A 57,057-nucleotide genomic window follows, 5' to 3' on the forward strand; every position below is an offset into this window, starting at 1 on the left:
TGTTGCGCGTGACCAAAGGTTCCATGTCGCCTAACCCTACCAGCGCGTCGTCAGCGCACCGATTGCGCATAGTGCGGCAAAACCGGCGCTGGCGGTGCGCAACACTTCCGGCCCGAGGGTGACAGCGCGGGCGCCGATGAGCTCGAGTTCGTCCTCGCCGATGCCTCCCTCGGGGCCCACGATGAGCCAGATGTCCCGCCCGAACTCGACGGTGGTCAGCGGCACGGCCGCGTCTTCGTGCAGCACCAACGCCTGCTTCTCGACGCCCCCTTCGCCCACCTCGGCAAGCAGGTCCTTCAGCTGGTTCGTGGTCACAGGGTCTGCGACCTGCGGCACCCATGCCCGGCGCGCCTGCTTCGCGGACGCGATCGCCTGGTGCTGCCACTTCTCCACCTGCTTGGCCTGCTTGGCGGCGGGCCAGCGCGCGATGGTGCGGTGGGAGATCCAGGGGACGATGGCGTCGACTCCACCTTGCACGGCGAGGTCCACGGCGAGCTCTGCGCGTTCGGACTTCGGCACCGCCTGCACCAGGGTGACGCGCTGCTCAGGCGCGGACACGGCGCGGACTTCGAGCACGTCGCCGCGCAACTGCTGCTTGTCGCTGTGGCGGACGATGACGTCGGCGACGGTGCCGGCGCCGTCGGTCAGCGCGATGTGCTCGCCGGGCTCGATGCGTTTGACGAAGGCGTGCTTCGCCTCGTCGCCGTCGAGGGTGCCGCTGGCCGGGTCGGGGGTGAGGAAGTACGGGACGCTCATTTAGCGGCGGAACCTGTCGCGCATGCGGGAGAAGAAGCCTTCGTCGCGCTCGTCGTCGTGGTGGACGCCGGTGGCGTCGCCGCGGGCGTCGCGAAGCTGCTCGAGGCTGCGGCGCTCCTCGCCACTGAGGTGCGTCGGCACGACGACCTGGATGTGGGCGATCATGTCGCCGTGGCCCTCGGCGCGCAGGCGTGGCATGCCCTCGCCCTCGAGGCGGACCTCGTCGCCGGGCTGGGTGCCGGCCGGGATCTCGATGGTGGTCGTGTCACCGGCAAGGTTTTCGACGTCAATGCTGGTGCCCAGCGCGGCGTCGTACATCGGCACGTTCAGGCGCAGGTGCAAGTCGTTGCCGTCGCGCACGAAAATCTTGTGTGGCGCGGTCTGTACCTCCACGTAGAGGTCACCGGCGGGACCGCCACCGTGGCCGACCTCGCCCTGCCCCGCCATGCGGATGCGCATCCCGTTGGCGATACCCGCCGGGATCTTTACCTTCAGGTCGCGGGTGGCGCGCACCCGACCGTCGCCGGCGCACTGGCGGCACGGATCCTGGATCACTTCGCCGTAGCCGTGGCACTTCGGGCAGTCGTGCGTGGTCATCACGTTGCCCAGGAAGGACTGCTGCACTTCCTGCACCACGCCCTGGCCCGCGCAGTAGTCACACTGCACGGCCTTCGCCTCAGACTCGGAGCCGGTGCCGTGGCACTTCTGGCACAGCACCGCGGTATCCACGGTGACCTCCTTGGTCACGCCCGCATAGGCGTCCTCCAGGGTGATCTGGGTGCGCAGCAGGGCGTCGTTGCCCGGCTGGACGCGCGAGCGCGGCTCGTGGCTGCGCCCGCCGCCGCCGAAGAAGGCGTCGAAAATGTCGCCGAAGCCCCCGAAGCCACCGCCACCGGCGCCGCCCATGCCGCCCTGCTCCATCGGGTCGCCGCCGCGATCCACGATGCTGCGCTTCGCCGGGTCCAGCAGCACCTCCTGCGCCAGCGAGATCTCGGCGAACTTCTCAGCCGCCTCATCAGACGGGTTCACATCCGGGTGGTACTTGCGGGCGAGCTTCCGGTACGCCCTCTTGATTTCCTGCTCGGTCGCCTCTCGGTCAACGCCGAGGATGCCGTAATAATCACGAGCCACTAGTTAGTTCCCTTTCAACACTTCGAAGTTATTCGCCCCGCAAAATGCGACTGATGTACTGAGCCACGGTGGCAACCTTTTGCATGGTACCCGGATAGTCCATATGTGTCGGACCGACCACCCCAAGGCCGCCGAGCGCCTCGTCGCCAGCTCCATATGCAGTACTAACAATGGAGGCCTGAGAAAATTCCTTTTCCTCATTCTCGTTGCCAATACTGACCGAGACGTGCTCCAGCTGCTGCGCGTTCGCCAACAGCTTCAGCACGATCACCTGCTGCTCCAGCGCCTCAATCACGCTGTGCAGATCCACCATCCGGTTCACGCTCAAGTTCCCGGCGCCCGCGATGAGCAGCCGGTCGGTTGTGGTCTCCACCAGCGTCTCGATGAGCACCGCCGTCGCCCGCTCCACCGCATCCGCGATAACCGGCGGCGCCTGCGCGTGCAGCATCTTCAGCGCGGCGGAGGCATCGCGCATCGTCTTGCCCACCAGCACCGTATTGAGCAGGTCCCGCAGCAGGAACACCCCGTCGGTGCCCAGCGGCGCGGCGAGCTCCACGTTGCGCTGGTCCACGCGCCCGGTGTCCGTGATCAGCACCAGCAGCAGCCGCGTCGGTGACAGCGCCACCACCTCGCAGTGCTTCACACGAGACACGTTCAGCGTCGGCAGCTGCACCACCGCCGCCTGGTTCGTCAGCTGGGCCAGCAGCTGCACACTGCGGCGCAGCACGTCCTCCATGTCCACGCCGTGCTCAAGGAAGTCCAAAATGGCGTGGCGCTCCGCTGTGGACAGCGGTTTGACATCGTGGAGGGCGTCGACAAACGCGCGGTACCCGGCCTCCGTCGGGATGCGCCCCGAGGACGCGTGCGTCTGCGTGATGTAGCCCTCGCGCTCCAGCACGCTCATGTCGTTGCGGATGGTCGCCGAGCTGACCTTCAGCCCGTGGCGCTCCACCAGCATCTTCGATCCGACGGGTTCCTGCCGCGCAATATAGTCGGCGACGATTGCGCGCAGCACCCGCTGTCTGCGATCATTCGCTGCACTCATTAGCACTCTCCTTCGTCGACTGCTAACTCATACTACTCTGCCTCTTCGGCAGCCAAAATGTCCGTCACGATCCCGTCCGCCAGCAAGCGCCCGGCATCAGTCACGGCCACGCGCTCACCCGCAGTCAAAAGGCCCGCCGCCACATACTTCTCGACGACCCCCTCCGCCCCCTCACCAATCAGCCCCCGAGGCACGCCCTCCTTCAGCCGCAGCCCCAGCATCACCTGCTCCTCGTGCCGCTCCTGCGGCGTGAGCGTCTCCCCGCCGTCAATCGGCAGCGTGCCTTCGGCGAGCATCTGGTTGTAACGTTCCGGCCGCTTCACGTTCCAAAACCGGCGGTCCCCAATAAACGAATGCGCCCCCGGACCCGCGCCCCACCAGTGCGCGCCACGCCAGTACAGCAGGTTGTGCTGGCACTCCCCGCCTGGCCGCGCCCAGTTGGACACCTCGTACCAGCCGAACCCGGCCGCCTCCAAGGTGTCGGCGATCATCTCGTAACGGTCCGCGTACACATCCTCCTGCGGCGCGGGCAGCTCACCGCGGCGGATCTTGCGCGCCATGGCGGTGCCGTCCTCCACGATCAGCGAGTAGGCGCTCACATGGTCGACGCCCGTCGACAGGATGGCGTCGAGGGTGCGGCGTACGTCGTCGTCCGTTTCCGTCGGCGTGCCGTAAATCATGTCCAGATTCACGTGCTCGAAGCCGGCGTCGAGGGCCTCCTTGGCCGCCGCGACCGCCCGCCCCGGCGTGTGTTTCCGGTCCAACACCCTCAGCACCGACGCCGACGCCGACTGCATCCCCAACGACACCCTCGTAAAGCCGTGCTCCAGCAGCCCCGCGAAGTACGCCGGATCCGTCGACTCCGGGTTGGACTCCGTCGTCACCTCCGCCCCCGCCCGGATGCCGAAGGTGTCCCGCACCATCGACAACACCCTGCCCAGTCCATCCGCCCCCAACAGCGAGGGCGTCCCTCCCCCAATAAACACCGTGCTCGCCTCAGCCACGCCTGGCTGCTGCGCCGCCAGCTGCAGCTCCTTTTCCAGCGACGCCAGGTACTCCGCGTGGGAGCTTTCCACCTCCGTCGGCGTATAGGTATTGAAGTCACAGTACCCACACCGCGTTGCGCAAAACGGCACGTGGATATAGACGCCAAAGTCGGGCTGTGATTGCTGCGCTGTGTTCATACCTCGCAATTGCAGCAGACCGGGGCCGAGTTTGCGAATTGTGTTCGAGGCGCGCACCAAATTCCGACCCCCAATCTGTCTAGCACTTTTTCACCAGGGGTTATTTTGGTAGCACGATTCAAAATGAAGGAATTTGGTGCGCCCCGAAACTACTTAGACACCAAATTCCCTCACAAACCATCAGCGAACTGGGGAAACGCAAACCCCCGCCCTCAAAATGAAGGAATTTGGTGCGCACCCCCTCGTGCCACAGACCTACGCCCCGCGTCGGCGGCGCTTCGCCGCCACCTTCGCCACTATGGCGTCCACCCGGGCGCGCTCCTCGAGAAACTGTGGCGGGGCGACACCGCGCATCGTGCGCACGAACGCGGGGTGGTCGATGCAGACGGTTTCCATCCAGCCATCGACAGCAGCCTCGACCAGCTCGCCGACCCGCGCATACAGGTGCGGCAGGCTCACGGCGCCCAGTTCCCGGGCGACCATCTCGGTCTGCTCGAGCGTGTACTGCACGATCTCGCCGAGGTGCTGCACGGTCAGGTCGGTGCGGCCGGCAAGCGCATCCTGCATGGTCTGCACAGAGAACGGCGCTTGGAGTGGAAAGAGGTCTTCGAGGCCGGCGGCGTCGAGAAGCTCGGGCTCGGGGATCTTTTCCTCCGGCCGGTAGGAGGCGGAGAGCACCCCGGCGCGCATCCCGGTCGTCAGCGCCTGGCGAAGCCCGATGAGTTCGCCGACGATGCGGCGGGCGTCGTTGCGGGCATCGTCGACGATTTCGACGAATTCGGCGAGGCAGTCGTCGGTAAGTTCGCCGTCGTAGTCTGCGACTGCTTCGGCGAGGTGCTCCGTGTATTCAGCAACTTCGTCGCCGATGTTGTAGATCTCCTGTGTCAGCTCACGGTGGCGTAGCATCGCTGCAGTTTTATGCACGAATAGCCCCCTTCTGGCTCACAGGAAGTACGGATCAAAAGTCGATGGAAATGTTAAGCCATGGGCGCGCCCCACGGGTTGAGGCGCGCCGGGGGCTTAGCGCTCGTAGAGCTTGTCGATGTCCTCACGGAAGCGCTCGAACACCACATTGCGCTTCACCTTGAGGGTTGGCGTCATCTCGTTTGCCTGCTCGCTCAGGTCACGGTCGAGGATGCGGAACTTCTTGATCGCCTCGGCGTGCGAGACGGTCCCGTTGGCAACGTTGATGGCGTCTTGCACCTCGGCACGCAGGACGGGGTCGCCGGCGAGGTCGCTGAGTTTGCGGTTCTCCGGGATGTTGTGGGTGGACTTCCAGCGCTGCAGCTCCTCCTCGTCGAGCGTGACCAGCACGCCGACGAACGGCTTACCGTCGCCGACGACGAGCGCGTTGGAGATCAGCGGGTCCTGGCGGATGATGTCCTCCATCGGCCCCGGTGAGATGTTCTTGCCGCCGGCGGTGACGATGAGGTCTTTCTTGCGGCCGGTGATGCGCACGTAGCCTTCGTCGTCAACCTCGCCGAGGTCGCCGGTGTTGAACCAGCCTTCGGTGAATGCTTCTTCGGTGGCGGATTTGTTGTTCCAGTAGCGGTCGAAGACGCCGGGGCCCTTGAACTCGATTTCGCCGTCGTCGTTGGTGCGGACTTGATAGCCGTTGACCGGGCGCCCGACGGTGCCAATCTTGTTGGCATTCTTGTTATTGACACAGGATGCGGCGCAGGTTTCGGTGAGCCCGTAGCCCTCGTAGATTGGGATGCCGATGCCGCGGAAGAAGTGCAGCAAGTCGGCGCTCATGGCGGAGCCGCCGGTGATGCCGTACTTCACGGAGCCGCCGATGGCCTCCTTAATCTTGGAGTAGACGACGCGCTCGAAGACGCGGCGCTTCGCCTTGAGTATCCGGCTCGGCCCCTCGGGGGTGTCCATTGCCTTGGAGTACTCAATGGCGGTCTTCTCCGCCTCAAGGAACGCAGCCTTGCCGATGGCTGAGCCGTCCGCGGCCTTGTTATAGGCCGCGTTGCGGACCTTCTCGAAGACGCGCGGCACGCCAAGCACCATGTTCGGCTGGGCGCGCTGCAGCTCCACGGTCAGGGTGTGGGTATCGGCCCAGTGGGACTGGGTGGCGCCTGCCATCGTCAGAGCGAGGCAGACCGCGCGCTGCAGCACGTGTGCCAGCGGCAAGAACGTGACGACGCGCTTGCCGGGGCGGGCCACCTCACCGATGTCGTTCTTGATCAGCGCCCAGGTCTGGTGTGCCCAGTTGCCGTGGGTTAAGGCCACGCCCTTCGGGCGGCCGGTGGTGCCGGATGTGTACACGATGGAGCCGAGGTCGTCGTGGGTGAGGGAGGCGGAGCGGGCGTCGACAAGCGATTGCTCGACGTCCCTGCCCTCGAACTTGATGGTTTCGACCCCGGCGGCGTTGAATTCGTAGATCTTGCGCAGCTTCGAGCTCGAGTCCTTCAGGCGCGGCTTGCCATCTTCCTGGAGGAGGAAGGCGCTCATCAGCTGGGTGTGGTCGCGCGACTCGGTGAAGGCGATCTCGGCGCCGGAGTCCTCGAGGATCCACTGGATCTGGTGCATGGAGCTCGACGGGTAGATCGGGACGCTGACCGCTCCCGCTGCCCAGATGGCGAAGTCAACGAGGGACCACTCATAACGGGTGGAGGAAAGCACCGCGATGCGGTCGCCCGGCTCGACGCCGTTTGCGATGAGCCCCTTGGCCGTTTCGTAGACCTCTTCGAGGAACTCCCCCGCGGTCACGTTGATCCAGTCGTAATTACGTGGGCGGGAAAACAGCACGATGTGAGGCTTTTTCGTGCAGATATCCACGAGCGCCGACAGGCAGGTGTCAGTGGGACTCAGCTTGAATCCGAGCGGAGTTGTGTACGTTTCTGAAGCCATGGTTGGCAAGGTTACCTGACAGAAACTACCTTTTGCGTGAGCTCCACTCTGCAAAACATCAGTTCTTTGGCACAATGGGTTGATGTGACCAACGTAGAACTACTCCATTCGTTAGCTTCCGCGTACGGGTTCGGCACAAGCTACCGCGCTTCCAACGGTGCGATGACCACCCCGCCGCCGGAATCGTTCATCTCTCTGCTGCAGGCCCTGGGCGTCAACATTAGCGACGCCCCCTCCGACGAGGAGCTGCACCACCTCATTCACGCCAGGCACCAGTACTGGGCAACCCGCCCGCTGCCGCCCTGCGTTGTGGCCACGGCCGGGCAGGAGCGCCACTTCAACGTCCACGTGCACGACGGACACCCGGCCCACACCTGGATCCAGCTTGAGGACGGCACCCCGCGCGAGACTTACCAGGACGAAAACTGGGCACCACCAACTGCCGACGTCGCCGGCGTGGTCTGGGGCGAGGCCACCTTCCACGTGCCGGGCAACCTGCCCCCGGGCTACCACACGCTGCACCTGGAGTCCGATAACTTCAAGGACTCCTGCCCGCTGCTGGTGGTCCCGGCGCGTCTGGAGAGCAACCAGCGCTACATCGATAACCCGGTCTTCGGTGTGATGGCGCAGCTGTACTCGGTGCGCTCCGAGCAGTCCTGGGGCATCGGCGACTTCGAGGATCTCGGAACGCTTGCGGTGCTGCTGGCTGAGCAGGGCGCTGATTACCTGCTGATCAATCCGGTGCACGCGGCACAGCCAATCCCGCCGGTGGAGGACTCGCCGTACCTGCCGACGTCGCGCCGCTTCGTCAACCCGATCTACATCTCTGTCGAGGCGGTTGATGAGTACTACAAGCTGGACAAGGACGCGAAGGCCCAGATTGAGCGCATGGTCGCTCCGCTGAAGGCACTCAACCGCAGTGCGGAGCCGCTGCGTCGCAACGAAATCTTCGAGACGAAGCTCGCCGTACTTCGCGAGCTGTTCTTCATCGCCTGCGCCGATGAGCGCCGCACCCACGACTTCGAGCTCTTCTGCCTCGACGAGGGCGAAGGCCTCGAGGAGTTCGCCCGCTGGTGCGCCGTGGAGGCAATGGAGACCGCGCCGTCGCGCCACGAGCTCGACGAGGAACTCGAGGAACTCACACGCTTCTACATGTGGCTGCAGTTCATCGCCGACGAGCAGCGCCGCCGCGCCCAGGACAAGGCGCTGGCAGCGGGCATGAAGGTCGGCATCATGACCGACCTCGCGGTGGGGATCCACCCCGATGGTGCCGACGCCAACACGCTTGCCAACGTGCTCGTCCCCGAGGCGTCCGTCGGTGCCCCGCCGGACCAGTACTCCCAGCAGGGCCAGGACTGGTCACAGCCGCCATGGCACCCGCAGGCGCTCGCCGAAGCCGGCTACGAGCCGTGGCGCGAGCTGCTGCGCACCGTGCTGCGCCACTCCGGCGGTATCCGCGTCGATCACATCCTTGGTCTCTTCCGCCTGTTCTGGATGCCACGAAACGTCTCCCCGATGTTCGGCACCTACATGAATTACGACCACGAGGCCATGGTGGGCACCCTGGTGCTCGAGGCGCAGCGTGCGAACGCCGTGGTGGTGGGCGAAGACCTGGGCACGTTTGAGCCGTGGGTCCAGGACGTCCTGCAGGACAAGGGCATCCTTGGCACGACGGTGCTGTGGTTCGAGTCGTACGACGACGGCTCCCCGCTGCACACCTGGGATTACCGCCGCTTGGCGTTGTCGGCCGTCGGCACGCATGACCTGCCGCCGACCGCTGGCTACCTGCGGTTCGCGCACAACATCCTGCGCGACGAGCTCGGCCTGATCGAAGAGCCGCTCGAGGAGCTCAACGAGCAGGACCACCAGTGGCAGGCCCGCGTGCTTGACCGCGTGCGCGAGGACGGCCACTTCCACGGTACTTCCCTTGAGCACACCGAGTTCACGCAGCTGAGCGCCGAGGAGTTCGCCCGCGACGTCGACGTGGAGGACCTGCTTGTCGGTCTGACCCGCTTCATCGCCGCCACCCCATCGGCGATGACGGTGACGAACCTGGTGGATATGGTCGGCGATACCCGCATCCAGAACCAGCCGGGTACCAACGCGGAGCAGTACTCCAACTGGTGCATCCCGCTGACGGACAACAACGGCAAGGCGGTCCTCATCGAGGACCTGCCGAGTATCGAGCTGTTCGGTCGGGTCGCGGAGGCGTCGAAACGCTAGCGCGCTAAAGCAGCCCGGCCAGGGCTGCGACGACGACCAGCGCAATCATTACCCACAGTGCCTGTGTGACACGGGACTGTGGGTATTTGCGTTTCTGCTTCGGAAGCTGCTGATCACGCTTGCGGAGTTCTTCAGGGTTGGCCATAGTTGACCACCTTACTTCTTCGAAATTTTGTACGCGATCCAGTCACTCACACGCAGCATCGCCCACGACGCCACCCCTGCTAGTGGCAGCGCCACCAGCAGGATCAGTGGCGTCTGCAGCCAGGGTGACAGATCAAACATCGCTGCCCTCGAGCCCGCGGCGCACCAGCAGGGCGCGGGTGTCCTTGTCGCGGCCACGGAAGGCGCGGTAGGCCTCAGCGTAGTCGCGCGCGGCGCCAACCGAGAGGACCGTGTCGCGGAAGCGCTGGCCGCTGTCCCGGTTGATGCCGGACTCCTCGATGAGCTGGTAGCCGTCGGCGTCCAACGCCTCCGCCCACAGGTAGGAGTAGTAGCCCGCCGAGTAGCCGCCCGCAAAGATGTGGTTAAACCACGTGGATCGGTAGCGCGGTTCGAGCCCCTCGACGTCCAGACCGACCTTCTCGAGCGCCCGCTGCTCGAACGCATCAATATCCTCCGGTACCTCGCCGTCCAACGAGTGCCACGCCAGGTCAATAGCACAGGCCGACAGGTACTCGGCGGTAGCGAAGCCCTGTCCGAAGGTCCGTGACTGGCGCACCGCCTCCAGCAGCGCGTCCGGGATGACCTCGCCGGTGTCCACGTGTCGGGCATAGTTGCGGATGATCTCGGGCGCGAACGCGTAGTTCTCATTGATCTGGGAGGGGAACTCCACCCAGTCGCGCGGCACGTTCGTGCCGGAGAGCGTTGGGTAACGCACGTTAGACAGCAGCCCGTGCAGCGCGTGGCCGAACTCATGGAACACAGTCGTGACTTCATCGATCGTGAGCAGGTCGGAGGTCAGCGACATCACGTTCACCACCACCGGCTTCGTGCCGGTCAGCGTCGACTGGTCCACAAACGAGCTCATCCAGGCTCCCCCGCGTTTCGACGCCCGCGCCCCATAATCCGTCAGCAGCAGGCCGATGCCGGTGCCGTCTTCCTCTTTGACCTCCCACACATGCACGTCATCGCGGTAGCCGTGCAGGTCTTCGCGCTGTGTCACCGTAATGCCATAGAGCAGGTTCGCGGCGTAGAAGACGCCGTCGCGCAGCACCTGCTGCAGCGGGAAGTACTTGCGAAGCTCCGCGTCGTTGACGGAGAAGGCCTCTTCCCTGCGGCGCGCTTCCCAGTATGGCCAGTCGGCGCCGTCGAGCTCCATGCCCGCCAGCTCGCCTGCGAGCTTGCGTTCCGCGGCGGCGTTCGACGCGGCAGCCGGAGCGAGATCGCTGATAAGTTTGCGGGCTGCGGCGGCACTACCGGCGGTTTCCTCGGCGATGACGTAATCGGCATGCGTGTCGAAGCCGAGCAGCTTCGCGCGCTCCTGCCGGAGCCGCACCGATTCGACCACGAGTGCACCGTTGGTGTCACGGCCGCGCTGGCGGGAGGCGTCGAACAGCTTGTGGCGCGCGCTGCTGGACTCGAGCTCGGCCTGCAGCGACTGGGTCGTCGGCAGCTCGATCGGCACGACGTAGGCGTCTGGGTTGTCTGGGTCCTCTGCGTCGCGGTAGGCGGCGAGCTGCTCCTCGCTCAAGCCCGCCAGCTCGTCGCGGGTCATGCGCACCGCGAGCTTCGTCGTGTCCGCGAGTAGGTTGCGGCCGAACTGCTCGGAAAGCTCCGAGAGGCGCTGATTCAGCTCGCGCAGGCGCTGTTTGCCTGCCTCGTCGAGCTCCGCGCCACGGCGGGTGAACCGGCGCAGCAGCAGGTCGTAGAGGCGGCGCGACTCCTCGTCCGCCGGGGCCTCCACCGCACGCAGGCGGCCATAAAGCTCTTGGTTCTGGTAGATCGCGTCCGTGTGCGCAGACAGGCGCGGCACGATCGCGTCCGCCACCTCGTCGAACTCAGGCGAACCGTCGGTGCCCTGCAGGTTGAAAAACCATGCCAAGACTCGCTCTAAGTCGCTGCCCGCGCGCTCCAGCGCCTCGACGGTGTTCTCCCACGTCGGGGTCTCCTCAGTACAGATGCGGGCGATTTCTTCTTCATGCAGCACAAGCGCCCGCTCAAAGGCGGGCAGCACATGCTCGAGACGGATCGCCTGAAAATCAGGCAGCCCGTAAGGCAGTTCGGACGGGTGCAACAACGGATTGTCAGTCATAGCGCCCCATCCTACTTGGAGCGCAAGTTAGGCCGACTTACGACCAATCACCAGGAAGGTCGGGCGCGATTCGTGTCCCTGTGGCGTGCCGAACTCCTCGTCGATCTTGGTAATCTCCGGCAGCTCAACGACCTCGACGTCCTCCAGGCCAGCGGCGCGGAAGACCTCTGCGTATGCCTCCGGGGAGTCGGCCGTCGCCAACGGCAGCTCCTCGAGTACGTCGTCGGTGTAGGTCAGCACGAAAGAGTCCGGGCCGTTATCGGAGATGACCTGCGTTTCCTTCGAGATCCCGTTCGGGAACCAGGTCGCGTCCGCTGCGATGATCAGACCGCCAGGCTTCAGCGCCTCGGCCCACCCACGGATCGCCTCCGTCGGCTCGCGCAGCGTCCACAGCAGGTAGCGGCTGACAACGACGTCGAAGTCGTAGAAGGACGGGGGCAGGTCCGTCACGTCGACCTCGGCAAACAGTGGGGTGTTGATGCCTTCCTCCTGGCGGAGCTCCGCTTCGTCGCGGGCCTCATCGAGCATTGGTTCGCACGCATCCACGCCGACGACCGCGTAGCCGAGCTCCGCAATGATGTGCGCAATGTAGCCGTCACCTGTGCCCATGTCCAACACGCGAACCGCGTCCTGCGGCATGTAGCGCTTGAAGATGTCAGTCCACGCTGCGCGGTCTGCCTTGGCGCGCTCTGCTGTCCTGTGTTCGCGGTGGTATGCCTCAGCCCGGCCTGCCCAGTACTCGGTGATGCGTGCTTGGGTATCTGTCATTTGGGACAACTCATTCCTACAGAAGAAAGACAATAATCACTCACTAGCATAAGTCACCTTCGGCAGCTCGTCGAGAAATTTCGCGCTGGCTTTTCGGAATGTCAGCACGAACCCGTCCTCCGTCGCAATGCGGCGCACCGGCAGCCGATAGACGGGTTCAAGCAGCTCGGGGCGAAGCACGTCCTCTGTCGGCCCGGTGGCGACCATACGCCCATCGTGGATCAGCATGACATCGTCGCAGTAGCGCGCAGCCAGGTTCAAGTCGTGCAGCACCACCACGGAGGCGCACGGCAGCAACGCGATCAAATCCATCACGTCGTACTGGAACCGGATGTCGAGGTGGTTTGTTGGCTCGTCGAGAAGCAGGTGGGTGGAGCGCTGCGCAAGCCCGCGGGCGATGAGCGCACGCTGCTTCTCGCCGCCGGACAGCGCCGAGAAGTCGCGGGTGGCAAGGTCGATCGCGCCCACGTCACGCAGGGACTTTTCGACGATGGCCTCATCCTCACTCGTCGGCTTGCCCGTGAGCCCGAGGTACGGCAGGCGTCCGAGCATCACCAGCTCAGCGATACTGACCGGCATGTCGGACTCGTGCTCCTGCGTGACCACCGACAGCTTGTGCGCCAGCACCTTCTTGTTCATCTCGCCGAGCGGTTCGCCGTCCACGGTGACGGTCCCCGTGTCTGGCTTCAGGGAACCAAGCAGGCACCGGAGCAGCGTGGTTTTGCCGGAGCCGTTCGGGCCGACCAGCCCCAACACCCGCCCGTCCTGCACGGTGATATCAATGTCGTGCAGGATGGTGCGCTTTCCGCGTCGGAAGCGGATCCCGGTGCCCTCAATCATTTAGCGCTGCTCCAAAAACTCGTTGAGCTGCTCCAGGCCATCAATCGACATGCCTGATGGTGGCTCCGCCAAGTAGAGCAGCATCGGCATGATCGCACCGTTCTTGCCGGCATTGGTGTCGTTGATGCCTTTGATCTGCTTCACGCCCTCGATGGACGCGGCCGCGGCCTCGTCGCCGCCCTTGGAGTGCAGCGAGATGATCACGTCGGGGTTGCGGGCGATCAGTTCCTCGTCGCTGACCTCAAAGACGCGGTCAGCGGAGTCGCCGAAGACGTTGATCATGCCGGCGGACTCGACGATCGGGTTGGACATGGAACCGGCGCCGTAGGCGTAGTTCACGGAGCCGTCCGTCGCCGGGTAAAGCACCGCTACGCGCAGACCCTCGCCGGCCTTCTTGGCCTCGGCGGCCTCGAGGCGCGCCTTGGTCTCGGTGGTGAACTTCTCGGCGGTCTCGGTGACGTCGAAAAGATCCCCGTAGAACTTGATGTGGTCCCAGACGTGGTCCCAGCTCGCCGCGCCGTTGAGCGCACCACAGAAGCCGGGCTCCTCGATGATCGGCACGCCGGTGCCCTGCATCGCGTTATAGTCGACGTTGCCTGCGTAGCCGATGATCAGATCGGAGTCCGTCGCCACGATCTCTTCCTTCGAGATCTGCAGGTGACCACCGGCATCTACCTTGTCGGTCAACAGTGGGATGGCCGCCATCTTCTTCGCCAGCTCAGGCGAGAAGTACTCCTCCGAGAACGGTCCGGCAACCATGTGCACGTGGTCCAGTACGCCGAGCGCCTCAAGCGTCGGCACGACGCCCACGCGGTTGACCAGCATCACCTTCTGCGGCACACCGTCGATCTCCAGCGAGTGGCCACAGTTTTCGAACTTGTGCACCTCTGCTGCCGCGGTCGCGGAGGTCGATGCGCCGTTCGCTTCGGTGCCTGCCTCGTTGCCGGAGCAGGCCACAAGCCCGAGGCTCAGGGCGGCCGTCGCAACGAGGATGCCTACCCGGTTCACTGTGCGTTTCATGATCTACCTTTCGTGGGTATTAACTTGCGGCGCGCATGTTGCGCACCAGGATAAGAAGGAAGGGGGCGCCGACAAGCGCCGTAATAATGCCGATGGACAGCTCCCGCGGGGCAAGCAGCATCCGGGCGCCGATATCCGCCCACATCAGCAACACCGCGCCGAGTAGCCCGGCGATCGGCAGCATCGTGCGGTGCGCGCCACCAACGGCCCGGCGCGCCAGGTGCGGGATAACCAGGCCGACGAAGCTGATGGAGCCCGCCATCGCGACGATTGCACCGACGAGTAGACAGGCCACCACGAGCATTGCCAGGCGGAAGCGCTCCGGGTTGATGCCAGCGGTGAGCGCCGTTTCGTCGCCGATGCCCAACGCGTCCAGGTTCCTGCCCCAGATGACCGCGACGATGAGGCTGAAGAGCACCACGATGACGGTGATGAGCAGCGAGAGGTCCCAGGACGCGAGGCCCAGCGAGCCGAGCAGCCAGAACATCACGGAGCGGGAGCCTTCGGCATCGCCGGAGGCGAAGATAAGGAAGCTGGTGATGGCGGAGAGCGCGTAGCCAAGCGCGACACCCGCCATGAGCAGGCGGATTGAGGTGAGGCGGCCCTGCGAGCGCGCCACCGCGTACAGAACAAACGACGCCGCGATCGCGCCGAGGAACGCGCTGCCCTGCAGTGCGTAGTCGCCGAACGCAGCACCCGCGCCGAAGAGGATGGCCAGGGCCGCGCCCGTTGACGCGCCGCCGTTGATGCCGATGATGTACGGGTCCGCGAGCATGTTGCGCACGAGCGTCTGTAGGATCGCACCTGCGATCGAGAGCCCAGCACCGACGATGGATGAGGCTTCGGCGGCTGCGGAGGCTGTCGGCTTGATGGCTCGCGCAGTGCGCAAGGGTCGGACGGTGCTGCTGGATGCGCGCCTGCACCCGCAGGTGTTGCGGGTCGCATCGGAGCGTGCTCGCACGCTTGACCTCGAGGTGGAGGTCGTTGACCTGCGTGAGGGGGTCGTGGGAGAGGGCCTCGTGGGTGCCATCGTGGCCTACCCCGGCACCGAGGGCGACGTGGTTGATCCTCGCGCGGTGGTCGAGGCGGTGCACGAGCGCGGGGGCTTGGTCGCGGTGGATGCGGATATTCTCGCACTGACGCTGCTGGAGTCCCCTGGTGAGCTTGGCGCGGATATCGCGATTGGTTCCACGCAGCGCTTTGGTGTTCCACTGTTCTACGGTGGCCCGCACGCCGCGTACATGGCGGTCAAGGAGAAGATGAAGCGCCAGCTGCCGGGTCGCCTGGTGGGTGTGTCGAAGGACGCGGAGGGCACTCCTGCCTACCGCCTGGCGCTGCAGACCCGTGAGCAGCACATTCGTCGTGAGCGCGCGACCTCCAACATCTGTACCGCGCAGGCGTTGCTCGCGGTGACAGCGTCGATGTACGCCGTGTACCACGGCCCGCGCGGGCTCGAGGCTATCGCTGCTCAGGTGCACGACTGGGCGGCGCGTTTCGCCAAGTCCCTGCGTGACGCTGGTGTCGAGCTAAAGCACGACGCGTTCTTCGACACGGTGGCCGTCGTCGTGGACCGCTCCGAGGAAGTGTGCGAGCGTTTGGCGGATGCGGGCTACCTGGTGCGTCCGATTGACGCGACCACGGTGGGTGTCTCCTTCGGTGAGGACACGTCGGAGGACGACCTCGCGGCGCTGCTCGCTGGCTTCGGTGTCGACACGGTTGCTCACGAGGCGCCGTCCGCGCTGCCCGAGGCGCTGCGCCGCACAACGGAGTTCATGACGCACCCCAACTTCAACTCGGTGCATTCTGAGACGCAGATGATGCGCTACATCCGCAAGCTCGGCGACAAGGACCTCGCGCTGGATCGCACGATGATCCCGCTGGGTTCCTGCACGATGAAGCTGAACCCGACCGCGGGCCTAGAGACCATCACGTGGCCAGCATTCGCGAACGTGCACCCGTACACACCGGATCGCTTCACGGCTGGTTGGAGGGAGCTTATCGACGAGCTCCGCGCCTGGCTTGTCGAAATCACCGGATACGCCGAGGTATCTATGCAGCCAAACTCGGGAGCGACGGGCGAGCTGGCTGGCCTGTTGGCGATTCGCCGCTACCACGTTTCCCGTGGTGACCATGGCCGTGACATCTGCTTGATCCCGGCGTCGGCGCACGGTACGAACGCTGCGTCGGCGACGCTGGCGAACCTTCGGGTGGTCGTCGTGAAGACTGCGGAGGATGGCTCGATCGACCTGGCTGACTTGGATGCGAAGCTTGAGCAGCACGGCGAGCACGTCGCAGCGATTATGGTCACCTACCCGTCCACGCACGGTGTGTATGAGGACACGGTGCAGGCCGTCGCGGAGAAGGTGCATGCGGTGGGCGGTCAGGTCTACATCGATGGCGCGAACATGAACGCGCTGACTGGGCTTGCGCGCCCGGGTGACTTTGGTGGCGACGTATCGCACCTGAACCTGCATAAGACGTTTACGATTCCGCACGGCGGTGGCGGCCCGGGCGTTGGCCCGATTGGTGTGGCGGAGCACCTGATTCCGTTCCTGCCGACGGACCCGAACGTCGACCCAACGCATGCGGCCGACCCTGCCCCAGTTGGCGAGGGCGTGCCGGTTGCCGCGGCGAAGTTCGGCTCGGCGGGCGTGCTGCAGATCGCGTGGTCTTACATCGCGATGAGTGGTGCGGAGGGGTTGGCGTCCGCAACTGCGCATGCGGTGCTGGCGGCGAACTACGTGGCTCACGAGCTGCACGATTCCTTCCCGGTGCTCTACACCGGCGAGCATGGGCTGGTGGGCCACGAGTGCATCCTTGACCTGCGCGAGCTGACGGACCGCTCGGGCGTGACCGCGGCGGATGTGGCGAAGCGCCTGGTGGACTACGGTTTCCACGCCCCTACCCTGGCGTTCCCGGTGGCGGGCACGCTGATGGTGGAGCCGACCGAGTCCGAGGATCTGGACGAGCTGGATCGCTTCATCGAGGCGATGCGTTCCATCCGCACGGAGATCCAGGAGATCATCGACGGCAAGGTATCCTACGAGGCCTCCGTCCTGCACCATGCGCCGTTTACCGCGCACAGCGTCGCTAGCACTGCGTGGGACTACGAGTTCTCCCGCGAGCAGGCCGCCTACCCGGTAGAGCGCTTGGTGCGCGAGAAGTACTTCCCGCCTGTGCGCCGCATTGATGAGGCGTACGGCGACCGCAACCTGGTGTGCTCCTGCCCGCCGCCGGAGGCGTTTGATATTTCTGAAAGTTCAGCGAGTGCGGAAAAGTAAGGAGTGATTGTGATGGCTGAGACCCCTTTGTTTGCAGCGCATGAGGAGCTTGGTGCTTCCTTTACGGACTTCGGTGGCTGGAACATGCCGCTGAAGTACGACAACGAGCTTGCGGAGCACCGTGCGGTGCGCGAGCGCGTCGGCATCTTTGATCTCTCCCACATGGGCGAGATTGATGTACGCGGCCCCCAGGCTGCGGAGTTTTTGGACTACACGTTGATTTCCACGCTGTCTACGTTGCGTGTTGGCAAGGCGAAGTACTCGATGATCGTGGCCGAAGATGGCGGCATCATCGACGATTTGATCTCCTACCGCCTCGCAGACGATCACTTCCTGGTCGTGCCGAACGCTGGCAACACGCCCGCGGTGTGGGAGGCATTCCAAAAGCGCGCAGCAAACTTCGATGTAGAGCTGACGAACCGTAGCGCGGACGTCGCGCTTGTTGCGGTGCAGGGCCCTGATTCCTTATCGACGATCGCTTCGCACCTCGACGGCGACGCCGGCGCCTTGGCGTACTACTCGGCGGCACCGATGCGCTTCGGTGACTGCGACGTCTTGGTCGCCCGAACCGGCTACACCGGCGAGGACGGCTTCGAGCTCTACTGCGACCGCGAGGGCGTTCGCGCGATCTGGGACGCGCTCGCACCGAACGCGACGCCGTGCGGCCTGGCTGCGCGCGACTCCCTGCGGCTCGAGGCGTCGATGCCGCTGTACGGCCACGAGCTTTCCCGCGAGATCACCCCGGTCGAGGCCGGGATGGGCCGCGCGTTTGCGAAGAAAGAGGCGGACTTCGTGGGCAAGGACGCGCTTGTCAGCCGCGAGCCCTCGGTGGTTATTGCCGGCCTGTCGTCGGAGCAGCGTCGCGCCGCTCGCGAGGGTGCCGAGATCTACCTGGGCGATACGCGCATCGGCGTCGTCACCTCCGGGCAGCCTTCGCCCACGCTGCAGCGTCCGGTGGCGCTCGCGCACATCGACCCAGCGCACGCCGAGGTGGGCACGGATGTGGAAATTGATATCCGTGGGCGCCGCTATCCGTTTACTATTGTGGACACACCGTTCTATTCCCGAAAGGACAAGTAATCATGTCTTTGAACCCTGATTTTTACTACTCGGAGGACCACGAGTGGATCAACGCTCGCCCTGAGGATGCTGCTGGCACCAAGGTGCGCGTAGGCATCACGAACGTTGCGGCGGATCGCCTCGGCGAGGTCGTGTTCGCTGAGCTGCCGCAGGTCGGCGACCAGGTCACGGCGGGTGAAACCTGTGGCGAGGTCGAGTCGACGAAGTCGGTGTCTGACCTGTACGCACCGGTGACTGGCACGGTGACCGCGGTCAACGAAGACATCGACGGCGCCTACGAGGCCATTAACGAGGACCCGTTCGGCGCCGGCTGGCTCTTCGAGGTTGAGGTCGAGGAGGTCGGCCCGCTGATGACGGCAGATGAGTACGCTGCCGCTAACGGTGTCGAAAACTAGCGACTATCGTTGGCAGGCATGACAGCTCCACGCGATCCGTTCTTCCCTGCCGACAAGTCCATTCGGGCCTCAGCCGCGCCTATTGATGTGCGCGAGCTGGGGCTCGTTGATTATGAGGAGGCCTGGCACCTCCAGGCGGACTTAGCCAAGCAGCGAGCGGCAGACGAGATCCCGGACACGGTGCTGGTGCTGCAGCACCCCTCGGTGTTTACCGCGGGCAAGCGAACCCAGCCGGAGGACTTGCCGGATCCGTCGTACCCGGTCCCGGTCGTGGACGTTGATCGCGGAGGACGCATCACGTGGCACGGCGAGGGCCAGCTTGTCCTTTACCCCATCATCAAGCTTGCCCAGCCGGTAGACGTCGTGGACTACGTGCGCCGCCTGGAGGAGGCCATCATCGAGACGGTGCGCAAGGCGGGGGTACATGCCGCCGGGCGTATCGACGGCCGCTCCGGCGTCTGGGTGCCAAAAACCGTCGACGCGGCGGATAGCTCGGCGTCGCACCGCGATAGGAAGATCGCGGCGCTGGGTATCCGCATCACCCGCGGAGTGACCATGCATGGGCTCGCGCTGAACTGCGACAACACCTTGGAGCACTACGGCCACATCGTTGCGTGCGGCATCGACGACGCCGACGTGACCACGATGAGCCTGGAGCTTGGCCGCGACGTCACACCTGAGGAGATGACCGCTCCGCTGCTCGACGCCCTCAAGCGCGCCCTTGCAGGCGAGCTCGTGGTGGCCGACCACAGCTTTGGTTCGGCACCGGATCCGACGAAGGGGCTCAAACGTCGAGATGTAAGGCGAGCCTCCCATTAAACCTCGACTTTGGAGGGGCTGTCCGTTACGGTGGACGGCGTGACTATTGCACCAGAAGGACGCAAACTACTTCGCGTAGAAAAACGCAACGCTCAGACCCCTATCGAGTCGAAACCGCGTTGGATCCGCAACGCGGTCAAGACCGGCCCTGAGTACGAGGACATGAAAAAGAAGGTGAAGGGCGCGTCCCTTCACACCGTGTGCCAGGAGGCCGGCTGCCCCAACATTCACGAGTGCTGGGAGTCGCGCGAGGCGACATTCCTGATCGGTGGCGCGAACTGCTCTCGTCGCTGTGACTTCTGCCAGATCAACTCGGCGAAGCCCGAGCCGCTCGACGTCAACGAGCCGCAGCGTGTGGCGGAGTCAGTTCGCGAGATGAACCTGAACTACTCCACCATCACCGGTGTGACCCGCGACGACCTCGAGGATGAGGGCGCGTGGCTGTATGCGGAGGTTGTGCGCAAGATTCACGAGCTCAACCCGCATACTGGCGTCGAAAATCTCACCCCGGACTTTTCCGGCAAGCCGGATCTGCTCCAGGAGGTCTTTGAAGCTCGTCCGGAGGTCTTCGCGCACAACGTGGAGACGGTCCCGCGCATCTTTAAGCGCATCCGCCCGGCGTTCCGCTACGACCGCTCTCTGGACGTCATCCGCCAGGCGCGCGACTTCGGTTTGATCACCAAGTCCAACCTGATCCTGGGCATGGGTGAGACCCAGGAAGAGGTCATGCAGGCGCTGCAAGACCTTGTTGACGCCGGCACTGACATCATCACGATCACCCAGTACCTGCGCCCCGGCCCGATGTACCACCCGATCGACCGTTGGGTAAAGCCCGAAGAGTTCATCGAGTACCGCGACGCGGCCTACGAGATGGGCTTCGGCGCCGTCATGTCGGGTCCACTGGTGCGCTCCTCATACCGCGCGGGCAAGCTCTACGTCGAGGCGATGGAGCACCGCGGCCTGGAGTTGCCGGAAAACCTGCGCCACCTGGCGGAAACCTCGAAGGGCGATACTGCCCAGGAAGCCTCGACGCTCCTGGAGAAGTACGGTGCTTCGAAGGATCACCCGGTAGCAACACGTTCCTAACCCGCTTTGGCCACTTTGGTCCGGCCATGTTCGTGACATAGAGTTGACGGCATGGCTCAGTCGAAGGATAAGGCAGCCCTGAAGGCTGCGAAGAAGCAGGAGCGCGCCGCGAAGCGCGCAAAGGGAAAGCAGACACGTAGCCAGATTTGGCAGGCGTTTCAGATTCAGCGCAAGCGGGATAAGAAGCTCATCCCGATTATGCTGGCCTGCCTGCTTGGCATGGGTCTGCTTTTCTTCTTGATCGGCCTCATTTGGGGCGGCCAGTGGTACATGCTGGCGCTCGGCTTGGCGTTCGGTACCGTGCTGGCGATGTGGATGTTCACCCGCCGCTTGGAGCGCTCGATGTACGACGAGGTCGGTGACACCCCGGGCGTTGCCGGTTGGACGTTGGAGAACCTGCGCAACACCATCGGCATGGTGTGGATCACCAAGACCGGTGTGCAGGCCAACACCCATATGGATACCGTGCACCGCGTGATTGGCCTGCCAGGCGTCATCCTGGTCGGTGAGGGCAACGAGAACCGCCTACGCACCCTGATGAAGAAGGAGTCCCGCCGCGTGGACCGCCTACTGGCAGGCGTGCCGATCCACGAGGTGTACGTGGGCGAAGGCGAAGGCCAGGTTGCAGTACGTGACCTGCAGAAGCACTTGATGAAGCTGCCACGCCACTACCGCAAGGATGACGTCTACTCCATGAGCGCGAAGCTCGAGGCCATGGACGCTCGTACGCAGCCTGGCCAGATGCCTGGTCTGCCTGGCGGCCCGCTGCCGAAGCAGGCCCAGAACATGGCGGGTATGAACCGCCGTATGCGCCGAATGCAGCAGCGTCAAGGCAAGTAAGTATGTCTTCCTTCGACATGGGCGTCGAGGCCAGCACCGCGCTGCGCCTCGGCGCTCTTTTGTTGTCCGCGGGCGCTCCCGGCTACCGGGTCACCCGCGCCGTGAAGCGTTGTGCCCGCGCGATGCACTTCGACGACGCCGACGTGGTCGTCGGCTTCGACACGATCACGTGCACTGTCCACCGCGGTGATAATTTCCGCACGCTCGTGGCTGATCTTCCGCTGCCCGGGGTGAACGCGTCGCGCATCGAGGCGCTCGAGAACCTCACCAAGCACGAGATGCACCGCTACACCACCGCGGAAGAAATCAACGCTGCCATTGACGAGATTGAGGCGATCCCTACTCCACGTTGGGGTCCGCTGACCTCCAGCTGCGCGGCTGGCCTTGCGTGCGGTGGCTTCGCTGTACTGAACCACTTCTCGTTCTTCACCGCGCTGCTGGTGATTATTGCGGCTGGTGTGGGCCAGTACGTCCGTCTGCGATTGGGGCGTCGACACCTCCTGCAACTAGGCGTCGTGATGGCAGCGGCCCTGGTGTCAACGTTGCTGTTCCTGGCGCTCGCGTGGGCGCTTCCCCACTCCGACTTTGAGCTCTCCGCGGGCTTCGTCCCCGCGATTTTGTACCTTGTGCCGGGCTTTCCCCTGTTCGTTTCTTTGATGGATCTCTCCCGCTTCGACTTCACCTCGGGGCTGCCGAGGCTCTTCTTCGCACTCGAAGTGGTCATCACCATGATGCTGACGGTCGCGGTCATCGCGATGGTCACCGATGCGCCCGCCCCCAGTACGGTCAGCACAACCCCGGATCCTGCGTTTTACGGGGCTGCGGCGCTCGCCAGCTTCGTCTCCGTGGGTGGGTTCGCTATTTTGTTTAATGCCTCACGCAGGATGACACTTTTGGCAGCCACGCTCGGCACCGTCGCCAATGTGTTGCGCCTCATGCTTGTCGACGCCCACGTGGAATACTTCCTCGCCTGCCTGCTGGGGACCCTTGTGATCGGCATTCTTGGTTCCTGGCTGGGCCAACACTTTCGGGTGCCGCGCACCACGGTGACCATCCCCGCGGCCGTGGTCATGATCCCCGGCCCCACCATTTACGCGGCGCTGCACCAGATCACGAACGGCAATATCTCCGCGGCAATCGACTCGACTACCGCCGTCGTGCTCACGGTGTTGTTCCTCTCTGGAGGCCTGACGGTGGCCCGTCTGCTCACTGACAAGAACTGGGCGTTCCAGCGCACCGTGGAATTCCGCCCGTTGGAGGAGCCCTAGCTCCGAATCACGGTCGTGTTGGTCGCACGATCGTGCATGCCGCGGCCGTCGGCGTCGACAAGCGCTGCGGGCAGAATGAACGCAGTGAGCAGCGTGCGCACTGCCGCGCGCCACAGCCCGACGGGCTCTTCCGCGTCGACGCGGGCCACCCCCATCCCGAGGATCGCCATGCCCGGCGTGCGTGCAAATAGCCAACCGCAAATGATGCCCAACACGATCCACAACAGATACGTCAACGTCGACGTGCCACCGAAAACGGTGGTGTTGGCATGAATGATCGCTGCAGCCGCCCAGGCAATTGCCCAGTCGATCGCGACGCCTCCCATGCGTCGCGCCACCGACGCCTGCGCGCCCGCGCCCTCCTTCGGCAACCCAAGGAACTGCCCCGGGTAGTCAGGGATCGCATCATCGCCTTTGAACTGGCCGGGAAGCTCCGGGCCGTCGAGCCATCGTTTTCCTTGGGGTGCAGACATGCGACATAGCCTATCCTCTTTTCCCGAAAAGCTGTTACAGAGCGGGAGCTACACGCTAGAATTGTGCGAAGTTCCCAACGCCGTCCGAAGGAGAAAAGGTCGTGTCTTTCGAAACTATCGAAGACGTAAAGAAGTTCATTCAGGACGAGAACGTGGAGTTTGTCGACGTCCGGTTTACCGACGTCCCCGGCATCGAGCACCACTTCTCTATCCCTGCCTCCATGTTTGACGAAACCGTCATGGAAGAAGGCCTCGCCTTCGACGGCTCATCGATTCGTGGCTTTACCACCATCGAAGAGTCCGACATGACGCTCATGCCGGATCTCGCCACCGCAAAGCTGGACCAGTTCCGCGCAGCGAAGACCCTGAACGTGAAGTTCTTCGTCAACGACCCATTCACCCTCGAAGCGTTCTCCCGCGACCCGCGCAACGTTGCGCGCAAGGCGGAGCAGTACCTGGCTTCCACCGGCATCGCCGATACCTGTAGCTTTGGCGCCGAGGCCGAGTTCTACCTCTTCGACTCCATCCGATACGAGGTCGAAGGCCACCGCGCGTTCTACGAGATCGACGCCGAAGAAGGCTGGTGGAACCGCGGCAAGGAAACCGATGCAGTCGGCGGCCCGAACCTTGGCTACCACAACCGCGTCAAGGGCGGCTACTTCCCCGTCCCACCACACGACAAGACCGTCGACGTGCGCGACGCCATGGTCAAGAACCTGCGCGAATCCGGCTTCGAAATCGAACGCTTCCACCGCGAGGTAGGCAACGGCGGCCAGCAAGAGATCAACTACCGCTTCAACACCCTCCTGCACGCAGCCGACGACCTCCAGGACTTCAAGTACATCATCAAGAACACCGCCACCCAGTACGGCAAGACGGCTACCTTCATGCCGAAGCCGCTGGCCGGTGACAACGGCTCCGGCATGCACGCCCACCAGTCCCTCTGGAAGGACGGCAAGCCACTGTTCTACGACGAAAACGGCTACGGCGGACTTTCCGACATCGCCCGCTGGTACATCGGCGGCATCCTCGAGCACGCCGGCGCTGTCCTTGCGTTTACCAACCCGACGCTGAACTCCTACCACCGCCTGGTGCCAGGTTTCGAGGCCCCCATCAACCTCGTGTACTCCCAGCGCAACCGCTCCGCCGCGATCCGCATCCCGATCACCGGCACCAACCCGAAGGCGAAGCGCATCGAGTTCCGCGCACCGGACCCATCAGGCAACCCGTACCTCGGCTTCGCTGCCATGATGATGGCAGGCCTCGACGGTGTGAAGAACCGCATCGAGCCGCACGCTCCGGTGGACAAGGACCTCTACGAGCTGCCACCGGAGGAAGCCAAGGACATCCCGCAGGCACCGACCTCGCTCGAGGCATCACTGCAGGCTCTGCAAGACGACTTCGAGTTCCTCACCGAAGGCGACGTCTTCACCGAAGATCTCATCGACACGTACGTGAAGCTCAAGTACGACAGCGAGATCACCCCGGCGCGCCTGCGCCCGACGCCGCTGGAGTTTGAGCTGTATTTTGACTGCTAGATTCTGAGCCCAGGTTCGTCCTGGTCCCTTGCCCACGGTTTCCGTCACGGTTGCCGTGGGTTTTTCTTTGTCTTCTTCCTGTGCAGCGGACTTTTGCACCACATTCCCTCACGCAAAATCGGCGACCTGCGCATTTGCCGACGTCCCCTTCCCAAACCCAGGAATCTGGTGCGGGCCGCTTCGTGCCAGTGCCAAAAGACACAACACATAACATCTAGCCCTTTTTTGACCTGCGGGAACGTGGAGGTCGAAGTTCAAACTTGCGTCCCTTGTCACTGCATCTCAGGCCAGGACACCAAATTCCCCATTTCTCCCAGAAAAACTTGAGTATTTCCCCAGGTGGCCGAAGTCCGCGGACGGATTGTGGTGCACAGCTCACTCGCAAGAACCAGCGACATCCCCGCTATACATAACTCCACACAAACCACACATTTCCACACAAACCACACAACTCCACACAAGAGCGCTAATGTGTAACTATGACGACCACGCAAAACCCTTTCCGTGCTTCGCTTGGGACTAGCCCGCCACTCCTAGTCGGCCGCGACGAAGTAATCGATGACTTCAGACTCGGGCTTGAAGAAGGACCAGGTGCACACGAACGCATCTCACTCCTCGTTGGCGCACGAGGTATTGGAAAAACAGCCCTACTCAACGAGTTAGAAGACACCGCAATAAACGCTGGGTGGCTAACGTTTTCCGAAACGGCGACTGAGGGGTTCGTCGATAAGTTGAGAGACCAACTTACAGAGTTTCTCGAGAGCGATGCGCCGACCCGAACCTCTTTTCAAGTTGGTCCGAGCGCTTTGCGCCTCAAGCATGAGTTTGAACGGCCTGCTCAAAGGCCACGTTCACTCCGTACTCTACTCACGGAGGTCCTTGACACGCTCGCGAACCACAACAGGTTTAACCGTTCTGCCAGTGGTGTCTTAATTACGGTCGATGAGCTTCATTTCGTACATCATGATGAAATTGTTGAGTTCGCGACGGCTATTCAACACCTCGTTCGAGAAAACAGGGAAATCGCCGTGGTGATGGCCGGTATTCCAAGTTCGGTGAGACCTCTGCTTGCCAGTGACGAAGGGCGCAATCCAATCACTTTCTTAAGGCGTGCAAACCGCGTGGATCTCGGCCGACTCAGAGGTACAGAGGTCCGTGAGGGGCTCACAGTTCCCGTCCAGCAAGCTGGACGTTCGTGGGACGAGGAAGCCCTCGCGACTGCTGTACAAGCTACTGGAGGCTATCCGTTCATGATCCAGTTGATTGGCAACTTCGCTTGGCGCTTTGAATCCTCTGACACAATTCAATTGGAGGCTACAGAAAAGGCCATTACGCGAGCACGAAAGAAACTCGGGCAACTTGTTCATGAACCAGCGCTCAACGATCTCTCTGCGGAGGATCGTAGGTTCCTTGCAGCAATGTCGCTCGATGATGGTGCCTCGAAAATCAGCGATGTCGCCAGCCGTCTCGAAGTGAGCGAACAACAAGCTTACAACTATCGACGCCGCCTTAGCGAAGCCGACTTAATCACTTACGACCGCGGCACCGCAGACTTAGCGCTCCCCTATCTGCGCGAGTACCTTCGCACCCATGTGGTCGCAGATATTCTTCGTCTGCCCGAGTTTGAAGAGTGACAGTTTGCTTACTCGCAACGTGCCTTCCGGCAGACCGAGGGGCTATCGCTTGCATACCATCACCACTACTCCATCAGGCAGCAAGGGACTGCTCGGAGGAGATCATCGGATGCAAGCAACTCTCGTCTTTGAAAGTCTGTAGGTAGGCGCATCACAATGTCGGGACCGCCATATAGAGTACGAACCATGTCCCGTATGAATCCGCTCATCCATGCCGTTCGCCAAGCGCAGGACGGCAATCCGCTCGCAAACCCCGTGACAGTGTTGTGCATGCCAGGTGCACGTGATGCTGTGATGGATGCGTTGTCGCAGTCCGGCGTGGCTGTGGGCGTGAAAGTCCTGTCGTTGCAGTTGTTTGTGGAGTCCCAGTTCCCGGGATTAGTTGACCCTGCTGAGGTCGCCGCTTTGGTGGTGCATGCGTTGCAGGAACTCCCGGAGGATTCCGAGATCCGCGCGCGGGGGCTCGCTGGCGAACCGGCTACACGAACGGGAGTACGAAAGGCGGTATGGCAGCTGCTGCAGGCCCCGCGGGAGCGATGGGGACTCACTGGTACCAGGACACTGCCGAAGGAGATCGCCTCGATCACGGAGCGGATAGCGGACAGGTTCAAGTCATCGTCCAAAGGCGAGCCGGCCAGGACGCTTCCATATGAGGCTTGGCAGCAGGCCTGCATCCCGGAGCGCACCATTGTGTGGGATGTTGTTGGGCTGACGCCTGCTGAGGATCGTCTGCTCGAGCGGCTGCCGGAGCCATTGCGCCCGGACGACACTGCCCAGGTCACCACGATGGAAGTTGCGGATGAACACGTCCAGGCGCTCGCTGTACTCAGCAAGGTCCGGGAAAGCATCGCCGAGTCGTCTGCCCCACAGGAAGAGGCGCTGGACCGCGTCGGGGTTGCGATGATGAATCAGGCGTTCTACCCGGTGTTAGTTGATGCTGCGCAGGGTCTCCCGCTGGTGGGTGGCGCAACGGAGTGTCTACTCGACGCCCCGGAGGTCGCCACGGTGGTCGGGCTTGTGTCGCTCGAGGTCGACACGATACCGCGAGCGCAGCTTGCGGAGATTCTGCTGCGCGGACGGATCGGCTGGCAGGATGCGGCGGGTAAGCGCCCGGCAATCTTCGGGTTCGATTCGCTCAGTCGCCACCGAAACGGCCCGCGTTCTTGGCCTCGCTGGCAGGAGTTCAGCGTGGATCACGTGGTCAATGGAGAAAAGGTCCCGGCGCGGGTGGAGGCTGCGTGGGTTGTGGCGCTCCACGACGACCTGGTGGCGCTTCGCGCGTCTGAATCTTGGGGCGAGTGGGCGACACAGGCGCTCCAGCTGGCGAAGAAGCATGTGCAGGGACCGGTGCCGGAGTCCCTGTTTTCGAACTTGGCACAGTTTGATCAGTTGGGAATCGACTTCAGTGTGCTCGCAGCACAGGAGGCGCTGTGGGAAGCTGCGGTTGCAACTCCACTTGGTACCGATGATGCGTTTCCGGCTGGTTTGCGCGTCGGTGCACTGTCTGGGCTGGTCGGTGGGGATCTGGACGTGCTGTTGGTATGCAACGCGTCGTCGATATTTATGCCGCACGGTGTGCCGGAGCCTGCTGGTGTGTCACTCGAACAGCTCGGTACCAGCGTAGAGCGCGAGACCAGCCGTCAGCATGAGATCCTCGAAGCTGCTCTGCGTACGGCGAACGAGGTGCGGTGTATCCACGCCGATCAGCTCAGCGGTGGCGAGTTTGGCGGGGAGCCCAGCCATTGGATCCCAGCAGACCACACCCCAATAGATGGCTGCGAGGCGAATGACTTCCCGGCCGCAAGCAGGCGAACCGCCAGCTTCACCCACGCCCTGCGCGGAGCATGGCCGGTATCCACGCAGCAGACGATGTCAGTGGTGAAGGCTCGCAGCGAGGGCAACCCGAGCGATGAGTTCAATGGCTTCGTTGAGGGTCTGAGCGACTGGATTGCAGATCACGAGTTCTCTGCGTCGGCATTGAACCTGTATGTGGAGTCCCCGTACCTTTTCTTCATTCAGTACGTAGCTGGCATGCGCGAGCTTGAGGCGGATCCCGCCGAGGACCTGGATTCTCGTGATAAGGGCACGATCTTCCACTCCATCGTGGAGGAATGGACGCGCCGTGTGTGGCTCGATGCGTCTCCTCGACCTGCCAGTTATGCGGAGCTGGACTGGGATGCGGCTCGCGAAGTGCTGGATTCTATCGCCGCCGCGCACCTGAGCGCGCCCCTGCTCAGTGAGGTGAGCGCGCTTTCGCGGCACGCCTTCGAGCTGCGCTTGACCAAGGCTCTGGGTGCCTGGTTTGAGGCAGAACGTCAGCAGGCTGAGGCAGGCTGGATGCCTGTTGGTGTCGAGCTTGCATTCGGTCGGGGTTCAGACATCGAGGTATTTTTCGACACCTCCTTCGGCCAGGTATCGCTGAAGGGGTTCATTGACCGCGTCGATTTCCACCCGGAGACCAGAAGTCTGCGCGTGGTGGATTACAAAACTGGCAGGAACCGGATCGCGAAGAAGGACGTGCTCGCTTGGGACAACGTCTCCTCGTTTACCGTCCAGCCGGATTTCTACGGCCTAGCCATGTGGCAAGCGATTTCTAACGGTGCGCTCGCAGCGTGGTTGGACAAAATGGGCATCGGCGAGGATGTGGTCACGGTTTCTCCGAGCGTGGACGTGGATTTCCACTTCGTGTTCGCCGACAATCCCGATGAGGAGCACTACCTTGCCATTTTTGACCAGGAACGCTATGACGATTTCGTCCACGTGTTGGGCAGCACCCTGGAATTAATGGCCCAGGGAGTCTTCTTCCCGCGGCCGATTGATACTGAACGCTTCCTCCGCACCCAGATTCTGCGCTTGGGTGCAAATAATTACGTCCGCCAAGCCGACGCAATCAGCGATTATCTCTTTGAGCTCTACCAAAGCCTGACACCTGCGCGCGAAAATGAAGGTGAGAACTAACATGACTCTGTTGCCAGATTTTGAAAACCGTGAGCGGATCCGCACGGATGTTGACTCCACCTTGTTCGTGGAGGCCGGTGCCGGGGCTGGTAAAACGTACTCACTCGTCCAGCGCCTGCTCACGCTCATCTTGGAACGTGAAGTTCCAGTCACCCAGATCGCGGCGATCACGTTTACGAAGAAGGCTGCGGCGGAGCTTTCGGAGCGTCTCGCCCGTGAGCTGGCAAAGCACGCGGGCAACCCAGTGGCGGATCGCGCTCTGCTTGAGCTGCCCAGCGCAGCCATTGAAACGCTGCACAGCTTTTGCCAGCGCCTGCTGTGTCTTTACCCGCTCGAGTCCGGCATCCCTCCAGAGATCACGGTGCAGGATAACTTCGCCGCGGAGCGTCAATCCGACGTGCTTCGACGCCGAGTAAGCGAAGCGTTTTCGAGCGCACTCGAGGGGGTCTTCCCCATCGCTGAGCTGAGCGGGGGCAAGATTCTCGACGCCGACCTCCGCGAAGCCCTGGAGCATTTCGCGGGCGAGAACGGTTCGATGTCTTCGCTGCTGCAGCTTGCCCAATACATGGACGATAACTGGGGTGAGTTGGAGCCGACGATCGCTGCTGCCCTGCCGGAGGCGTTCGTGTTCGATGAGGACGCAGCCACGCGAATCGTGGGTGAGCTCAAGCGCACTCTCAACGAGTGCTCAGACCCTGAAGACGCGTTTGCGTTGACCTTGGGAGAACAAATTACGGATCTTCAGCTGCGGATCACCGCGGGTGATTTCACGAAGGTCGGCGAGTTCCGCAAGGGCAACGGTGGCCGAAAGGCGAACTGGGGCGGAGCGGTTGTCAAAGAAATCAAGTCGGCGTGTGAGCGTGTCTGGGACTCCTGGAATGAGAACGTGGAAAGGCAAGCGGCGCGTCCCAAAGCGGTGCTTCGCGCGTCGTTGGCCTTGATCGTGCTGGATAACGCACGTCGACGCCACCGCACTGGTGAGCTCCAATTTGGTGACCTTGTGTACCTGGCAGACCAGCTGTTGAAGCACCACCCGCATGTCCGGGAGGACGTGCACACACGGTTTACACACCTGCTTGTGGACGAGTTCCAGGACACCGACCCTGCCCAGTTGCGCATCGTGCGCGCGATTGCCACCGACCCTGCTACCGGGAAGCTCACTCCCGGGGCCTTGTTCACGGTGGGTGACCCGAAGCAGTCGATCTACCGGTTCCGCCACGCGGATCTGGACACCTACCTTGCTGCCCGTGACGCGCAGGACTGCGAGGTCGTCGAGCTGACCACGAACTTCCGCTCCACCTCGAAGGTCCTGGACTGGTCCAACCAGGTCTTCGAACGCTATTTCCCGAACGCCTTGGCTACCAGCAAGAAGCCAGACCCGAAGCTTGTGCCCCGAGAAGTGGCCTTTACTGCACTGGACGCACGGCCTGGGCTTGATGACGCCCCCGAGCTGGCAGACTTCAATAGTCGCACGATTGTCGCGCATTACGAAGCCATCAAGGAGGACAATCTGTCCAAGGAGGAGGCTGAGTGCCGCCTCATCCTGAGTATTATCAAGCAGGCGCTTGCGGAGGACTGGCAGCGCCGCGACAAGGTTGTACGTGACGACGGCACTTCGTATGAGACCCTGGTCGGGTTGGAGCCGCACGATATTGCGATTTTGGTGCGTACCCACCGTCAGGCGGCGTCGTTAATGGCGTTTCTTGATGCGCATGACGTGCCCTACGTCCCGGAGGGCGCTGCGCTGACGTATCTGGCGCCCGAGATTGAGGAGCTCCACGTCGTGCTGCACGCGGCGGCTGACCCGGCGGAATCGCTGTCGGTGGGCGCCGCGCTGCGTACAAGCCTGCTTGGTATTTCCGACCTTGAGCTTGCGCAATGGGCCGCTGCGGGCAGCAGTTTGAACATTTACGGGCCTCGGTTGCACGACCTGACTGGGCGTATTCCGGATGCGCTCAACCTCATTTTGAAGCTGCATGAGGCTTCCCGTGAGATGTCCGTCGGCGCCCTGGTGTCCTGGGCGTGCGACCAACTGAACATGGTGGAGCTGGCCGCTGCGCGAAGCGCGTTCCCCTTGGAGGCGCTGCGCCGCCTCGAGTTCGTGAAGCACAATGCGCGCGCCTTTACCGAGGCGACTCACGGTACCCTGCGCGAATACACCGCGTGGACTGATTCGTTGGCCAACGAGCGTCATCAGATCACCGATCCGGAGAGTACGACTGCGGGCGGGGTGCGCATTCTGACGCTGCACGCGTCCAAGGGCCGGGAGTTCCCGATGGTGATCTTGGCCGGGATGTACGGCGGTAGGAACAACAACCCTCAGGTCAGCCGCCCGCATCCTGCGGACCATGTGTTGGAGTACAGCGAGTTCCGGCTCACCTCCCCGCGTTCGAGGGAAATCCTGGAGCACGAAAAGCTTGCCGACGCCGCCGAGCGCGCCCGCCTCTTCTACGTCGCCACGACGCGTGCGCGTGACCACCTAGTGGTGTGTAAGCGAACTGATAACCCGAACAGCGTGGCGTCGAAGGCGTTCAATACGGCCATCGAGAACACGATCGCGGAGGGCGCAATCCCGGAAGCGATTGCTGCGGAGGACATCCCAGCATACGAATATGACTTCACCACCTCCGCCACGCGGCCCACAGAGCCGAACGCCGAGGGACTGCCGGATCTTCATGCCTCGGAGAGCGCGTGGCAGTCGGCTCGTGCACGCCGTGTCGCCAGCACGGCGGTGGCTCATGCTCGAGACGCTGACGTCGTGAAGCTTGGGCTCACGCGGGAGACTGCCTCACTCGACCCGGCATTGGTGGTTACTGGGGAGGCCCGCGCTGAGCACGGCGCGGCAGTGGGCACCGCGCTGCACGCAATGATGGAGCGCGCGACGCTCGATGACCTCACAGCTGCCGGTGGTGCAGCCGATTACGCGGCCACGCTCAGTGTGGACTGCGGTGCGCCCTCGCAGTTCCGGGAGACGCTCGCATCAATGGCGGAACAGCTGCTGGAGTGCGAAACCGTCACGCACGCCTTTTCCTCGCAGCATTACAGGGAGCTGCCGGTATTCGGCCGACTCAGTAGTGGCGGCCCAATTATCGACGGCGTCGTTGACCTGCTCTACCGCGAGGGAGATAGCTGGGTCATTGCCGACTACAAAACGGATGTCAGCGCCGATGCCCAAACTGTGTCCGAGTATTTCAACCAGCTCCGGCTGTACGCCGAGCTTTTGGGCGGGGAGCTCGACGCCCCGATTACACGCTTAGAGCTGCTCTTCCCCCGCAAGCAAGGAGTTGTGATACGCACGCGTTCACTGGGCTAAGCCGACCGAATTATCCCCGATCAACCTGCACCAACAGGCGCCACGTTAGGGATTTGGTAAGTCGCACTTTAGTGATTTGGTAGATTGCACTTTAGGGATTTGGTAAGTCGCACTTTAGGGATTTGGTGAAATAGTGTTCATTCCGAGGGAATTGGGCCAGCATCTTGAGCAACTGGCTTCGTGGTTTCCGATCGTGAGCGTGACCGGACCACGGCAAAGCGGAAAATCGACGTTGATTCGTGAACAGTTCCCTGATTTCACCTATCTCAATCTCGAAGACCCAACGCTACGCGCGTTAGCCACCGAGGATCCCACGGGCTTTATCCATGATCGTGGCTCTGCCCTCATCATCGACGAGGCCCAGTATGCGCCCGAGCTTTTCTCGGCCCTGCAGGTTATTTCAGACGAACAGGGCACACCGGGACAATACGTGCTTTCCGGCTCGCAGAACTTCCTCCTCATGGAGAAGATCTCGCAAAGCCTAGCCGGAAGAGTCGGCATCACCCACCTGCTTCCACTCTCTTTTCGGGAGGCACTCACCGCACGACCCGACACGAGCGCTGAAGATTTCATGGTTCACGGTGGGTATCCGCGCCTTTATCAAGTAGATATGCCGCCGGAGATCTACTACCAGAACTACCTCCGCACATACGTCGAACGAGACGTCACACAGTTACTCAATGTTCAGAACACGGACGCTTTTCAAATGATGATGAAACTGATGGCCCTTAATGCCGGCAGCCTCATCAACTACACCGGGCTGGCTCGCGAACTCGGCGTCGCGTTTGCGACCGTGAAGAACTGGGTAAGCATCCTGGAATCCAGCTTCATCGTGTTCACACTGCGTCCTTTTCACACCAATTCCCGCAAGACGCTGACGAAGACCCCTAAGTTGTACTTTTACGACACTGGACTGCTCTGCCACCTCCTGGGTATCCGCACAAAAGTAGACCTCGTGAACTCCCCGGCTTTCGGCGCGGTGATGGAGAACCTCATCGTGGCAGAAACAGCCAAGTGCTACCACCACCAAGGGATAGCCCCTGACCTGTATTTCTATCGCGATGACAGCAAGATTGAAGTGGATCTCCTCGACATGACGCACGAGCCACGCGCTGTTGAAATAAAATCCTCCGCAACGTTTCGCTCGCGCCACGGGAGAAACCTCGCCACGGTTGGCAGCCAGTTGGACATTGACCCGACGCAGCGCTGGGTGGTCTACCGTGGCGAGCACGGCCAACAATTGGAAGAGTTCAAGGTGGTGCCCGTTGTCGAGTACCTGCGTCACAATTTCGCGAGTCCTTCAAACCGGGTACTCTGACACGCGTACTAACTCTGGATGGTGGTGTAAGCAATGCGCAAAGTCGTATCCACGCTCGTTGCGGTGGCGGTACTGTTCACAGCACCGCACGCGGCCGCGAACCCGCTCGCGGGCAGCTCACAGGCGTTCTCGCAGTCCAGTTCCCAGGCTGGTGAGGAGCTCCGTACGGCTATCTACCGGGCGCTTCCGCCGCAGGCGCGCAACCATCCGTGGGCGCAGCAGCTTGCTCCTGCACCCGCGCCCAGCGCGTCGGCTCCGGCCCAGGATCAACCTGCGGACTGCTCCAACTGTGTGGCCGTCACGTTCGACGACGGTCCGGCGGCCTCCACGAATCAGGTGCTGGATATCTTGGCGCGCAAACAGGCCCCGGCATCGTTTTTCATGCTGGCGCCGGAGGTCCGCGCGAATGCGGGCGTCGTGCAGCGGATGCGGGCTGCCGGTCACACGGTAGCCAGCCACACTGCCACGCACCGCGACTTGACGAAGCTTTCGCAGCCGGAGGTGCGTCGCGAAGTGGAGGAGGGCTCCCGCGCTGTTGCTGATGCCACTGGTGCCTCCCCGCGGTTTGTCCGCCCGCCGTATGGGGCGCTCAACGCGACCGTGTCTGACGCGGCGCGGGTGCAGGGCGAGGCGGTGGTCCTATGGGACGTCGATACGTTGGATTGGAAGCACCGCGACCCGGCGCGGACGTGCAAGACTGCGGTTGACCAGGCGCGGGCCGGGTCGATCATTCTGATGCATGATATTCACCCCACGACGGCCCAAGCCGTGGAGTGCGTGATCGACGGGCTGCGTGCGAAAGGCCTGCGGCCGGCGAGCCTGGATCAGATGGTGCCGCAGCCGGTACCCGGTAAGACGTACACCACCAAGAACAGTTAGCTCGCCTGCATCCGGGCGACCATGTCGTGGGCGATCCACGACTCCACTGGCTCGCCGTCGATGGTCCACGCGGGGTGGTCGCCGCCCTCGAAGTAGGACAGGTGGTGGGGCATCATGTTCATCACGTGCGGGATGAGGTCAATCAGTGGCATCGGGATCTGAGGAACGCCTAGCCCGGCGGCCATCGGCAGCAGTTCCTGCGCGGCCACGTGGAGCAGCACGCCCAACCCGGTGATGTCTTCTCCCGAAAACGGCGGTGTCTCCCCCGCATATTCCTGTACTACATGAGACACGGCAGCTAACTCCCACGCCAGTGCAAGCAGCGTAGCAATCGGGTTGTGCCCGAAGTCCTTGAAGCCACGCCCGGCAAGTTTGTGCAGCGGGGCTGCGGCGGGCTGGGCGAGGCGCACGCCGACGCGCTGCGCCAACCCGTCGTGCTGCGTGGCGCAGGCGAGGTCGTTGCTGTGGCAAAACGTGAGTACCTCAGCCTCAGCGTCGTGGAAGCTGGTGCGGCGTGGCCCGGTGAGACCCGAGACGTCGCTAGCAAGGCGTACGCCGTCGAGCGGGATGAGGATTTCGCCGTTCTCGCCGCGGACGCCACGCGCGCCGGTGACTGTTTCCGCCGTGTGGTAGGTGGTGCGGCTGCGCCCCGGATCCGCGATAAGGTAGGCCGCGACAAGGCTCGGGTCGGGGGACTCCGCCACGAGGTCCCCGAGCAGGCCAGCCCCTTGCGAAAACCCGAGGAACAACACCTTCGTGTCCGGGCATGCGTCGTGGAGCGTGGCGAGGTGCGTGCGCACCGCACGCTTGCCCGTATCTAGCGACGCCCCGTACGGCAGGGCCATGTTCGTCCTGGTCTCCCCCAGCGTGCCGAGCACGCCAACCGAGGCCGTGTACGGCACCTGCCAGGCAGACACGCTCTCGCCAGCCGCTTCGACGTCAGCGATCAGGGTCGACCCGGGTCGCAGTCCGCGCACGTGCAGCGGGTCGTCGCCCTGGTTGGAGTCGCCGGTGCCGGCGGCGATGACAATCTCGAAATCAGTGCAGCGCTGCGGTGAGGTCGCGATGTTGCGCTCGTACGACTCGAGCGGGGCCTCGGGCAAAGGCTCGCTATCGCCTTTCCCCAGTAACTGCGCCTGAGCTGGCGGTGCCACAGACGGGACCACAACGCACGCAGCGCACACCACGGCTGCCAACGCAGCGCGCATATCGTTCATGAGGCGTCCCTCCACGCGTTGAGGTCCACCGTGAATCCCCCGATGGTGCCGCGGGAAGTGTACTGCCACACCTCGGGGGTGCCCATGCCGAGCGGGGCTGGCCAGGCGTCGGCACCTGGAAATGCTGGCTCGTCGGAACCCCAGTCGGCGAGCCAGAGCGCACCGAACTGGGAGGGCCGGGCCAAGCGCATGTATCGGCGCCAGTACCAGGCATTCGTATAGACGCCAGCAACGCGCACCCCACACCCCTGGAAGGTGTCGTAGGCGGAGCGGACGTCGGCAAGTGTGAGCCCGGCAGGGCTTTCCACGTCGAGCCACATCGGGCACTGCATAGCGCCGGGGGCGCGCTGGAGTACCTCGACGCTGGCCTCCACCTGCTCGGCCACGCTGGTTCCCTCGGAAGGGCTGCGCAGGAAGTGGTAGGTGGATACGTTGAGGTGGGCGGAGCGGGCGTCGACAAACAAGCCGGCGAACGCGTGGTCCTGGTAGGTGCCGTCGGTGGTGCGGATGATGGCGAAGTCGAGTGGGCAGGCGGTGAAGTCAAAGCCTGCCTGGTGCTCGGATACGTCGACGCCGAACCGCATTAGTTGCGCTTGCTAAAGCCCATGCGTGGCTGGAAGCCCTCGGGGCGCTTGCGCTGGGCGGCGGCGTCGCCGATGACGAGGCGCCACTTCGCGTCGGTGACCGGCATGTGGGATAGCGGGAACCAGCCGACGTCGATGGATTCGTCGTCGCCGACGACGGGCTCCTGGGAGGGGTCGACGGCTTCGAGGCGGAGCTGCGTCGACATGTAGCTTGCGATGTCCCCATTGTCGTGGGTGACGGGGCCGATGGCGCCGACGCCGAGGATCGCAGCCGGGGTGGCCTTGATGCCGGTCTCTTCGAGTACCTCGCGCACCGCGGCGTCGTGGGCGTCCTCGCCTGGGTCGGCGATGCCGGTCACGGGCGTCCACTTCTCGTTGTCCGCGCGGCGGACGAGGAGCACTTCGGGGACTGCCCACGGGGTGTCCGCGGTGGAGTCCCGCAGCACGACGGCACATACGGAGGGAACCCACATTGGGTCGGTTCCGATCTTTGTTCGGGTCTGCACGATGAACTCGGGTATAGGCATGGGTTCAAGTGTACTTCGGTTACTATTTACGGCATGTTGCACACCACCACTGATGACTCCGCACAGTCTGTCGCTTTGCTTCGCCGGGTGCCAACTGCACTGTTTGTGGCGGTGTACGGAGCGCTCGTGGTGGTGCTGGCCTCGCTGGCAGTCGCGTTGTACGCCTACCAGCACAACGCTCCGCAGGAGACTCGGTTGCAGCGCGAACTAGTGTTTCAGCCCGAGGCACCGCAGGCCGACATCGCGTCGATAGAAGCGAGCATCCGGCCGTACCTGATCGCGAACGCGGAGGTGCGCGAGGCGCATCGCGGCGCAGCGCTGCGCGGCGACATCACGGATACCGCGGTGCAAGACGTGGACTCGTTCGCGGGGCACCTGTCGCGTTTGCTGCAGCAGAACTGCATCCCCGGCGTTGAGCTGCGCACAGGCAACAACCTCAACGTGAGTTTGTGGGACTACTGCAACGACGCTCCCGCACCAGAATCGATTGCGCAGCAAATGCGCCTCGCGGTAGGTTACGACGCCGACTTCGTCGGGTTCCTGCACTACCCGTTCGGGCAGAAAGTCAAGGTAACGTGGATGAACGTGGCCGACGAGGCTGATCGCGACAGCCTCATCGCAATGTGGGAAGACGTTGGCCTCCCCGACGGCTTCGTCGAGGTGATTTACCAGGCTTACGGAGCTGGCGAAGTGACCACGCTCGAGATTGATGACAAGGGCAAGCACGACCTGCAGACGCACCCGACGCCCGATACGCAGTAGCTCACCACTGCTGTTCGACCCACTGGGCGTCCGGCACGACGCGCTCGATGACTTGCAAGATCTGGTCGACGTTGGAGTAGGACATCATGATCGGGTCCTCCATGCCTTCCCAGCACTCCTCCCCTGAACGGTCGGCTTCCGTCCCGGAGACCACGCCGATGATAGTGGCCCGCCCGTTCACGTCGGCGAAGACGGGGCCACCCGAGTCGCCGGAGGAGGCGCAGACGCCTGCGATGTCGCCGCGGGACTCACGTTGTTCTTCGTCGTCGTGGGCGGTCACGATCTGAACGCGGCTCGCGGCCTCGAAGTGGCCGCAGGTGTAGCCGGTGGTTCCGCCGGTCTTGCAAACACGGTCAACGGGCCCAATGTCGGCGCCGATGCCTGTCGGGATCGGGTCGCCGACGAGCGGCACGGCGCGATCCGTGTCGTAGATCTCGATAATGCCGACGTCGATGCGCTCCGCCTCTGGGTCCTCTACATCAGGGGTGTAAAGCCCGGAGTAGATAAACCTACCGACTTCCTGCGAGTAGTCGTTCGTGTCCGAGGCCCCTTTCGGCCACACCAGGTTGCCTTCACGCCCGCAGTGCCCGGCGGTGACGGCGTAGGAGCGGCCGTCGGCACCCGAGAACGTGAACGCGACGGTGCAGGACTGCGCGGTGAAGCGCTCCCCCGGCTCCGGGTAGTGGTCCGTGGACTGGATCAGCGAGCCCGGCGCCCACGGTGCGAACTCGGGCACCAGGATCCGGTTGCCCGTTGCCGCGGCAGGCGGTTGCTCCCCGGGTCGCTGGACGGCTTCCTGGGCTTGGCGCTCCTCGGCGGTGCGCGTGTCTATTTCAGAGGTGTGCAGGCCCAGCCACACCACCATCCCGACCAAGCACAGCGCGGTGACGATGACGGTAAACCACGCGGCACCACCTAGCCCGCGACGAGGCGCCGACTGCCCTACTGGGGCGACCGGCTCCGGGAACGTCCACTGTTGCCCGTCTTCGGGCTGGTATTTTTTGGCGAGGTCGCCGCTACTGCTCATCGCCCGCTTCATCGTCAGCGAAGGCGGGGTCGCCCTTGGCAGCTTCTTCCTTCTGAATCTTCATGTCTCGGATGAACTTCTCGGGGTCGAACTCGGTGAAGTACTCCGGGCCTGCGAACTGTTCCTGTGCCATGTGCTACTTCCCTTCGATGGAGTCTTGGATAAAGGCCTTCACGGCGTCGGCGTCATTCGGCAATTCGGTGACGTGCCGTGGTTGGTCCATGATGCCACGGAAGCGCTCAGGTACCTCCGGCTGGGTGCCGGTGGCCTCGACGATGGTCTCGGCGAACTTCACCGGCAGCGCGGTCTCCAGCACGACGACAGGAGTGTTGACGTCACCGCTGACAGCACGAGCGGCGTGGACACCGTCGGCGGTATGCGGGTCAATCAGCACGCCGGAGCGCTCGTGGACCTCGCGAATGGTCGCCACGCGGTCAGCGTGGGTGGACGAGGAGGAGCAGAAGCCGAACGCGTCGCGGATGCGGTCGAGGACGTTTGCGCCGCCGAAGTCCTCGGCGTCGAAGCCGCCGCTGTTCACCTTGGTGCCGAAGAGCTCGCTGGTCAGCGCGGCGTCACGCCCGACGGCGTCGAACATCATGCGCTCGAAGTTCGACGCCTTCGAGATATCCATGGACGGCGAGGACGTCGCCTGAGTCTCGGCCGCGCTGCGCGGGCGGTACTGGCCGGTGCGGAAGAACTCGTCGAGGACGTCGTTCTCGTTGGTAGCCACGATCAGTCGGTCAACGGGCAGGCCCATCCGCTTGGTGATGTAGCCCGCGCACACGTCGCCGAAGTTGCCGGTTGGCACCGAGAAGCTCAGCTTCTGCGAGTTGTTCTCGGTCACGCGCAGGTAGGTAGAGATGTAGTAGACCGTCTGGGCCAACAGGCGTGCCCAGTTAATGGAGTTGACGGCGCCGATGGCGTACTTCGCCTTAAAGTCGGCGTCGCCGTTGACGGTCTTGACCACGTCCTGGCAGTCGTCGAAGACGCCGTCGAGGGCGATGTTGAAGATGTTCGGATCGTCCAGGCCGAACATCTGGGCCTGCTGGAACGGCGTCATCCTGCCAGCTGGGGTGAGCATAAACACGCGGATGTTGTCGCGGCCGCGCATCGCGTACTCGGCAGAGGAGCCGGTATCGCCGCTGGTAGCGCCCAGGATGTTCAGGTGGCGGCCGCGGCGGCCCAGCTCGTATTCGAAGAGCTCGCCGAGCAGCTGCATCGCCATATCCTTAAACGCCGCGGTTGGCCCCTCGGAGAGGTGTGCCAGCCACAGGTCGTCCTCGAGTTTGGTTACGGGGACGATGGCGGCGTCGTTAAATACGGGGGTGCGGTAGGCGCGGGCGGTGATCGCTTCGATGTCGGCGTGCGGGATGTCGTCGATAAAGAGCTTGAGCACCTCGGCGGCGAGTGCCGCGTACCCGCGCTCGGCGAGCAGCGTGCGCCAGCTGTCGAGCTGCTCGGGGCTTAGCTGCGGGTACTCCACGGGAAGGAACAAGCCGCCATCCGGGCTTAAGCCCGTGAGCAGGATGTCGGTGAACTTGTAGGTTGTGCCTGCGGTATCGCGCGTTGAAATGTAATCCACGGTTGCACAGTCTACGTGACGCACCGGACCCGCATGCCGGATTGCGCAGCCGAGGGAGTACCTTGTACCGCATGCCCCATTCCAACTCCCCTGTATCCCAGACCAACGACCCACAGCAGCGCGTCACCCGGCGCGCCCTTTTTGTGTGGTTCGGCGCGGTCGCGGTGTACGTGGTCGCGATCTTGGGTCGAACGTCCTTCGGCGTCGCGGGAGTTGAGGCGATCGACCGCTTTGGTATCGACGCCTCGCGCATCGCCGTGTTCACCGCAGTACAGGTTGGCGTGTACTCGTTGGCGCAGATCCCGACCGGGGTGCTCATCGATAGGCAGGGTCCGCGCTTCATGCTGATCGTCGGCGCGCTCGTGATGGCGGTGGGCCAGATCCTGCTCGGGTTTACGTCCTCGTACCCTGTCGCGCTTGCGGCTCGCGTGCTGATCGGCGCGGGCGACGCCACGGCGTTCCTGGCAGTGATGCGTATCCTGCCGAGCTGGTTCCCGCCCCGCAAGACGCCGCTGTTTACGCAGCTTTCTACGGCGATTGGGCAGATGGGTCAGTTCCTGTCCGCGGTGCCGTTTTTGGCGCTGCTGCACGCGAAGGGCTGGCAGGTTGCGTTCGTCTCGCTCGGTGCGGTCGGGGTGCTCGTGGCGCTCGCCGCGGTGGTCGCGGTGGCGGACGCTCCCGCGAAGCCTGGCGAGGAGGCTGCGACCAAAAGCGCTAAGGTGCCGCTTCGCACCACGCTCTCGACGGTGGTGCGCTCGCCGGTGTGCTGGGAGGCCTTCTTCATCCACGGGTTCTCCATCTTCCCGATGGTCACTTTCACCCTGCTGTGGGGTGTGCCGATGATGACGCTCGGCATGGGCCTGAACGAGCAGGAGGCCGGCACGGTGCTCATCGTGCTGACGGTGTGCATGATCGTCGCATCGCCGGTGCTCGGTGCGGTCTCTGCACGCCTGGGCGTGCGCCGTGACATGGCGGTCATCGTGCTGTGCTCGCTGACGCCGCTGATGTTTTTGTGGTTCTTTTCGACGTCCACTCCGCGCGGCTTCGGCGCGATCCTCGCGGTGGTGATCGTGATGGGCACGGTGGTGCCCGCGTCCAACTTCGGCTTCGATAACGTGCGCGAACACGTGCCACCCGCCATGGTGGCGACCGGCACCGGCCTGGCCAACATGGGCGGGTTCACATCCTCCATGGTCGCAGCCCAGGCGGTGGGGATTTTGCTGGACCACTCGGCAGATTCGGTGCAGTACACGTGGGAGGACTTCCAGTACGCCTGGATCGCGGTCTACGTGCTAGCAATCCTGCTGATCGTGGGCCTGCTCGTGGCACGGGCGAAGGCGCAGCCGCAGATGCGCCGACTCAAGATCGTCGAGCAAGCACCACCAACGAAGGCAAACTAGCGCCGCGGGGGTTCCTGTCGCCCGGTCAGGATGTCCACGACGGAGCGGATGGCGGCGTCGCCAAGCTGCGGCAGCGCCGAAGATCCGGGCGTGGAGACCGTGGTCGGCCCCTCGCCTTCGCGGGTGCGCTCGGGCACGCGCTGCTGGTGTGCATCCGTGGTGCCGGGCTCCACGGCGATGCTCAGCGTGGAGTCTGCCAGCTCGAGTGCGGTGTCTGCGGTGACGCCGGCGACGCGGGCGGCGTCGACAAGTGCGACGAGGTCCGCGAACGTTGCGTGTTCAAGGTCGATTGCAATCTGTACAGCCATGGGCACCAGCATAAGTTATTCGAACTCGTGCGACGGAGCCTCGCCCCAGAACACCTCCTCGACCACGCGATATGCGCGGCGGGTGGTGCGCCGGTAGTCCTCCAGGAACTGCTGTTGGTGCTCCGGGCTGTAGCCCGCGGAGCCTGCGACGGGGCCGAGCTGCGTACCCGGCGCGGGCAGCTGGTCGGTGCGCTTGCCGGTGACCAAAACGATGGCGTTGCGGGCCCTGGTAGCCATCAGCCAGGCCTCGCGCAGTTGGCGGGCCTGCTGTGGCGCGATGACCTGCGGTAGGTCGTCGTCCGGGTCGACGAGGTAGTCGAGCGCCTCCAGCGTGGAGGTGGTGTGCAGCGCAGGATGGGTGTGCGCGTGCATCATGGTGAGCAGCTGCACGGTCCACTCGACGTCGGCGAGCGCCCCGCGGCCCAGCTTGGTATGGGTGGCACGGTCCGCCCCTCGCGGCAGGCGCTCGTTATCCACGCGCGCTTTGATGCGGCGGACTTCCCTGATATCGCGCTGGCTGGCGCCCCCCGGCGGGTAGCGCACTGGGTCGATGACGCGGAGGAAGTCCGCGCCGAGGTCCCGGTCTCCGGCGATGGTGACGGCGCGCAGCAGCGCCTGGCGCTCCCACACCTCGCCCCACTCGGTGTAGTAACGCTCGTAGGACTCCACCGTGCGCACCACCGCGCCGGAGCGCCCCTCAGGGCGCAGCCCCAGGTCCACCTCGAGCGGCGGGTCGGCGCTCGGCTTGGCCAGGCGCGCCCGCATCGCCTCAATGACCTTGCCAGCCCACACGGTTGCCTCGTGGTCCTCGTAGCCCTCGTTGGCCGCGGCAACCACCATCACGTCCGCATCCGAGCCATAGCCGAGCTCTGCCCCGCCGAGCCTGCCCATGCCGATCACCGCTATTCGCGCCGGCGCTGGGCGCTCTGGGTCCTGGTGCTGGGCGCGCATCTCGGCGGCGAGCGCGGCGCGCAAGACGGCGTCCCACACGTAGGTGAGCTCCTCGCAGACCTGTCGCACCTCCATGAACCCGAGCAGGTCGGCAGCGGCGATGCGCGCGAGCTCCGCCCGACGCAGCGAACGCGCCACCGACACCGCGCGGTCCGGGTCCTCGTAGCGCCCGGCGGCTGCGACGATCGCCTTCTCCACTTGGTCGGGTGCAGCCTCGAGGAGGCGCGGCCCCGAGGAGCCGTCGCCGAAGAGTTTGACCACCTCAGGAGCCGCGATGATCAGCTCGGAGGCGTACGGGCTGGTGCCCAAAATCTGCATGAGACGCTGGCTAACCACGCCCTCGTCGCGCAGCATGCGCAAAAACCAGCTCTTGTCCTCCGCGGCCTCCGAAAGCTTGCGGTAGTTCAGCAGCCCCGCGTCCGGGTCCGCGGTGCCACCCAGCCAGTGCATGAGCGACGGCAGCAGGATCGCCTGCAGCTTCGCCCGGCGCGAGGTGCCCTTCACCAGCGCGGTGAGGTGGTCGTGGGCGCGGGCCGGGTGACGGTAGCCGAGTGCGGCCAGCTGGGCCTTGACGGCGTCGGCGCTCAAGGTGGCCTCGCCATAGCTCAGATTCACGACGGCGCTGAGCAGCGGGCGGTAGAAGATGCGCTCGTGCAGGTTGGCCACGGTGAAGCGGACCTGCTTGAGGCGGGCGCGCAGCGCCTCAGTGGCGGTCGCGCGCGGGCCGGTGCGGAAGCCCGAGGTGCGCGCGAGCCACCGCATCGCCTTCGCGTCGTCCGGTTTGGGCAGCTGGTGGGTGCGCTTGAAGCGGGTGAGCTGCAGTCGGTGCTCGAGCAGGCGGAGGAACTCGTAGGCGTCGATCAGCTTGGCGCCGTCCTCGCGGCCGATGTATCCGCCGTCGGTAAGCACCTGGAGCGCGTCGACGGTATTTTTCACCCGAATGCTTGGGTCGATGCGCCCGTGCACGAGCTGGAGCAGCTGGACAGCGAATTCGACGTCGCGAAGTCCGCCGCTGCCGAGCTTGAGTTCGCGCTCGCGCAGGTCTTTCGGCACGTGCTCGAGCACGCGCCTGCGCATCGCCTGGACGTCCTCGACGAAGCTTGTGCGTTGCGACGCCTCCCAGACCAGCGGGCGCAACGCCGCGATGTAGCGCTGCCCCAGCTCGGCGCTGCCTGTCATCGGGCGCGCCTTGAGCAGCGCCTGAAATTCCCAGGTCTGTGCCCACCTTTTGTAGTAGGCCAGGTGGCTGTCGACGGTGCGCACGAGCGCGCCGGACTTGCCCTCGGGGCGGAGGTTGGCGTCGACTTCGAAGAAGCACGCGGTGCCCAGCTGCATCACGGTGCTGGCGGTCTTGGTGGCCGGGGCTGTGGCTGGTTCGGCGACGAAGATGACGTCGACGTCAGAGATGTAGTTCAGTTCGCGGGCGCCGCACTTGCCCATCGCCATGATCGCGAGGCGGGAGTCGGGTTCGTCGTCGCCGTAGGTTTCGCGGACGGCGACGGCCAGCGCTGCGGTCAGAGCGGCGTCGGCGAGCGTTGTGACGTACTCGGTGACGTCGCGGTAGCCCACCTCACCTGCGAGGTCGGAGGCGGCGATGCGCATCATGAGGGTGAGGTAGTGCTCGCGAAGCGGTGTGGTGGCGCTGGCGTGACGCGACCACTCCTGCCCCGCCCGGTAGGTGCCGGGGGTGGTCAGGTCCTCGCTTGCTGTGTCGCCCTCGAGGCCCGCGGGTGCGGCATCGACGGCCGCGAGCATCGTGCTGAAGAGCTCCTCGCTGCCTGGGAGCGGCTCGAGCAGGCTGCACCAGCGCTGCGGGTGCGCCACCAGGTGGTCGGACAGCGCCGTGGAGCCGCCGAGCAGCGCGAACAGCCGGGTGCGGAACTGGCCGTCGGCCGCCAGGTGGGACTGCACGTCCTGCCAGGATGGGGCGTCGTCAAGCGCGCTGAAGAGACGGTAGAGCGTGTTGAGCGCCAGGTCTGGATCGCCGGCGTCGGCAAGCGCTGCGAGCACCTTCGCATCCGTGATGCCGAGTGTGGTTAAGTCCTCGGCGGCGCGGGGGCTGGTCAGCCCGAGCTTCGCAGGGTTCGGCAAGGGTGCATCTGCAGACATGGTGTTTCCTTAAAGGTCGATGCCGCTTTCGATCTCCCACGGGGTGATCTGGGAGGTGTAGGCGTGGTACTCGTCCCACTTCGAACGCAGGAAGAACTCGAAGACCTGCTCCCCGAGCACTTCCGCCATAAACTCGGAGCGCTCCAGGTGGCGCAGCGCCTGGTCGAGCGAGTTCGGCAGGTCGCGGTACCCCATCGCGCGGCGCTCCCGGCGAGTCAGCGCGAATACGTCGTCGCGGCTTGGCTCGTCGAGCTCATACTCCCCCTCGATGCCGCGCAGGCCCGCTGCCAGCACAGCCGCGTACGCAAGGTAAGGGTTGCAGGCGGAGTCCAACGAGCGGACCTCGATGCGGCGCGAGTCCGCCTTGTGCAGGCGGTAGGTGGGCACGCGCACCATCGCGGAGCGGTTGGACACGCCCCACGTCGCCGCGGTCGGCGCCTCGGAGCCGAACTGGAGGCGCTTGTACGAGTTGACCCACTGATTGGTCACCGCGGAGATCTCGTTGGCGTGCTCGATGATGCCCGCGATGAACTGGCGGCCCGTCTTGGACAGCGAAATCTCATCGTCCGGGTCGTGGAAGGCGTTGGTCTCCCCCTCCCACAGAGAGAAGTGGGTGTGCATGGCGGAGCCGTCCATGTCCGCGAACGGCTTTGGCATGAACGTGGCGTGCACGCCGTTGGCTTCCGCGACGGTCTTCACGATGTAGCGGAAGGTGACCACGTTATCGGCCATGGTCAGCGCGTCGGTGTGCCGCAGGTCGATCTCCTGCTGGCCGGCGCTGGCCTCGTGGTGGGAAAACTCAGTGACAATGCCCATGTACTCCAACGCGGCGATCGCCTGGCGGCGCAACTTCGGCGCCTCGTTGCGCTTCGCCTGGTCGAAGTAGCCGCCCTTGTCCGCCGGCACCGGGTCCTCCCCAGGCATGTTCTGTTTGAGCACGTAGTACTCGATTTCAGGGCTGGCGTTGAACTCGAAGCCGAGCTCGCGCGCGTGCGTCATCTGGCGGCGCAGTACCTGGCGCGGGTCGGCGTAGAGCGGGTCGCCGTCCGGCATGGTGATGTCGCAGAACATGCGGGCGGTCTGCAGGCCGGTGCCTTCGTCGAACGGCAGCGGCTGGAAAGTGGAGGGGTCCGGGCGCAACAAGGTGTCGGACTCGGAGATGCGGGAGAAGCCCTCGATGGAGGAGCCGTCGAAGCCCACGCCCTCGTCGAAGGCGGCCTCAAGTTCGGCGGGGCTCATCATGACGGTTTTCAGAGATCCGAAAATGTCAGTGAACCACAGGCGGATGAACGCGATGTCTCGCTGTTCAACCATGCGAAGTACGTTTTCCTGTTGCGTGTCCATAGTGTTGTACCCTACTGCGCCTGCGCTCATGCCGCCGCGAAAGTGGGCGAACGCGTTAGACTTTGCGGTGACCGCACATGCTTCGCGTTGAAAGTAGGGCTTTGCCGTGGCCGCACCACATGAGTTCGTAGAAATTGAGATCAAGTTAGCTGTCGACGATTCCACCGCCGTCCCCGATCTGCGCCAGCTGCCAGGGGTATCCGCGCTTGCGAGCACGAGCCACCAGCAGCTCTCCGCAATCTACTACGACACGGCTGACCTGCGCCTGACGCGCGAGAAGATCACGCTGCGTCGCCGCACGGGAGGCCCGGACGACGGCTGGCACATGAAGATTCCAGCAGGTCAAGGCCGCACCGAGCTACGCTGCCCACTGCAGGACCCGCACACGGTCCCGCAGGAGCTTGTCGACGCCGTCCGCGCCATCGTGCGCCGCCACCCGCTGCAGCCCATTGCCCAGGTGGACAACCACCGCGTGGAAACCATCCTCGCCGACGAGGAAGGCCAGCCCGTCGCCGAGTTTTGCGACGACCACGTCTCCGCCCGCTCGCTGCTACCAGGGGGCTCGCACACCACTTGGCGCGAGTGGGAACTCGAACTCACGGAGCAGGTCGCGGGCACCAACGCAGGTGCGTCCCTGCTGCGCCAGGCGGAGCGCTACCTGCTCTCCTCCGGCGCTCGCCCATCCTCCTCGCCGTCGAAGCTGACGTCCGCGCTCGGGGACTCGTTGGCGAAAGCTCCGCTGCCTCCGCACCTCACCGAGGCACACCTGCCTGCGGATTCCCCACTGCATTCGCTGTTAACTTCCGTACGCACGCTTCGTGACACCATCGTCCACGGCGACCGCGCCGTACGCGCCGACCAGTGGGACTCGGTGCACCAGCAGCGAGTGGCAATCCGGGAGCTGCGCTCCATCCTGCGCACCTTCGACGGGCTCGTGCAGGGCGATGCGTTTTCGAAGATCGAGAAGGAACTCAAGCACGTCGCGGGCGTGCTCGGGGTGGCGCGAGACGCTGAGGTGGTGCACGCCCGGTGGTTGCAGCTGCTCGACACTGACGACTCCGGCTGCATGGATGATGCTGCCGCAGCCCACCTGCGCGAGGATATGCACAGCGTGTACAAGCTCGCGCACCGCAACATCGTCAACATGTGCAACAGCGACGCCTACCTCAACCTTCTCGACGCCATCGATGAACTCATCGCGAACCCTCCCCAGGTGCGCGAGGGTATCAAGGACAGCGACGAGGCCCTGGCCCGCCACGTGCGCAAGGCATATAAGAAGCTGATGAAGCGCCACGCCAAGGTCGACGACCGCTACCACGACACGTCACTGCCGCGCGCGAAGCGCGAGGCCTACGTGCACGACGTACGCAAGGCCGCCAAGCGGCTGCGCTACGCCGCGGCCGCCACCGGCGACCCGAAGTTCAAGCGCCTTATCAAGGCTTGCAAGCGCCTGCAATCGATGCTGGGTGATTTCCAGGACTGCGCGACCTCGCGCGAGGAGCTGCTGGTGCTTGCGAAGCTGGCGCGCCAGCGCGACGAGGACGTGTTCGCCTACGGCATGTGCTTCCAGCGCGAACTCCGCGACGGTGAAAAGGCACTGCGCGGCTACTTCGGCGCGATCCGCGAAGTAAAGAAGGCGGCGCAGAAAGCCCTGTAAGTCCTGTTCGTGCAGTAGGGGCTACTTCTCCCAGGAAGGTGGGGTGCCCCAGTTGTCCTCGGCGGCCTCTTCCGCGTCCGCCTGCTGGTTACGCGCGGCCGCGATGCGCAGCGCATCCTCGGCTTCCTCGCGCGTCTTGTAAGGGCCCATGCGGTTTTCCCAGGACTGCACTTTGCCCTCGGTGATCTCGCCGGTGGTCGGGTTGTAATAGAAGTTTCCGCTCATGGCGCCCACCTTAGCGCCACGGGTATGGTTGTGCCCTATGAATGTCCAACAGGAGATGCGTGCTGCACATGCCCACCACGCTGGCTGCGCCCCCGACCACGTCGCTTCCGCGCCGGCAACGGTGGTGGTGGCTGGTGATGGCGTCGATAATTATGGCGGGGCGAGCATCATCGGGCTTGGCCCACAGCGGGTGTGTGCCGCGGTGAGCCGCAGGTCGGACGATGTCATTTCGCTCCAGTTCACGCGTGCCGACGGCCGGATTCTCGCCGCGACCAGCACGCTGGCGGCACTCAACGCCCCTACCGCGGGCACCGAGGAAGCGCAGCTCGCGCACCGGATTACCGGGCTGATCCATACGCTGATCCACCGCCAGGTGCTTTCCCGCGAGACCACGGGAATGGACATCTCGGTGGTCTCCCACGTCCCGCACGGAGTTGGCCTCGGCGAGATTGCGGCGGCAGAAGCCGCCATCACGTTGGCGTGCGCCGGCGCCCACGACGATATCGACGCCCCTCCCCTGCGCACGAAGCTTGCGGAGGTCTGCGCACAGTCCGCCACCGCGTACGCCACGTCCAGCCCATTGAAGGCGCGCTACACCGCGGCGCTTCGCGGCCACGGCACCACGCTGAACCTTGTGGAGCAGGCGGACGGCTCGGTCACGCAGATCACCCACCCGGAGCGCCTTGGCCTGCGGCTGTACGTGGTGGCCAAGGAGCAGGCTGCGCAGCCGGACGCGTTCGCGGAGTCGATGCGGCGGCGCCAGGAGTTCATCGAGACGGCAGCAGCAAACTTCGGCGTGGCCTCGCTGCGCCAACTACCTGACGCGACCGCGCGCGTGGTCCAGTGGGTGGAGGCCCGCCACACTGTTGGCGATAGTTCCGCACCGGATCCGCGGCGCGCACGCGCGGTGCTGCAGCGCTGTGAGGACGAAACGGCACGCGCGCTGGGTGCGGCGCAGGCGTTGCGCTCTCAGCAGATCGATGCGCTGGTCAACGCGCTGCACCCCCACGCGGGTGACGCCGCCGATGAGGCCCTGGCAACCCCGGCGCTGCTGAGCCAGCTTGCATGCGAGTGCGGAGCGAGCGTCGCTAGACCAGCCGCACCTGGAGTCTCCCAGTCGGTGCTGGCGCTGGTGCCGGCGTCGAAAGCCGAAAACTTTGCCTCCCGGATGCAGGAGAACCTGCTGGTCATCCCGGTCACGACTGGTGAGGTTGGCAGGATCGAAGTGTAAGGCGAATGAGCCAGCCTATAAGCCGGATTCTGTACCCACGCCCGTAGGCGCGGGCGGCAACCATCCATCTGTGCGTCCCATCGCTGGGCGCATCAAGCAGCTACCTTCGGACTGGGCGGGCAGCCTCATCACGTCCGACGACCCCAGCCTTGCGGCTGCGGTTCTTGCCTTGCTCCCGGTGGGGTTTACCTGGCCACGCACATCACTGTGCATGCCGGTGCGCTCTTACCGCACCCTTTCACCCTTACCCACCCAGTTGCCTGGGTTGGCGGTGTACTTTCTGTTGCACTTGCCCGCGGATCGCTCCGGGTTGCTGTTAGCAACCACCGTGCCCTGTGGAGTCCGGACTTTCCTCGGTCCCCGCCAGCCACAACGCGTGTGGCGGTTCGGGGCGACGCGGTCGCCCGGCCGGCTCATTCGCACTGTGCCACTCTACAACACAGCGGCCGGTGCGCTTTATTTTCGGTGGTGGGCGACGTCGTTGACGCAGCGCACCACGCCCATCTCCCCGTAGAACTCCACCACAGAAATCGACGCCAAGTCCAGAAACAGGTGCTTGAACACCTCGGCGCTCACGTTCAGCCCCTGGCGGATCACCGACTTGATCGGCGTGGTGTGCGCCACCAAGAGGATGGTTTTGCCTTCGTAGCGTTCCTGGACGCGCAGCCGGGCACGCGTGACGCGGCGGTGCAGCGAGGTCAGCGACTCACCGTTCGGCGGCGCGGTGGCGGCGGAGGCCTGCCACGCCTCGAAATCCTCGGGGTAGCGCTGCTGCGCGTCCTGCCTGCTGAGCGCCTCAAAGTCACCGAAGTCCACCTCGCGGAAGCCCTCCTCGGTGACGATGTCCTCGTGCGCAATCCCGAGCGCGTCCGCGCAGGCCTGCGCGGTTTGCTGGGCACGCGCCTGCGGTGAGGCAACGATCACGTCGATGTGCCCCATCTCCGCAAGCGCAGCCGCGGCCCGGCTCGCCTGCGCCTGCCCGATTTCGGTTAGCGGCGGGTTGGCTTGCCCGCTGTAGACGCGGCGGGCGGAGTGTTCGGTTTGGCCGTGGCGCAGCAGCACGAAGCGGGTGCGTGGGGCGTCGGTGCCGGACCAGTGGCCGGGGCTGGCGGTCTCGTGGGGCTGCGCCTCTTTTGGTGCCGCCGGGGCAACCTGCTTGGCCGCCTGCTTCGGCGCTTGCGCAGGTGCCTCGTGTGCAACGAGGCCCTTTTTGCCTTTCGCGGCGGCGTCCATGGCCACGTTGGACAGCTCGTCGGCTTTCTTGTTCTTGGCGCGCGGCACCCACGTGTAGGTGACCTTCGTGCACGTGCGCGCCAGTTGCTTCGCCTCCAGTGCGAGCTGCTGCATGTCGGGGTGCTTGATCTTCCAGCGCCCGTTCATCTGCTCGACCACGAGTTTGGAGTCCATGGACACGGCGACTTCGTCGGCGCCTGCGTCGATGGCGGCCTTCAGGCCTTCGATGAGCCCGTGGTACTCGGCCACGTTGTTCGTGGACTTCTTGCCCACCGCGTAGACCACTTCCGCCAGGGTCTCCCCGTCCGGGCCGTAGACGACGGCACCGCTTCCGGCGACGCCGGGGTTGCCGCGGGAGCCGCCGTCGCAAAACATGGCTACCTTCATGCAACTACTCCTGTACTTGGGTGCGGACCAGCAGTGTGCCGCAGTTCGGGCACATCGGGACCTCGTCGGCCGGGGTGGCGTTGACTTGGTTGCGCTCGGTGGCGGGCAGCGCGATGAAGCAGCCGTTGCAGGTGCGGCCGTTGAACGCGGCGGCACCGATTTCGTCGTAGGCCTCGAGGACGTCTGCGGGCAGCTGGCTGCGCAGCACCTCAGTGTCCACGCGCTCGCGTGCTGGCAACGCGTCGACGGCGCGCTGTGCGGCCTCGACCTTACGCTCGAGCCCGTCCAGGCGAGCCCCATGGTTGTCGCGGTTGTTGCGCAGCGCCGCGATCTCGTTGTGGGCCTCCTTCAGCTCATACTGCAGGTCCGCGATGCGCGACTTCGTGGTGTAGCGGTCGTGCTGCAGGTCCTTGCGGCGCTCCTCGTCTGTCTCCGCGCCGAGCATGCGCTTGTTGTCCAAGTCGCGGCGCTTGAGCTTGCGCTCGTCTTCCTGGATACGCAGGATCTCCAGCTCCATGTCGTCGACGGCGAGCTGCGCCGCAGACGCCGCGCCGCGCATGCGCTCGAGCTCCGCGGTGAGGCGCTGCAGCTCCTTTTCCTCCTCGCTCGTGGCCTCGGGGTGGGCGGCCTGGCGGTCAGCCTTGGCAAGATTCAGTAGTACCTGCTGGAGTTCTACGGCAAGTTTCACGGGGAAGCACTGCTCCTTTACTTGGCTTGATTCGGGTGGGCGGAAACGGTCCACGGGTCCGTGCGCACCGGGATGATGCACGTTTCCACGCCTAGCGGGTTCACGATACCCTCTGCCTGCTGCGTCCACGGAAATTCACTCGCCCAGTGCGCAGTATCGATCACGGCGGGCCCACCAGCGCGCAGGTGCTCGTCGACTGGGTGGTGGCGCAGGTCCGAGGTGACATAGACATCGACGCCGAGCGCCCTCGCATCGTCAAGGAAGCTGTCGCCCGAGCCGGAGGAGACTGCGACGGTGCGCACCATCTGCTCCGGGTCGCCTGCGGCGCGCACGCCCCACACGGTCTCAGGCAGGGCGTCGGCCACGCGCTGGGTGAACTCGCGCAGGGTCATCGGCTCAGGCAAGGTGCCCACTCGCCCAAGGCCGGTGGCTCGCTCGAGCGCCCCCGGCGTATCGACGTCCACATCCCCCACCGGGCGAATCGGCCTGCCGGGCCGAATCCCGACCAGCTCCGCCAACTTGTCATTGACCCCCGGGCGCGCCGAGTCCGCGTTCGTATGCGCCGCGAACAACGCGCAGCCGCCGCGGATCAGCGTGTGCACGACCTTGCCCTTTGGCGTATTGGCCGCAACAGAGTGCACCCCGCGCAGCAACAGCGGGTGGTGAACCACCAGCATGTCCGCGCCTTCCTCCAGCGCGCGCTCCACCACGCTCATCGTGCAGTCCAGGGCAAACGCCACCTTGTGCACGGGCTCGTCCGGGTCGCCGCAAATCAGGCCAACCTGGTCCCAGCTTTCGGCGAGTTCGGGCGGGTAGGCGGCCTCGAGTGCCGCGACAATATCTCCTACAGTCTTCGTCGTCATGGCAACTAGCCTACAAACCTGGAATGCTGGTGGGCGTGACACTCCAAACAAACCGCCCGACCGTGCTCTTTGACGTCGACGGCACCATCCTCGACTCCTTCCCGGGAATCCGCGAAGGCTTCCTGCGGGGGCTCGCCGCCATCGACGTCGCCCCGCCTGACGAAGCGTTCATCGCGAAGATCCCGGGGCCGCCCATGCGCGAGTCCTACGAGAAGGCCGGGTGCACACCCGCGCAAGTCGACGCCGCAATGCAGGTCTACTCCGACTTCATGAGCACCGACGGGTGGCAGCAGTTCACCGTCTTCGACGGCATGGCCGAACTCATCGCCCAGCTTGACCAGGATGGGTTCCGTGTCGGTACCGCGACGTCCAAAAGCGAAACCTTCGCCGAACTCGCGCTGAAGCGCGCGGGCATCTGGCCGCACCTGGACTTCCTCGGCGCCGCCGACCACGAGCGCGGCCGCAGCACCAAGATCGCGGTGCTGGAGTACGTCCACGACGTCTTCGCACCAAAGCGCCCCATCATGGTCGGCGACCGCACCCACGACTTCACAGGTGCCGCCCACTTCGACATCCCGTCCATCGCCGTGACCTGGGGTTACGGCGACGCCGCGGAGTGGGCGCAGGCCACCCACACCGCACAAACCGCAACCGAGCTCAAGGAGATCCTCTATGCATATTGATTTCGTGTGCACCGGCAACATTTGCCGCTCGCCCATGGCGGAAGTCATCATCGCCGCCAAACTTGCCGACGCCGGCCTCGCCGACCACGTCCGCGTCACCTCCTCCGGCATCGGCGGCTGGCACGTCGGCGGCCCCGCCGACCCGCGCGCCGTTGCCGAACTCGCCAACCACGGCTACGACGGCACCCGCCACCGCGCCCAACAGTTCGGCGCCAACCAAATCGACGCCGACCTCATCGTCGCCCTCGACACCAACCACGTCTCCGAACTCGTCGCCCGCGGCGTGCCCGAGTCCCGCATCCGCCTGCTGCGCTCCTACGACCCAGCCGCCCCCGAAGGCGCCGGCGTCGAAGACCCCTACTACGGCGGCGCCGACGGCTTCCAAACCACACGTGAACAAATCGAAGCCGCCGCCCCAGGTATTATCAGCTGGGTCAAAGCGCAGCTAGACTAGCCGGAGAAAGTACGGGATCTGTGAAAGCGGGAGCAACAATGCAACCTGAAACAGGTGCACAACCATGGTGGAAAACGTTTCTGACCCCCGGGTGGGTCATCGTCGCCATCCTGATCGTGCTGTTCTCCTACTTCGCGTTCACCCTGCTGGCGCCCTGGCAGCTCCACAAGAACGAAGCGCTCGTGGAGCGCAACGACCACATCAAGACCGCATTCGAGCATGACCCGGTGCCGATCGGAGAGGTCGTCGACAAGCAGGGCGAACTCGCGCCCGGCGCCGAGTGGACCCGCGTCACCGCAACTGGCACCTACGCCCAAGACAGCGATGTGCTGCTGCGCCTGCGCCCCATCGACCGAACCCCATCCTTCCAAGTACTGACCCCATTCCGCCTGGACAACGGGCAAAGCGTGCTGGTCAACCGCGGATGGGTTCCCGCCATCGGCTCCACCCAAGTCCCCGACATCGACGCCCCACCCACCGGCGAACAAACCATCTCCGGCATGATGCGCGTCGACGAAGGCGTACACCCCTCCGCACCCCTCAATGACCAGGGCTACACCATGGTCTACTCCATCAGCCCAGGCCAAGTTGGCGAACTCACCGGCACCACTCTGGCCAGCCCCTACGTCCAACTCCTGAGCGACTCCCCCGGCGTCCTCACCGCCATCCCGCTGCCCATGCTCGAGACCGGCAACCACCTCTCCTACGGGCTCCAGTGGATCGCCTTCGGCATCATGGCGCCCGCCGGCCTCATCTACTTCATCTGGGCCGAAACCCGCGAACGCCGCCGCTTCAAAGAAGAACAAGCCGAGCTTCTCGACGCCCCCTCCGAACCCGCCGAGCCTGTTGCTCCCGCCTCCGCCCCCGCTGCTCCCGCTGCTCCCGCTCAGGCGCGGTCCCGCTACGGCACCCAACGGCGCAACCCCTGGGCCAAATCATACGAAAAGGAAGAAGAACGCTAATGCCCCACCAGCTGACCCAACGCGACGTCAAACATCTCGCCCGCTGCCTCACGCTGCTCGGTGACGCCAACATCCACCTCGACGCCGCCGCCGAACCCGCCGACATCGAAGACGCCATCCTCGACGACCTCGACGCCTTCCGCGAAGCCCCGATGACCACGCTGCTCGGCCTGCGCGGACCCCACAACGCCCCGCTCATCGACTCCGTCGTCCACAGCGTCCCCCAAACCGACAACGCCTTCGTCCACCTCCTCGACTACATCGCCCTCGCCGCCAAAGCCCTGCGCGCCGAGCTGCGCGAAGTCGCCGTCTTCCCCGACCCCGACAACATCGAAACCGGCTCCCTCCGCCTGCGCGTCGGCGAATGGGACGTCACCGACATCGACATCCCGGCCGGTTCTTCTGGTTCTGCTGGCATCGCTGATGCCGAACTTGCCATCATCGGCGCCCTCATGCCCCTCGACGCCGAAGCCGTCACCTTCCAGGCCCCGCAAGGAGTCGGCGTCGTCCTCGCCGACGTCGTCCCCGGCACGCCGCAGGCCAGCATGCAGGCCGTCTTCACCGCCATCGAGGCGGAGCTGTAGGGGTTTCTGGGCGTTCGCCTTCGGGGAACTTTCCTGGGCTACCATGCCGATTCTGCTCCGGTCGAGGTGTTAGAAGCGTGCGATGCAGGTCGACCATTTCTGCCCAGCCTGGCCGATTTTCAGCGACCAGCATCGCACTCCTTGAATACCTCGACCGGAACTTCTTTCGGACCTTTAGGCAGCTCACCCTCCTACCCCTGCGCGCGCTGCTCGAGACCGTCCAGCAATAAATCGATGAGGTTCGGAACCAGGTTTTTTGCCACGTTATTGACCGGCACCCCGGCTGGCAGTGGACGGGTCACCACACCAAGGCCGATGTGGAACTCAATGGGGTCTAGATCTTCGGGGCATAGGTGGGCAGCTTTGGCAGGGTCGAGGAGGCGGTTGTAGCAGGCACGGATCTCCCTAATCCGCTTCTCGATCATGGGTTCGCGCCGCTTGATAGTCGCGGGGTCACTCATGGAATCGGCGAAGATCGCCTGCGCAAGCGCCGCGTGTTTGAGGTCCCCGATTTCGTGGGTGGCTTGGCGCCAGGCGTTGCGGGGGACGTCGGCAAATTCGTCGAGGTGGCGATCGATGACGTGGTTGATGTCCTCCACCGCGTGTTCGCCAATGGCATCCAGGAGGTCGATGCGCTCCGGGAAATGTCGCGTGGCTGTCGCCACTCCAACCTCGGCTTCCTTCGCGATGGCGCGCATGGAAACGCCGGGGCCGACGTCGATAAGAAGTGAGCGGGCTGCGGTGACGATGGCCTCGCGGTTGTCGCGTGCGTCTTGTCTCATGCTTGACAGCTTAACAAATGGAACACTATGTTCGGTTTGTGTAAGTGAAACACTGCGTTCCATATAGGAGGTTCCCGTGAACGCAACGAACAACTCAACAGTCAAGGCGGTCGGCGCCGTCATTGGAATCCCGATCATCATTGGGCTCATGCTCTTCGCATTCCTCGCACCAACCTTCGCATCAGGCCCGCGCAATGTGCCGCTGGCGGTTGCGGCGCCGGGACCGCTCGTCGAAAAGATGGAAGCAACACTAAGCGAGGACGGCCCCACCCTCCTCGTACGCGATTCCGACGAGGAAGTGCGCGATGCGATCGCACAGCGTGAAGCGGTGGGTGGGCTCGTGGTCACCCCGCAGGGTGCGACGGCATACACCGCCTCCGGCAACGGCGCACCGTATGCGCAGATGATCGAGGGCATGGCGGGACAACTCGAAGCTCAGGGCATGGACGTGACTCGCGAAGACCTCGCGCCGACCTCCCCGGACGACCCGCAAGCGACCGGCCTTGCGCTGCTCGGACTGCCGCTGGCGTTCGGC

General features: G+C 64.3%; 51 protein-coding genes, 1 other RNA gene and 1 pseudogene (2 of these 53 running past the window's edge). 23 read left to right on the forward strand and 30 right to left on the reverse strand.

Features of this window, described 5'->3' with window-relative positions; translation table 11 throughout:
• From ACXIUA_RS09095 to ACXIUA_RS09125, 7 genes are all read right to left on the reverse strand, one after another.
• Nucleotides 1-25, reverse strand: the 5' portion of a protein-coding gene (locus ACXIUA_RS09095; RefSeq protein WP_070478049.1) for a PhoH family protein. The gene continues 980 nt to the left of window position 1, outside the view; only the first 25 of its 1,005 coding nucleotides appear in the window; the start codon lies at nt 23-25; the stop codon falls past the left edge of the window.
• An 11-nt stretch (nt 26-36) separates the two neighbouring features.
• Nucleotides 37-756 (reverse strand): 16S rRNA (uracil(1498)-N(3))-methyltransferase, encoded by a 720-nt coding sequence (locus ACXIUA_RS09100; protein ID WP_457976644.1) that lies wholly within the window; start codon nt 754-756, stop codon nt 37-39.
• On the reverse strand, nt 757-1,887 hold the full coding sequence (dnaJ, locus tag ACXIUA_RS09105) for a molecular chaperone DnaJ (RefSeq protein WP_071567714.1): 1,131 nt from the start codon (nt 1,885-1,887) through the stop codon (nt 757-759).
• A gap of 28 nt (nt 1,888-1,915) precedes the next feature.
• Complete coding sequence (hrcA, locus tag ACXIUA_RS09110) at nt 1,916-2,932, reverse strand: heat-inducible transcriptional repressor HrcA (protein WP_252931278.1); 1,017 nt, start codon at nt 2,930-2,932, stop codon at nt 1,916-1,918.
• 32 nt (nt 2,933-2,964) lie between these two features.
• Nucleotides 2,965-4,116: a radical SAM family heme chaperone HemW gene (hemW, locus tag ACXIUA_RS09115; protein ID WP_457976645.1), complete on the reverse strand. Its 1,152-nt coding sequence runs from the start codon at nt 4,114-4,116 to the stop codon at nt 2,965-2,967.
• Nucleotides 4,117-4,371: 255 nt separating this feature from the next.
• Nucleotides 4,372-5,040: a hypothetical protein gene (locus tag ACXIUA_RS09120; protein ID WP_083290858.1), complete on the reverse strand. Its 669-nt coding sequence runs from the start codon at nt 5,038-5,040 to the stop codon at nt 4,372-4,374.
• A gap of 96 nt (nt 5,041-5,136) precedes the next feature.
• Nucleotides 5,137-6,975 carry an AMP-dependent synthetase/ligase gene (locus ACXIUA_RS09125; protein WP_457976646.1) on the reverse strand — a complete coding sequence of 613 codons (1,839 nt, stop codon included), beginning with the start codon at nt 6,973-6,975 and terminating at the stop codon, nt 5,137-5,139.
• Nucleotides 6,976-7,059: 84 nt separating this feature from the next.
• Between ACXIUA_RS09125 and malQ the strand changes: the two genes are divergently transcribed.
• Nucleotides 7,060-9,198 carry a 4-alpha-glucanotransferase gene (gene malQ, locus ACXIUA_RS09130; protein WP_210385493.1) on the forward strand — a complete coding sequence of 713 codons (2,139 nt, stop codon included), beginning with the start codon at nt 7,060-7,062 and terminating at the stop codon, nt 9,196-9,198.
• Nucleotides 9,199-9,202: 4 nt separating this feature from the next.
• Here the strand turns inward: malQ and ACXIUA_RS09135 are convergent, their stop codons facing one another.
• The 7 genes and pseudogenes from ACXIUA_RS09135 to ACXIUA_RS09165 all read right to left on the reverse strand — a co-directional run.
• Nucleotides 9,203-9,343, reverse strand: a complete 141-nt coding sequence (locus ACXIUA_RS09135) for a hypothetical protein (RefSeq protein ID WP_252931274.1) — start codon at nt 9,341-9,343, stop codon at nt 9,203-9,205.
• 11 nt (nt 9,344-9,354) lie between these two features.
• On the reverse strand, nt 9,355-9,483 hold the full coding sequence (locus tag ACXIUA_RS09140) for a hypothetical protein (protein WP_457976647.1): 129 nt from the start codon (nt 9,481-9,483) through the stop codon (nt 9,355-9,357).
• A complete protein-coding gene (locus ACXIUA_RS09145) occupies nt 9,476-11,452 on the reverse strand; it encodes a M3 family metallopeptidase (RefSeq protein WP_457976648.1) in 1,977 nt (658 codons plus the stop codon). The genes ACXIUA_RS09140 and ACXIUA_RS09145 overlap by 8 nt, the downstream gene beginning before the upstream one ends.
• A gap of 27 nt (nt 11,453-11,479) precedes the next feature.
• Complete coding sequence (locus ACXIUA_RS09150; RefSeq protein ID WP_070478016.1) at nt 11,480-12,220, reverse strand: class I SAM-dependent methyltransferase; 741 nt, start codon at nt 12,218-12,220, stop codon at nt 11,480-11,482.
• A 36-nt stretch (nt 12,221-12,256) separates the two neighbouring features.
• Nucleotides 12,257-13,060, reverse strand: coding sequence for an ABC transporter ATP-binding protein (locus ACXIUA_RS09155; RefSeq protein ID WP_457976649.1), 804 nt, complete (start codon nt 13,058-13,060; stop codon nt 12,257-12,259).
• Nucleotides 13,061-14,080, reverse strand: coding sequence for an ABC transporter substrate-binding protein (locus ACXIUA_RS09160; RefSeq protein WP_457976650.1), 1,020 nt, complete (start codon nt 14,078-14,080; stop codon nt 13,061-13,063). It abuts the gene before it with no gap.
• A 19-nt stretch (nt 14,081-14,099) separates the two neighbouring features.
• Nucleotides 14,100-14,918: pseudogene (locus ACXIUA_RS09165) on the reverse strand (FecCD family ABC transporter permease); the annotation flags it as partial.
• Here ACXIUA_RS09165 and gcvP point away from each other — a divergent pair.
• Genes gcvP through ACXIUA_RS09200 form a run of 7 tightly spaced genes read left to right on the forward strand, consistent with a single transcriptional unit; the run spans nt 14,854 to nt 22,849 of the window.
• Nucleotides 14,854-17,361 (forward strand): aminomethyl-transferring glycine dehydrogenase, encoded by a 2,508-nt coding sequence (gene gcvP, locus ACXIUA_RS09170; protein ID WP_457976651.1) that lies wholly within the window; start codon nt 14,854-14,856, stop codon nt 17,359-17,361. The pseudogene ACXIUA_RS09165 and the gene gcvP overlap by 65 nt on opposite strands.
• 12 nt (nt 17,362-17,373) lie before the next feature.
• Nucleotides 17,374-18,441 carry a glycine cleavage system aminomethyltransferase GcvT gene (gene gcvT, locus ACXIUA_RS09175; protein ID WP_457976652.1) on the forward strand — a complete coding sequence of 356 codons (1,068 nt, stop codon included), beginning with the start codon at nt 17,374-17,376 and terminating at the stop codon, nt 18,439-18,441.
• A gap of 2 nt (nt 18,442-18,443) precedes the next feature.
• Complete coding sequence (gene gcvH, locus ACXIUA_RS09180) at nt 18,444-18,836, forward strand: glycine cleavage system protein GcvH (RefSeq protein ID WP_083290837.1); 393 nt, start codon at nt 18,444-18,446, stop codon at nt 18,834-18,836.
• Nucleotides 18,837-18,854: 18 nt separating this feature from the next.
• Nucleotides 18,855-19,655, forward strand: coding sequence for a lipoyl(octanoyl) transferase LipB (gene lipB / locus ACXIUA_RS09185; RefSeq protein WP_070362179.1), 801 nt, complete (start codon nt 18,855-18,857; stop codon nt 19,653-19,655).
• Nucleotides 19,656-19,694: 39 nt separating this feature from the next.
• Entirely contained in the window at nt 19,695-20,741 is a 1,047-nt protein-coding gene (gene lipA, locus ACXIUA_RS09190; RefSeq protein WP_070363464.1) for a lipoyl synthase, read from the forward strand.
• Nucleotides 20,742-20,792: 51 nt separating this feature from the next.
• Entirely contained in the window at nt 20,793-21,581 is a 789-nt protein-coding gene (locus ACXIUA_RS09195) for a DUF4191 domain-containing protein (RefSeq protein WP_070362178.1), read from the forward strand.
• Nucleotides 21,582-21,583: 2 nt separating this feature from the next.
• A complete protein-coding gene (locus tag ACXIUA_RS09200; RefSeq protein ID WP_284804423.1) occupies nt 21,584-22,849 on the forward strand; it encodes a threonine/serine exporter family protein in 1,266 nt (421 codons plus the stop codon).
• Here the strand turns inward: ACXIUA_RS09200 and ACXIUA_RS09205 are convergent.
• Nucleotides 22,846-23,322, reverse strand: coding sequence for an RDD family protein (locus ACXIUA_RS09205; RefSeq protein ID WP_070362177.1), 477 nt, complete (start codon nt 23,320-23,322; stop codon nt 22,846-22,848). The two genes, ACXIUA_RS09200 and ACXIUA_RS09205, sit on opposite strands and share 4 nt — an antisense overlap.
• Before the next feature lie 101 nt (nt 23,323-23,423).
• On the opposite strand from ACXIUA_RS09205, the gene glnA (ACXIUA_RS09210) reads away from it, so the two are divergent.
• From glnA (ACXIUA_RS09210) to ACXIUA_RS09235, 6 genes are all read left to right on the forward strand, one after another.
• Complete coding sequence (gene glnA / locus ACXIUA_RS09210) at nt 23,424-24,860, forward strand: type I glutamate--ammonia ligase (protein ID WP_070362176.1); 1,437 nt, start codon at nt 23,424-23,426, stop codon at nt 24,858-24,860.
• 479 nt (nt 24,861-25,339) lie between these two features.
• Nucleotides 25,340-26,494: an AAA family ATPase gene (locus ACXIUA_RS09215; protein ID WP_070362175.1), complete on the forward strand. Its 1,155-nt coding sequence runs from the start codon at nt 25,340-25,342 to the stop codon at nt 26,492-26,494.
• A gap of 186 nt (nt 26,495-26,680) precedes the next feature.
• Nucleotides 26,681-29,452, forward strand: coding sequence for a PD-(D/E)XK nuclease family protein (locus ACXIUA_RS09220; protein ID WP_070477912.1), 2,772 nt, complete (start codon nt 26,681-26,683; stop codon nt 29,450-29,452).
• Between the two features lies 1 nt (nt 29,453).
• The gene (locus tag ACXIUA_RS09225; RefSeq protein ID WP_457976653.1) at nt 29,454-32,765 is read left to right on the forward strand and encodes a UvrD-helicase domain-containing protein; all 3,312 of its coding nucleotides are present in this window, start codon (nt 29,454-29,456) and stop codon (nt 32,763-32,765) included.
• A 133-nt stretch (nt 32,766-32,898) separates the two neighbouring features.
• The gene (locus ACXIUA_RS09230) at nt 32,899-34,083 is read left to right on the forward strand and encodes an ATP-binding protein (RefSeq protein ID WP_320072756.1); all 1,185 of its coding nucleotides are present in this window, start codon (nt 32,899-32,901) and stop codon (nt 34,081-34,083) included.
• 33 nt (nt 34,084-34,116) lie between these two features.
• Nucleotides 34,117-34,962, forward strand: coding sequence for a polysaccharide deacetylase family protein (locus ACXIUA_RS09235; RefSeq protein ID WP_457976654.1), 846 nt, complete (start codon nt 34,117-34,119; stop codon nt 34,960-34,962).
• Here ACXIUA_RS09235 and ACXIUA_RS09240 read toward each other — a convergent pair.
• From ACXIUA_RS09240 to ACXIUA_RS09250, 3 genes are read right to left on the reverse strand one after another with little or no spacing between them, the layout of a single operon-like run.
• Nucleotides 34,959-36,179, reverse strand: coding sequence for a cutinase family protein (locus ACXIUA_RS09240; RefSeq protein ID WP_320072758.1), 1,221 nt, complete (start codon nt 36,177-36,179; stop codon nt 34,959-34,961). The genes ACXIUA_RS09235 and ACXIUA_RS09240 overlap by 4 nt on opposite strands.
• A complete protein-coding gene (locus ACXIUA_RS09245; RefSeq protein ID WP_457976655.1) occupies nt 36,176-36,763 on the reverse strand; it encodes a glycoside hydrolase family 25 protein in 588 nt (195 codons plus the stop codon). The genes ACXIUA_RS09240 and ACXIUA_RS09245 overlap by 4 nt, the downstream gene beginning before the upstream one ends.
• Complete coding sequence (locus tag ACXIUA_RS09250) at nt 36,763-37,290, reverse strand: NUDIX hydrolase (RefSeq protein ID WP_071572421.1); 528 nt, start codon at nt 37,288-37,290, stop codon at nt 36,763-36,765. The genes ACXIUA_RS09245 and ACXIUA_RS09250 overlap by 1 nt, the downstream gene beginning before the upstream one ends.
• A 33-nt stretch (nt 37,291-37,323) precedes the next feature.
• Between ACXIUA_RS09250 and ACXIUA_RS09255 the strand changes: the two genes are divergently transcribed.
• Nucleotides 37,324-38,052, forward strand: coding sequence for a hypothetical protein (locus ACXIUA_RS09255; RefSeq protein WP_457976656.1), 729 nt, complete (start codon nt 37,324-37,326; stop codon nt 38,050-38,052).
• 1 nt (nt 38,053) lies between these two features.
• Here the strand turns inward: ACXIUA_RS09255 and ACXIUA_RS09260 are convergent, their stop codons facing one another.
• From ACXIUA_RS09260 to thrC, 3 genes are read right to left on the reverse strand one after another with little or no spacing between them, the layout of a single operon-like run.
• Entirely contained in the window at nt 38,054-39,079 is a 1,026-nt protein-coding gene (locus ACXIUA_RS09260; protein WP_457976657.1) for a trypsin-like serine protease, read from the reverse strand.
• Nucleotides 39,069-39,212, reverse strand: coding sequence for a hypothetical protein (locus ACXIUA_RS09265; protein ID WP_168156175.1), 144 nt, complete (start codon nt 39,210-39,212; stop codon nt 39,069-39,071). The genes ACXIUA_RS09260 and ACXIUA_RS09265 overlap by 11 nt, the downstream gene beginning before the upstream one ends.
• A gap of 3 nt (nt 39,213-39,215) precedes the next feature.
• A complete protein-coding gene (gene thrC / locus ACXIUA_RS09270; protein WP_457976658.1) occupies nt 39,216-40,661 on the reverse strand; it encodes a threonine synthase in 1,446 nt (481 codons plus the stop codon).
• 71 nt (nt 40,662-40,732) lie between these two features.
• Between thrC and ACXIUA_RS09275 the strand changes: the two genes are divergently transcribed.
• Nucleotides 40,733-42,061, forward strand: coding sequence for an MFS transporter (locus tag ACXIUA_RS09275; RefSeq protein WP_457976659.1), 1,329 nt, complete (start codon nt 40,733-40,735; stop codon nt 42,059-42,061).
• Here the strand turns inward: ACXIUA_RS09275 and ACXIUA_RS09280 are convergent.
• From ACXIUA_RS09280 to glnA (ACXIUA_RS09290), 3 genes are read right to left on the reverse strand one after another with little or no spacing between them, the layout of a single operon-like run.
• Nucleotides 42,058-42,369, reverse strand: coding sequence for a hypothetical protein (locus ACXIUA_RS09280; protein WP_252932132.1), 312 nt, complete (start codon nt 42,367-42,369; stop codon nt 42,058-42,060). The genes ACXIUA_RS09275 and ACXIUA_RS09280 overlap by 4 nt on opposite strands.
• A gap of 15 nt (nt 42,370-42,384) precedes the next feature.
• Nucleotides 42,385-45,429 (reverse strand): bifunctional [glutamine synthetase] adenylyltransferase/[glutamine synthetase]-adenylyl-L-tyrosine phosphorylase, encoded by a 3,045-nt coding sequence (locus ACXIUA_RS09285; protein ID WP_457976661.1) that lies wholly within the window; start codon nt 45,427-45,429, stop codon nt 42,385-42,387.
• 9 nt (nt 45,430-45,438) lie between these two features.
• On the reverse strand, nt 45,439-46,773 hold the full coding sequence (gene glnA, locus ACXIUA_RS09290; RefSeq protein WP_070363460.1) for a type I glutamate--ammonia ligase: 1,335 nt from the start codon (nt 46,771-46,773) through the stop codon (nt 45,439-45,441).
• 106 nt (nt 46,774-46,879) lie between these two features.
• Between glnA (ACXIUA_RS09290) and ACXIUA_RS09295 the strand changes: the two genes are divergently transcribed.
• Nucleotides 46,880-48,430: a CYTH and CHAD domain-containing protein gene (locus ACXIUA_RS09295; RefSeq protein WP_320072764.1), complete on the forward strand. Its 1,551-nt coding sequence runs from the start codon at nt 46,880-46,882 to the stop codon at nt 48,428-48,430.
• Nucleotides 48,431-48,451: 21 nt separating this feature from the next.
• Here ACXIUA_RS09295 and ACXIUA_RS09300 read toward each other — a convergent pair whose 3' ends face one another.
• Nucleotides 48,452-48,655 (reverse strand): hypothetical protein, encoded by a 204-nt coding sequence (locus tag ACXIUA_RS09300; RefSeq protein WP_070976472.1) that lies wholly within the window; start codon nt 48,653-48,655, stop codon nt 48,452-48,454.
• Between the two features lie 37 nt (nt 48,656-48,692).
• On the opposite strand from ACXIUA_RS09300, the gene ACXIUA_RS09305 reads away from it, so the two are divergent.
• A complete protein-coding gene (locus ACXIUA_RS09305) occupies nt 48,693-49,886 on the forward strand; it encodes a galactokinase (protein ID WP_320072765.1) in 1,194 nt (397 codons plus the stop codon).
• 2 nt (nt 49,887-49,888) lie between these two features.
• On the opposite strand, the gene rnpB is transcribed toward ACXIUA_RS09305, so the two are convergent.
• The 4 genes from rnpB to ACXIUA_RS09325 form a co-directional block, all read right to left on the reverse strand.
• Nucleotides 49,889-50,302: RNase P RNA component class A (gene rnpB / locus ACXIUA_RS09310), an RNA gene on the reverse strand.
• 40 nt (nt 50,303-50,342) lie between these two features.
• Nucleotides 50,343-51,506 (reverse strand): bifunctional RNase H/acid phosphatase, encoded by a 1,164-nt coding sequence (locus tag ACXIUA_RS09315; RefSeq protein ID WP_320072766.1) that lies wholly within the window; start codon nt 51,504-51,506, stop codon nt 50,343-50,345.
• Nucleotides 51,507-51,510: 4 nt separating this feature from the next.
• Nucleotides 51,511-52,194: a zinc ribbon domain-containing protein gene (locus tag ACXIUA_RS09320; protein ID WP_311475857.1), complete on the reverse strand. Its 684-nt coding sequence runs from the start codon at nt 52,192-52,194 to the stop codon at nt 51,511-51,513.
• Nucleotides 52,195-52,211: 17 nt separating this feature from the next.
• Nucleotides 52,212-53,057: a Nif3-like dinuclear metal center hexameric protein gene (locus tag ACXIUA_RS09325; RefSeq protein WP_070362158.1), complete on the reverse strand. Its 846-nt coding sequence runs from the start codon at nt 53,055-53,057 to the stop codon at nt 52,212-52,214.
• A gap of 35 nt (nt 53,058-53,092) precedes the next feature.
• Between ACXIUA_RS09325 and ACXIUA_RS09330 the strand changes: the two genes are divergently transcribed.
• The 4 genes from ACXIUA_RS09330 to ACXIUA_RS09345 are packed head-to-tail and all read left to right on the forward strand — an operon-like array spanning nt 53,093 to nt 55,740.
• Nucleotides 53,093-53,740 carry an HAD hydrolase-like protein gene (locus tag ACXIUA_RS09330; protein ID WP_457976662.1) on the forward strand — a complete coding sequence of 216 codons (648 nt, stop codon included), beginning with the start codon at nt 53,093-53,095 and terminating at the stop codon, nt 53,738-53,740.
• Complete coding sequence (locus ACXIUA_RS09335; protein ID WP_457976663.1) at nt 53,730-54,194, forward strand: low molecular weight protein-tyrosine-phosphatase; 465 nt, start codon at nt 53,730-53,732, stop codon at nt 54,192-54,194. Before ACXIUA_RS09330 ends, ACXIUA_RS09335 begins: the two co-directional genes overlap by 11 nt.
• A 38-nt stretch (nt 54,195-54,232) precedes the next feature.
• The gene (locus tag ACXIUA_RS09340; protein WP_457976664.1) at nt 54,233-55,156 is read left to right on the forward strand and encodes an SURF1 family cytochrome oxidase biogenesis protein; all 924 of its coding nucleotides are present in this window, start codon (nt 54,233-54,235) and stop codon (nt 55,154-55,156) included.
• Nucleotides 55,156-55,740, forward strand: coding sequence for a hypothetical protein (locus ACXIUA_RS09345; RefSeq protein WP_256005259.1), 585 nt, complete (start codon nt 55,156-55,158; stop codon nt 55,738-55,740). The genes ACXIUA_RS09340 and ACXIUA_RS09345 overlap by 1 nt, the downstream gene beginning before the upstream one ends.
• Nucleotides 55,741-55,931: 191 nt before the next feature.
• Here the strand turns inward: ACXIUA_RS09345 and ACXIUA_RS09350 are convergent, their stop codons facing one another.
• The gene (locus tag ACXIUA_RS09350) at nt 55,932-56,522 is read right to left on the reverse strand and encodes a TetR/AcrR family transcriptional regulator (protein WP_084028560.1); all 591 of its coding nucleotides are present in this window, start codon (nt 56,520-56,522) and stop codon (nt 55,932-55,934) included.
• A gap of 76 nt (nt 56,523-56,598) precedes the next feature.
• On the opposite strand from ACXIUA_RS09350, the gene ACXIUA_RS09355 reads away from it, so the two are divergent.
• On the forward strand, nt 56,599-57,057 hold the start of the coding sequence (locus ACXIUA_RS09355; RefSeq protein WP_070362153.1) for an ABC transporter permease. It continues 516 nt past the right edge of the window; only the first 459 of its 975 coding nucleotides appear in the window; the start codon lies at nt 56,599-56,601; its stop codon lies beyond the right edge, outside the window.

This window comes from Corynebacterium sp. UMB8791 (genome assembly GCF_054166365.1).

Coding starts and splice junctions, on each gene's coding strand:
- ACXIUA_RS09240 (WP_320072758.1), bottom strand. CDS start 36,179: ATGAACGATATGCGCGCTGCGTTGGCAGCCGTGGTGTGCGCTGCGTGC.
- ACXIUA_RS09155 (WP_457976649.1), bottom strand. CDS start 13,060: ATGATTGAGGGCACCGGGATCCGCTTCCGACGCGGAAAGCGCACCATC.
- ACXIUA_RS09220 (WP_070477912.1), top strand. CDS start 26,681: ATGTCCCGTATGAATCCGCTCATCCATGCCGTTCGCCAAGCGCAGGAC.
- hrcA (WP_252931278.1), bottom strand. CDS start 2,932: ATGAGTGCAGCGAATGATCGCAGACAGCGGGTGCTGCGCGCAATCGTC.
- lipB (WP_070362179.1), top strand. CDS start 18,855: ATGACAGCTCCACGCGATCCGTTCTTCCCTGCCGACAAGTCCATTCGG.
- ACXIUA_RS09250 (WP_071572421.1), bottom strand. CDS start 37,290: ATGCCTATACCCGAGTTCATCGTGCAGACCCGAACAAAGATCGGAACC.
- ACXIUA_RS09140 (WP_457976647.1), bottom strand. CDS start 9,483: ATGTTTGATCTGTCACCCTGGCTGCAGACGCCACTGATCCTGCTGGTG.
- ACXIUA_RS09315 (WP_320072766.1), bottom strand. CDS start 51,506: ATGAAGGTAGCCATGTTTTGCGACGGCGGCTCCCGCGGCAACCCCGGC.
- ACXIUA_RS09205 (WP_070362177.1), bottom strand. CDS start 23,322: ATGTCTGCACCCCAAGGAAAACGATGGCTCGACGGCCCGGAGCTTCCC.
- ACXIUA_RS09145 (WP_457976648.1), bottom strand. CDS start 11,452: ATGACTGACAATCCGTTGTTGCACCCGTCCGAACTGCCTTACGGGCTG.
- ACXIUA_RS09300 (WP_070976472.1), bottom strand. CDS start 48,655: ATGAGCGGAAACTTCTATTACAACCCGACCACCGGCGAGATCACCGAG.
- ACXIUA_RS09255 (WP_457976656.1), top strand. CDS start 37,324: ATGTTGCACACCACCACTGATGACTCCGCACAGTCTGTCGCTTTGCTT.
- ACXIUA_RS09340 (WP_457976664.1), top strand. CDS start 54,233: ATGCAACCTGAAACAGGTGCACAACCATGGTGGAAAACGTTTCTGACC.
- hemW (WP_457976645.1), bottom strand. CDS start 4,116: ATGAACACAGCGCAGCAATCACAGCCCGACTTTGGCGTCTATATCCAC.
- ACXIUA_RS09350 (WP_084028560.1), bottom strand. CDS start 56,522: ATGAGACAAGACGCACGCGACAACCGCGAGGCCATCGTCACCGCAGCC.
- ACXIUA_RS09325 (WP_070362158.1), bottom strand. CDS start 53,057: ATGACGACGAAGACTGTAGGAGATATTGTCGCGGCACTCGAGGCCGCC.
- ACXIUA_RS09335 (WP_457976663.1), top strand. CDS start 53,730: ATGCATATTGATTTCGTGTGCACCGGCAACATTTGCCGCTCGCCCATG.
- glnA (WP_070363460.1), bottom strand. CDS start 46,773: ATGGACACGCAACAGGAAAACGTACTTCGCATGGTTGAACAGCGAGAC.
- ACXIUA_RS09135 (WP_252931274.1), bottom strand. CDS start 9,343: ATGGCCAACCCTGAAGAACTCCGCAAGCGTGATCAGCAGCTTCCGAAG.
- ACXIUA_RS09235 (WP_457976654.1), top strand. CDS start 34,117: ATGCGCAAAGTCGTATCCACGCTCGTTGCGGTGGCGGTACTGTTCACA.
- gcvP (WP_457976651.1), top strand. CDS start 14,854: ATGTTGCGCACGAGCGTCTGTAGGATCGCACCTGCGATCGAGAGCCCA.
- ACXIUA_RS09275 (WP_457976659.1), top strand. CDS start 40,733: ATGCCCCATTCCAACTCCCCTGTATCCCAGACCAACGACCCACAGCAG.
- ACXIUA_RS09195 (WP_070362178.1), top strand. CDS start 20,793: ATGGCTCAGTCGAAGGATAAGGCAGCCCTGAAGGCTGCGAAGAAGCAG.
- ACXIUA_RS09225 (WP_457976653.1), top strand. CDS start 29,454: ATGACTCTGTTGCCAGATTTTGAAAACCGTGAGCGGATCCGCACGGAT.
- gcvH (WP_083290837.1), top strand. CDS start 18,444: ATGTCTTTGAACCCTGATTTTTACTACTCGGAGGACCACGAGTGGATC.
- ACXIUA_RS09260 (WP_457976657.1), bottom strand. CDS start 39,079: ATGAGCAGTAGCGGCGACCTCGCCAAAAAATACCAGCCCGAAGACGGG.
- ACXIUA_RS09200 (WP_284804423.1), top strand. CDS start 21,584: ATGTCTTCCTTCGACATGGGCGTCGAGGCCAGCACCGCGCTGCGCCTC.
- ACXIUA_RS09125 (WP_457976646.1), bottom strand. CDS start 6,975: ATGGCTTCAGAAACGTACACAACTCCGCTCGGATTCAAGCTGAGTCCC.
- ACXIUA_RS09285 (WP_457976661.1), bottom strand. CDS start 45,429: ATGTCTGCAGATGCACCCTTGCCGAACCCTGCGAAGCTCGGGCTGACC.
- ACXIUA_RS09345 (WP_256005259.1), top strand. CDS start 55,156: ATGCCCCACCAGCTGACCCAACGCGACGTCAAACATCTCGCCCGCTGC.
- ACXIUA_RS09305 (WP_320072765.1), top strand. CDS start 48,693: ATGAATGTCCAACAGGAGATGCGTGCTGCACATGCCCACCACGCTGGC.
- ACXIUA_RS09245 (WP_457976655.1), bottom strand. CDS start 36,763: ATGCGGTTCGGCGTCGACGTATCCGAGCACCAGGCAGGCTTTGACTTC.
- gcvT (WP_457976652.1), top strand. CDS start 17,374: ATGGCTGAGACCCCTTTGTTTGCAGCGCATGAGGAGCTTGGTGCTTCC.
- ACXIUA_RS09265 (WP_168156175.1), bottom strand. CDS start 39,212: ATGGCACAGGAACAGTTCGCAGGCCCGGAGTACTTCACCGAGTTCGAC.
- ACXIUA_RS09215 (WP_070362175.1), top strand. CDS start 25,340: ATGACGACCACGCAAAACCCTTTCCGTGCTTCGCTTGGGACTAGCCCG.
- ACXIUA_RS09280 (WP_252932132.1), bottom strand. CDS start 42,369: ATGGCTGTACAGATTGCAATCGACCTTGAACACGCAACGTTCGCGGAC.
- ACXIUA_RS09150 (WP_070478016.1), bottom strand. CDS start 12,220: ATGACAGATACCCAAGCACGCATCACCGAGTACTGGGCAGGCCGGGCT.
- ACXIUA_RS09160 (WP_457976650.1), bottom strand. CDS start 14,080: ATGAAACGCACAGTGAACCGGGTAGGCATCCTCGTTGCGACGGCCGCC.
- ACXIUA_RS09100 (WP_457976644.1), bottom strand. CDS start 756: ATGAGCGTCCCGTACTTCCTCACCCCCGACCCGGCCAGCGGCACCCTC.